The following is a 57,671-nucleotide window of genomic DNA, read 5'->3' on the forward strand; positions in this document are numbered from 1 at the left end:
TACACTGATATATATGGCTTTGGGTTTTACTCTCTCTGCATGGAAGCTAGAAAGGAGAAAAATGCAATGACACTTTTGCAAGTTAAAGAGGTTTCAAAAGAATATAAGACAAAACAAGCACTTTCTCACTTTTCGCTTCAAGTAGACGAGGGAATGTGCATCGTACTATGCGGGGGAAACGGTGCAGGAAAAAGTACACTTCTTCATATATTGGCAGGTATTTCAAAACCGACAGAAGGCACGATTGTATTGAATGGGATTGCTCTCCATGAAAACAGGAATGCATACGTGTCACAAATTGGATATATGCCAGATGACTTCCATGCGCAGGAGATGATGACTGTGCATGAATTTCTTTCTTTTTATGGTGTGTTACGAAAGGCTAGTCAGCGACAAGTACAAGAGATTTTAGAAAAGATAGGTCTGATTGAAAAGAGGAATGAACTTGTAAAACATTTATCGAAGGGAATGCGTCAACGCTTAGTATTTGGACAAGCGTTGTTAGGGAAACCGAAACTATTATTATTAGATGAACCGACGAATGGTTTGGATCCATTTTGGGTCGATGCATTTGTCGAGGTTTTACAGGACATTAAGAAGAATGGGACAATTGTTATTTTTTCCACACACATGATGGACGTGGCGGCGGAGATAGGGGATTGTATTTTGTTTATGAAAGATGGGATTGTGACAAAGCGTATTGAACATAAAGGAAGTAAAGAGGAGAAAACACTGCACTTGTTACAATTGCACCGGCAGGGATGAAATCGAAAAAATAAAAGTTTAATAGTGATAATGAACAATAGGACTAGTATGGTAGCTAGTCCTATTTGTTGTATTTTCGTATGCATATGTAAGCAAAATTTGTAGGTGCTTCTTCAGTTACTGAGGGGAGTAAGACCACATTGATAGAAATGTTGTTTTATTGAAAGGCATAAAACTTCCTTTTAATATCCATAAAACATAAACGTTATTTAATTTTGTTTGAAAATAGGCAAACAATATATTGGAATGTTTGTTTTTATTATGGTATTATAAATAAAAATAAACTAAATCATAATTCGTTTGTTTTTAAAATAAACTTTTTAGGGGATTGTTTAGCATGAATGATATTTCAGAATGGTTTTGGAATGCCACGGTTGAGGAATTGAAAAAAGGATATGTATTTGAGAAGGACACTGAAGAATACGTTTGTTTAGCTTGTGGAGAAAAATTTGTGAAAGGTATTATTTATCAAGAAGAAAACGTTTTTTATGAAGCAGAGAAATTTACACAACTTCATATCGCAAATGAACATATTTCTATGTTCGACTATTTATTAGGGTTAGATAAGAAGTTAACAGGTTTAACAGATTTGCAGAAGAAGATGGTGCAGTTCTTTCAGATGGGTTTAAATGATAAAGAAATTGTAAAGGAAATGGACGGTGGAAGCACTTCAACAATTCGAAATCATCGTTTTACATTAAGGGAGAAGATGAAACAAGCCAAAGTGTTTCTTGCGCTTATGGAGCTCTCAGAAGAAAAAGCGACGAATCAACCTAAATTTCTTCCAATTCATCGTACAGCTACGATGGTTGATCAGCGGTACAACATTACCGAAGAGGAGAATGAAGAAGTATTAAAATTACATTTTACAGAAGGATTAGAAGGACCACTCTCTAAATTTCCAAAGAAACAAAAGCGAAAGCTCATTATTTTGAAACATTTAGTGACAAAGTTTGATAGTAATCAAAAATATACAGAAAAGGAAGTTAATGAGATTTTAGAAAATGTATACCCTGATTATGTCACGTTAAGAAGGTATTTAATTGAATACGGTTTTCTTGATAGAACATCAGATGGAAGTCAGTACTGGGTGAAATTATAAATAAAATGTAGAGAAAGTGAAAGGAGAAAGGAAATTGAATAGAAGAGAAGAATTAAAACAAATGTATAAAGAAATAGAAATAGAAGGAGGGATTTATTGTATTAGAAATACAAAGAACGGAAAAGTGTATGTAGAGAGTACGAGAAACTTAAAAACGATAAGTGGAAGACGACTTTTACTTAATATGGGTTCTCATACGAATAAGGCATTGCAAGATGATTGGAAGGAATACGGGGCAGATGCTTTTGAGTTTGAAATATTAGAAGTGTTGAAAAAGAAAGATACTGGATATTTTAACGCAAAAGAAGAATTGAAAAAATTAGAAGAGAAGTGGTTAGAGAAATTGCAACCATACGGAGAGCGAGGATATAACCGTAAAATCTCTCAATAAAAGGGGTTATGAAATTTGAAAATAACTGAAGAAGGAACAGAAAATAAACCAATATGGCGTTCTATGTCTATGTTTCTCATTCCTTTACTGTTAAGTAATGTATTGCAGTCACTTGGACAGTTGTTTGGTATGGTAGTGGTAGGGCGTTGGCTTGGTATTAATGAATTAGCTGCTATCTCGGCTTTCTTTCCGTTGTTTTTTCTACTCATTTCATTTGTCATTGGGATTGGTTCTGGTAGCTCGATTTTAATTGGTCAGGCTTTTGGGGCTCGTAATGAAGACCGCTTAAAGGCCATTGTCGGTACAACATTGACATTTACGTTCGTACTTGGAGCTGTTTTAGCAGTAGTGGGTAGTATGTTCGCACTGGATATTATGCGACTTGTTGGTACACCGGAAAATATCATTGATATAAGTGTTCATTATGCACGAATTTTATTTATTTCCATGCCAGTGCTATTTTTGTATTTTGCATATACAACATTTATGCGCGGGGCAGGGGACTCTAAAACACCATTTTATTTTTTAATTGTTAGCACAGGACTAAATACGGCATTATTACCTATTCTTATTTTTGGTTGGTTTGGACTGCCGAAGCTTGGTGTGTACGGGGCAGCATATGCTTCTGTTATATCAACAATTGTTACATTTATTATTCTGTTAGTTTATTTAAGAAAAACGAAACATCCATTGCAATTTGATGCAGCAGTTCGAAAGTATCTTCGCATGGATTGGGACTTGTTAAAATTATTATTACGTCTTGGTATTCCAGCAAGTATTAATATGATACTTGTTTCATTATCAGAGATTGCCGTTATTTCTTTTGTAAACCGTTTCGGATCAGATGCAACTGCAGCATACGGAGTAGTGAACCAAGTGGCAAGTTATGTGCAGATGCCGGCAGTGAGCCTTGGGATTACCGTTTCCATATTTGCAGCGCAGTCCATTGGAGCAAATCAATTTGATCGCCTACAAAAAGTAATCCAAGCGGGACTTGTTATGAACTATGTAATTGGTGGAATATTAATCTCTTTTATTTATTTGTTCTCAAAAGAAATTTTAGCGCTCTTTTTAACGAGTCAGAGTACGATTGATATTGCACATAGTCTCGTTATGATTACGTTATGGAGTTACTTAATTTTTGGTCATGCGCAAATTATTGGTGCAACAATGCGAGCGAGCGGAACTGTATTGTGGCCGACTATTTTTGCGGTTATATCAATTTGGCTTGTGGAAGTTCCAGTGGCTTATTTCCTATCGTATCATACGAGCCTTGGGATAAAAGGAATATGGATTGGATATCCAGCTGCGTTTGTTGTGAGTTTGCTCCTGCAATATGGATATTACAGGTTGTCGTGGAAGAAGAAGCGAATTACGCGTCTTATAAGCTAGAATTAATTATGTAGATAAGGAATCCCCTCCAGATAATCGATCTAAAGGGGATTTTTATCGTTCTATATAAATAAAAATTAAAAAATCGACATAAAAACCCTCTTTCTTTTTAGGCGGGCGAGAGCATCTGACCATGCATAGAAACGGTCAGGGCCTTTTCCTACCACATGCAAGGTTTAAAACAAAAGGAGAAAGTAAGTAGCGGTCATGTTGAATTCTGCACAGTAGCGACTTGTATATTAAAAAATAAAAATGAATAAATATAAGCTAAAGAATATATGCCATTAATTCATATATAAAACGATTACATGTTATTATAAAAAGACAGAATATTCTTTAGGAAGGTGGGGATTACTTTGCTAGGTGAATTAGAATTAGTCATTGATGCGAAGGCTACTCTTGGAGAAGGGCCTTGCTGGGATAGTAAAAAGCAGTTATTGTATTGGGTCGACATTTTGGAGAAGAAGGTTCATATGTATAATCCAGTTACAAATGAAGATAAGGAAATTTTTCTTGGACAAATGGTAGGATCAGTGGCTCCGAGTGAATGTGGTGAAATGATTCTTGCTCTAGAGAATGGCTTTTATTTCTTAAATCCGGATACGGAAGAACTACGGGCTATTTGTGACCCTGAAAGTCATTTGCAAGAAAATCGTTTTAATGATGGGAAATGTGATCCGGCAGGTCGTTTTTGGGCAGGCACCACAGAAGGTGTTGGTATTGATGGAAAGGGAGCTCTTTACTGTTTAGATACCGATTTGACTGTAAAAAAGAAAGTAGAACATGTAAGTACTTCTAATGGCATAGCGTGGTCACCAGACCATATGTATATGTATTTCATAGATACGCCTACAAGAAAAGTAGTTCGTTTTGATTATGATATTTGCACAGGTCATATTGAAAATCCACAAGATGTTGTTGTTGTGCACAAAGAAGAAGGATTTCCTGATGGAATGACAATTGATGAAGAAGGAATGTTGTGGATTGCCCATTGGGGTGGTTCTAAAGTATCGAGGTGGAATCCTATGAACGGAGAACAGCTACTAAGTATTTCTATCCCAGTCTTAAATGTAACTTCTTGCACATTTGGTGGAAGTGACTTAAACGAGTTATACATTACAACAGCCAAAATGCATACTACTGATGCAAGCGCTGGTGGAGTATTTCGAATAAAAGCGAATGTAAGAGGGTGCCCTACATATCGATTTAATAGACGTTACTAAATATATTGTTTTTTAATGTAAGAAACATAAAAAGAAGAAAAAACGTAGTTTGATCAAACTATGTTTTTTCTTCTTTAGATCAGGTTTTATAAATTTTTATTTACTTTGCAATAGATGAATTGGTTTAGCTGATAAGGATTGTTTTGCTGCAATCCAAACAACAATCGCTGTTGTGATAACAGATAACAAGATGCCCAGAATAGACCAAGTTATATCAATTTTCATTGGCATTTGGAATAAGAATCGTAAAACAACTCCTGAAAAAGCTAAAGCAATTCCAGCCCCAACGAATCCGGCTGATAAGGAAATGACCGTGTTTTCTAATAAAATGGATTTCATTAAATTGCCCGAAGACATACCAACTGTCTTTATAATGGCAACATCTCGTGTTTGTTGAAGTAAGCGAATAACCACTTGATTTCCAATCGTCAGAACCGCAGTTAAGAATGCAAATAAGGCTACGATAGAAAAGAAAGCACTTTGCATACGAATAATATATTGTAGACTATCGATAGCTGTAGCGGAAATTGAGTAAGCCATTGCTGAATTTGGAAGTTTGTTGTTTAGATCTGTTAGAATGACATTCGTTTGCTTCGGATCGCTATCTATTGAATAGGTAATGCGGTTCGGCTTTCCGTATGTAGCTAATGTTTTTGTTGGAATACGAATACCTACCGTTTTTACAATACCTGATTTAAAAAACCCTACAATTTCACAATTCACCAATTCATTTCCTATTTGAATATCAACTGTATCACCTGTTTTGAGTCCTATCTTCTTATAACTATCCAACAGGATTGCTTTTTTTTCATCTGCATCTGCTGAAGTTAAATCGCGTCCTTCAGATATGGTATATGCTTTGGAAGTAAGAGAAGTATCTATACCTTCTACTGAAATTTTAGTTGAACTAAAAAATTTGTCCTCTTTTATTTTTTGGGCGAATTTAGATGCGGCTTCTTCACCATTAATATTTTGGAGTCTTCCATCTAATTGATAGCCTTTTTTCCATGCTTTTATTTCCTTCATTGATTTAAGTTGTTTTTCAACTTTTTCTTCATCGTTCACTGAACTTGTAATTAGAAGATTTCCCATTGCTTCTTTTTCTAATTGTCCTTGAACAGATTCAATTAAATTATCAGCAAATACGTGGCTAGAAACTACAGAAACGACACCTATCGTTAAGGTAACTGCTAATAATCCATTTCGCTTATTCGTAGCTGCTATATTGTGTAAGGCAAGAAAAAGACCTTGTGGCATCCTATTTTTCATAGCCCCAATAGTTCGGAATAATAAAGCGTATATAAATCCAATCGAACGAATGAAAGCAAAGATGAGTAACATGACTCCTGTTGTAAGTAGGAAAGCAAGAATCCATTTAAATATAAAACTACCATTTGCGCTGGTTGTAAATGCTACTTTGTAAACATAAATAGAAAGAATACTACAAACTAAAATAAAAAGTTGAAGTTTTTTTCTAAAAGGTAATGAATAATTTACATTTGTATTCTCTGTATCCCGTAACATTTGAAGAGGTGACACACGCATTCCACTTTTTACTGGTATCCATGATGCTAAAAAGGTTACGACGAATCCAACAACGATTGTAGTACCAACAACAGACCATGACATCCCCCACGTAAGGGGTAATGAAAGTACATTTGATAAATATGAGGTGAGCCAAACACTAACTAATAATCCAATTCCAATACCACCAGTTGTTCCGAGGATTGCTAACCAGAATGCTTCTAGCAAAAAATATCGAACGATAGATCGCGTTTTCATTCCTACTGATTTCATGACAGCGATATCATGTGTGCGCGTGGCAATGATTACTTTCATTGTATTTGAAGTTGTGATTGCCGCGATTCCAAGAGCTAATATGCTAAATAGTTGAAGAAATGGCAGTAACATATGCAAATCTTTTTGTTTTTCTAATTCTTTATCACGAATGTCGATTACACTGCTTTGTGGGAATTGTTCTTGCACTTTACTTTTAAAAGTAGAAACGTTAACTTTATTATGCAATACAATTAAAGCTTCATTAATTGTATTTGCTGGTACATTTAAAAGTTGTTGTGCTTGATTTAAATGTAGATAAGCTGTTCCAAAGATAGAAGCATCACCATAAGATTCTTGAACGCCTTCGACAAGCCCACGAATTTTATAAGAAGACATCGCTCCGGTAGAACGATTCGGAATCTCCACATTATCTCCGACTTTCACTTGTAAACGATCCGCAGTACTTTTTGATAAAAGCACTTCATTCTCTTGTAAATTACGAACATTCGGAAACTGATTATCTCCATACAGCGGATATTGCTTTGGTTCTATACCCTTTATTATTAAGCTTGTTGTTTTTTTATCAGACTTTACCATACTCTGACCTAATAAAGAAGTTGTAAGTGCTTTTTGTTCTTCTTTAGGAACAGAAGAGATCAATGTATCACGGTTAACAGGGTTTAAGTAGGATTGAATAGCTACGTCTCCTCCTAAAAGAATTTTAGAGGATTCGTGAATAGAACGAGGAACTAATTCGACTAACAGTGACATTGAGAAAAAGCTAGCTACCCCAATTACAATACTGAACATAGTAAAGAGGGTTCTCAAACGATTTCGTACTAAACTACGTAATGCTGATTTTAGTAACATGACGTTGTTTCACCTTCTTTGGGAGTTGTATGATTATTCACGTTTTCTTGAATTAACAATCCATCTTCTATTTGTAAAATACGATCTGAAAGCTTTGCTACATAAGAATCATGTGTAGCGATAATAAAAGTCATGTTAAGTTGATCACGTAGTTGAAAGATTAAATCCAAAATAGTTTGTCCCGTTTTCGTATCTAAATTACCAGTAGGTTCATCTGCAATAACAATAGCGGGGTTGTTTACTAATGCACGGGCAATTGCAACGCGTTGTTGCTGACCTCCTGATAGCTGGCTTGGTAAATGATGATAACGTTCTTTCATCCCAACAAGATCGAGCATCTCTCTTGCCTTATGTATCATTTCTTTTCGACTCTTCATCCCGGCGCACATAAGTGCCATCATTACATTTTCCTCGGCTGTCATCGTTGTTACTAAATTATAGGATTGAAAAACAAAACCAATTTTTTTCGCACGAAAATCTGCTAAATTTTCTTCAGATAGGGATGTAATATCCTGTTGATCAATCATAATGCGTCCTTCGCTTGGGGTGTCTAATGATCCTAATATCCCGAGTAATGTAGATTTTCCACTCCCACTAGGACCTATAATACTAACCACTTCTCCTCGATAAAATTGTGTATCAATTCCTTTTAAAATATGGATGATTCCTGCTTCCGTTTCATAATTTTTCTTTATTCCCTGTACTTGAAGAATAGGGTGTTTTGTTGTCATCCTTTGTTCCTCCAGACTTTTTGAATTTTAGTGCGAAGACAATTATGGTTCTAATTAAAACTATAATGATTACAATGAACAAACCTTTTGCATTTCCCCAAGTAAAAGATTCTATAGATGTTAATAAATAAAAGATGTATCGAATAATGAACCATATGGCAGTAATGACTGAACAAAAATATATACTGGCATATGTGAGAAATGCTATTTTGTAGTGTTTATTCATATTCCGAATGGTATCATTGAATTGCTCTTTATAATCAGGTTTGAAAAACAAGTATCCTAGTAAACCGCTTTTTACCAATTTGAAAGTTCGAGTATGCAAGTTTGCGATTCCTAGAATGTCGGTTAGAGCCCAAAAGCCATCATATTGTAAAAATGGATATAAGTTATATAAAACTGTAATGAGAATAAATTGATTTGCTACAAAAAGTTCTTGATACCCTGAAATCCAATAGCATAATTCTAAAAATATAAATATCCATAATTCAAAATAAATTCCCCCGAGATCAATAACTACTCTATACTTCCTAGGTAATCGCCAAGCATCACTTAAATCAACAAATAAAACAGGTCTCATCATATAAAGACCAGCTCCAACATCCTTTGGTTTTATCCCATAACGATAAGCGGCAACTATATGACCAAATTCGTGGATAATTATAGAAAATAAAAGTAGAAAAATTGCAATGAAAAATTTAGATACTGATCCAAATGTGTTAGCTATATTTTCAGTATTAATTTGAAAAAAATAATGTATTAGACTTATACTGAAACAGATGCAGAATAAAAATAATGCTCCCCATGAAAAAAAGAATTTGAAATATTGAGACGCTTTTTGTAAGCGTGATGCATGGAATATTGCTATTCTAAATGTAATTGCAGAGTGATGAGATGCTCTTTTTTCTGAACCAACTAAAATTCCCTTTGGCAATAAATGCACATTTATAAGCTCTTCTAATTCGCTTATAGTTATATGTCCACCATAATCATTCTGTACAATTGTACAAATATCCTCTATTGAACTTGTTCCATCCATATAATTAAATAGGTTTTTTAATGATTCTGTAACTTTTATCTGTAACCCGTTATCAAATTTAATTAAATAACGGGGCCCGTCCTCCCAAACATCCATATTGTAAACTTTATAAGGGATTAGTTTTGGGAAAAAGATTTGTGAGGTTGTCAAATTTGTCACATCCTTTGAGAAGAAGTAACCCCACAATGATAAAGATGTTTGTGGAGTTAGATATTTTTATTTGATTAGTTCTAAAAAAGCTGTTTCGTTTTGTTTTATATAAGTTGAAATTGTTTGATGTGAGTCATTACAATAAGGTTTATTAATGGCACCATTACGCATTAGATTGGCATAAGCGCAGCCCCCGCCACAAAATAATGAAATGCTACAGTTAATACATTGCTTTGAATCAGTGATATCTTGATCCCAAATGGCATGTTTGCTAGGATCTAGATTATATTCAGGGAAAAAAGAACCTACTGCTGTTTGGGGTTTACCCACTGCTTCTGGACAAGCATATATTAGACCTTCTGCACCAAACGCATAAAAACGATGTTCTCGTGCGCTGCATTCTTTAAAATAAGGTAAGCTATGCATAACAGGAGAACATGAATCGAGTTCGCTTACCTTTTCCCAATCAAAAGTACGTATAGCTTGACGGATCCTAGAAGTACGAATATTAAGGTCTGTACCGAGTTTGGCATTAAATTTATCCATAAAGTCCTCTAAATCTCCAAAAATATTATAGATTTCGGCCAATAGTTCATGCTCTGGAAGATGGTTCGGTAGATTGTCTCCATAATGGTCTGTAACAGGGGACACCTGCCAACCAAAGTTAGGATAATTATGCCAATTTTTGTTTTCGATAAAAGTAGCTAATTCTTCTAAATGCTCGAGGTTATCTTTATTTACATTGGTACGCAAACCCACTGCGAAGCCGCGTTCTAATGCCATTGAGATATTAGCGGTAATTCGATCGAATGTTCCGGTACCACCCGCTGTAATACGCCGTTGATCATGTATATGTTTTGGACCATCAATAGAAATTTGAAAATAATCCCAGTTATCTTTGTAGGGTTCTAAAAAATCTAAAAATTCGTGTAAAAACGTACCATTTGTAATTGCATACATGCGAAATCCATATTCTTTGGTTGCACGTTGAACAACTCTTTCGACAGTTTTTCGAGTTGTTGGTAATAATGGTTCACCACCATACAGCATCATACGATGGGTTGCATCTTTAAAGCGTCCACGCTCATTCTCCATAGATAAAATGTTGTCCACTGCTTGAAACATTTTATCTACTTCTGTAGATGTTAAAGCATGTGAGATTTTATGTATGTCATGACCTTGGTAACAATAAGGACATCGAAGATTACACATATATGTTGTACATACGTTGAATGTAACACCGGAATTGCTGCTTGCTAAAGATTGGGTCATCCGATCACGAATAATAGTAAGTGTGTTTAATTCTTCATCACGATCCTTAAAAAGGTAACCGCGTTTTGTTAAAAAAGAGAGGAGTTCCTCTAATTCAGGATAAGGAGTTAAATTTTTATTACGCCTAATATCATCTAAAACTTTTTTTATGTCCGCATTAATTACATCAAGGGCACCGCTTAGTGAGTTTATTAAAACAAAATTTCCATCAGATAATTTATATGTTGAATTATAAGTGCTTGCAATCATAGCTTAGTCTCTCTCCCTATACTAAAATTTCTTCTTTAATGCTATCTAAATATTCGAAAACTTGTTTATTTGTTTGTGGACAGTTTGGCTGATTTAAATTCCCGTGAACAATAAGAGCCTCAGCAGCACAACCACCTCCGCATATAGGAGATGAAGCACAGGACTTACATTGTGGAATGGTAAGTGAATTGAATTCTTTCCACTTGTCCCATTTCCAATCTTGACGAGCGAATTTAGGGAAATAATCTCCAATTTTGAATTCTGGTCGTCCAACTAAATCGGGACATGCGTAAATGTGGTTATCTGGTCCAAAGACCACTCGTTTTCCTTCGGCTGATTCACAATAGACTATATTTGGGACGATCATTTCAATTTTATTTTTTAATGCAGGGTCTAACTGCATAATTGGTTTGAAGAAACGATACATATCAGCCGCAACGTTAAGCGATTTTTGAGCTTCTAATTTTTCAAAATCAGGAATGTTTTTCTGGAGTTTCTTTACAATTTCGTACCCTTTCATTAAATCTTCTCCCAAGCCTTTGCATGTATGATCTGTAACAGGTGAAAAAGAAATTGAGAAATTTTCATTATTAAACAAGTTATTTTTTTGATAGTAGTCTATGAGAAGTGGGATGTAGTCAACGTTAGTTTGATCGATATTGACCCTTACAATGGTTCGGATACCATGATTAAGTGAATCGCAAATACCTTTTTGAATCTGATCAAATGTACCTTGTCCTCCAGTCATAATCCGTCGTTGATCGTGTATAGATTTAGGACCATCGACTGTAACCATAATATTCATTCGATCACGATAGTTTTTTAAAATTTGTACGAAAGAAGAAAGGTGATAGCCATTTGTATTGCAGCCAATTTTGAAGTTGCGTTTAACAGCTTCTTCGCAAATTTGTTTGACTATATTTTTGGTGAATGGAAGAAGTGGTTCACCTCCGAAAAGATTGATCATTCCAATTGTATAACCACTTTCTTGATGAAATATATCTATAGCGGCCATGATTGCTTGTAGCTGTTCGACGGTTAAAGCTGTTATTTTTTCATGAAGACTATGACTTTCAAAACAGTAAGGGCACCGAAAATTACATGTATATGTAGGACAAATTACATATTGCATTTCATTTCCAGCATCTACAATATTTTTGGCTTGCCATAATCTGTGTTCCCTGTCTTCATTGTTTCTAAATATATACCCTCTATCTAGTAACACTTTAGTGGCATCTTTCTCTTCGTTAGATAAATTTATTGGATCTATATGTGGTAATTTATCCATCAAGTCAATTAAATCTTGTGAAAAAAAATCAACAGCACCTGTTAAGGTGTTAATCATTAAAACCTCTCCATTTAAAGGATAGCGTAAGTGATATTTATTAATAATCATCGAATCACCCTTGTATGATAATATTTATACTTGTTGAAGTTATTAGTTAATTAGGATAAATATTTTCTGTTCTTGCACAGCAAGAACAGAAAATATTAGATTTAATACTTCAAAGTATTAAAGAATACAATTACTTACCTTGTTTTTAACCATGAGTATAAACTAGATTTGGAAACAACAATTAAAGCAACAATTATCGCAACAAATTGAGCAGTTGAAGCATCTCATTTCATCTCGGTTTTCAAGTGTTTCCATTTGATCAGCTAGTTTTGTCCAAAGTTGATCGTTTTCATTAACAGAACGAATCTTAAAAGATTTATTTTCCATTCTTAAATCCTCCTCTTGAGTTATTTTAATACGGTTACATACAATGAAACAAAAAGCGAATTATAATATAAAAATAATTCTTGTGAAAATAGGTTTAGCATCTATTGAAAAAAATGTATGGTATACCATATTATTACTGTATTTTTCCATTATTTGGAGTCGACTCAACTATTATAATAAACGAATCTATATTTAGTTAACAAGAGTTAATATCTGAACATTCTGTGACAGACTTTTCAGACTAACAAGTCTATTAAATGCATTGAGTTCCACATTCTTGAATAATGATAACCAAAATTTTATGTGTGATTTTTTTGATAAAGAATAGCATTGTTTTTCTTTTCAAGATAAAAGTTAAAAAAGATATAGAAGGAGCTTTTAGTGGATGATAAAAAGGAGTTGACCTTTATTGGTCAACTCCTTTTTATATTTTAAAGAACTATGATGTGATATAGTCAATATAAGGTAAAACGTTATTTGTTGCTAACACCTTTATTTTCAGAAAGTAGTATTTTTTTCTCTTTAGAAGATAAGTAGACGCCTATTCCAATTAAACAGGCTCCTAAAAGGAAAGTGATGCCTAAACTTTCATCAAGTAATAAAAAGCCTAACAAGCTACCAACTACAGGTTGAAGGAAAAAGAAGAGAGAACCAGTACTAGCATTTAAATATTCAAAGCCCTTGTTCCAAAAATAAAATGCTACTGCAGTTGATATAATTCCTAAGTACAATACTCCTAACCAAATCCATACATCTTCTGGTAAATCAGTAGGCGTAACTTCTTGTTCCCAAATTACAATGGGAATAGTAAAAATTACACCAAACAAATTAGACCAAGTAGTAACTGTAAGAGAAGAATATTTTTGTGTTTGGACTTTACTTAGTACTGTATAAATGGCCCAAGTAATAGCAGCACCGAATAGTATAATATTTCCAAGATACATACTTTCAGTTTGATTATTGGTTGATGGAAAACCGATAACACAAAGTACCCCAATTGTTGCTAGAATCAGTGCTGTTATTTTATTTATATGTAATCTTTCTTTTAAAATATAGAAAGCAAAGATAGAGATAAGTGCTGGAGAAGCAGCTGTAATTAAAGATCCCATAGCAGCACTAGATAGATCTGTCCCAACAAACTGCATTCCAATAGAACCAGTATATCCAACTAGACCAATCATAGCCATTTTAAAAACATCTTGTCGCTGGATTTTCCATAATCCTTTCCACCAAGTTATAAATCCTAAAACAAATAAACTAATAATAAAACGCATCTCTAATAATAACCAAGGTTGAATATATCCTAAAATAATTTTACTTACTACATACATACCACCCCAAATAGCAGCGGCTAATGATAAAGCTAACGATCCTTTTAAAAAGTTCTTATTCATATGCATACCATCTTTTCATTTATTTATATCCAATAGCAAGATACATTTGCCCCATTTTATTGGTAATTCTACTATAAATATACTCTTGAATCCCTAAAAATGCCTCAAATTCATTATCTGGCTGAAAAGAAGCCATTTGTTCGTCTGAAAAGGGAATGATATTTTGAATTTTAGCATACGGGAATATTGAATCCATTAATTTTTTAAACTCGATAGCAGACATACTATTATTCTTTAATTTAACTTTTTCTTGTTCGTTATAAAAAGATAAAAATTCAGTGAAAGAACAATCCGGATCCCAAGAAGAAATAATCACAAAACCTCTTGGTTTTAAAATATATTTAACTTTTTTTAGAAAATGTTCATATTGCTCTTGGTTCATATGACAAATAGTACCCATCATACATGTGATTAAGTCGAATGAATTTTCAGGGAAATCAAGTTCTGTTGCATCCATTTTAAATAAATTGACTTTATCAGAAACTCTTTCTTTCATAACATTGTTAGACGCAATTGTTAGAGCGTCATCGGAAATATCTATTCCAGTAACCTCATATTTCTTTTTTGCAAATAAAATCGGATATCTTCCGGTAGCTGTACCAATATCTAGAATTTGTGAAATGTTTGGATTTTCACTTACAATTTTTAATACACTTTGTAGTTCTAAATATTTTTTTACTTCATCAGCATGAGGTAACTGCATATAGGTTTCATATCTTTTTTCATCATATTTAATCATGTCTATCCCCTCTTTTTCAGTTGATAAAATCCATTTATAGAATTATATTACAATTAAAGCTCCTTATTTTTAAAGAAATAAAAATTTTCTCAAGTGAATTACCTTGGGGAATTTCCAATTTGAAAGTTTCATTCACTTTGTAAGCGGCTAGATCAAGAGACTGAATTTATGATGTTAGAGCCAAATGAACGAAATATCACCATAGATGAACAAGAAAAACAAATACAAGACATTTTAGATAACAAAATTTCAACAAATAGTAATTTTATATTCCAAAATGCCTTTGCCACATACCGTTCGGTTACTCTCTTTATACGTTTGAGGTGAGGGGCTTCATTCAGAAATATTTTGTGGACATTGTTCAAATAATGATATTTAAAACATTTATTTACTGAAAGGAGGGTCTAGAATTGTCCTTGAAAAAGGAGACAAAGTTCAACTTAACGATGACTCCGAATGAAACTAGTAAAAAAGAGTTGAATACAACTACATATTTACCTAGTTCCTATATGGTTTTTGTTTCTAGTTTACTAATTTCCAGACTCGGTGACTCTCTTTATACTTTTGCTCTTCCTTGGATTGCTTATGAGTTGACTGGTTCTGTCGTAGTTATGAGTTCACTTTTTGCTACCAGTGTATTACCTATTGTTTTATTTGGTCCTATCGTTGGAGTAATGGTAGACCGCTGGAATCGACGGAAATTGATGTGGATAGCTGATTTAGGATGTATGGCCTTGGTAGGACTAGTACCTGTTCTCCATTTTCTAGATGCACTCCAGATCTGGCATTTATACGTTATTTCTTTTATGTTAGCTATATTATCCATGTTATTTGATGTAGCTACTGTTACAGTAATTCCGTATATTGCGGGTCAAAAGTTAACAAAAGCAAATTCGGCATACCAAATGGTTAATCAGATTGCTAATTTAGCAGGTCCAACATTGGCAGGTATTACAATCGCTATGATAGGAGGATTTAACGTGCTCTGGTTAAATGTCCTCTCCTTTGCCGCTACTTCACTTACAGTATTACTCTTACCTGAATTAGGGGGAAATAAGGTCATCGTTAGGGAAGGGAATTTATTAAAAGGTATAGTGAGAGATATGAAAGAGGGACTAAAATGGCTGATGAGTAATCGGCTTAACCTTGCTTTATCTCTTCAAGCTATGGTTGGTAACTTTGGCGCTAGTAGCGTACTAGGAGTATTCATGTATTACTTGCTTTCAACATTACATCTATCCGCTGAACAAAGCGGTTTCAATTACACTTTAATTGGAGTGGGAGGACTTTTAGGAAGCATTATTGTAGTCCCGCTCGAAAGGTACTTTCGACGCGGAGTGCTTATTCCTGTTCTTTTAGGTATAGGCGCTATTGGCTTAACTTATGCAATCTGGAGTAAATATTGGCTGGCACCCGGTATTGCCCTTGGGATTGCCATGATCTGTAACATCGCTTGGAACACTATCGTAGCATCAGTCCGGCAAGAAACAGTACCCACCGATATGCAAGGAAGGGTTCTCGGCTTTTCACGAGTACTTACTCGTCTAGCTATGCCATTAGGAGCTTTAGTAGGTGGGATCATTTCTGGCTATAATCCAGTTGCAGTATTTGCATTGGCGTCAGTTGCAAAGATAATTGAAGTTATTATTGCGCTTATTAGTCCTATTCGTAAGCTATGAGGAAAAGTTTTTTATTATATAAAAGTTAAAAAACGACATAAAAGCCCCTTTTTTTAGAATGACGAGAGCATATGGCCGTGCATAGAAACGGTCAGGGCCTTTTTCTACCACATGCGAGATTTAAAACAAAATGAGAATGTATATATAGATGGTTTCCTTATATAGGTTATATATGAAAGGAAGTTACTAAAAGTAAGCGAAACTATGAAGGAGAAAATTTGATTTTTCATATATGCAAGTAGGAGGAAGATACAATGGCAGCATTTTTCATTATTTTAGGTGCAAGCATACTTGTGTTCATCGGCCTCATTCATATGTACTGGGGATGTGGTGGATCTTGGGGGAGCAAGGTTGTTCTTCCGGTGAAAAAAGATAGTGGCGAATATGCTTTTGTTCCGCGGAAAATAGGGACTTTTGCAGTGGCACTTGCCATTCTATGTTTTGCTATGATTCTTTTAGCACAAAGTGTATATTTGTCTTTCTGGAATCCGAGTCGTTATACAAAATGGGGATGTATCGCTTTAGCTGGAATTTTCTTTTTACGTGCAGTTGGTGATATGAAATATGTTGGTTTTTTTAAGAAAGTAAAGGGGACAAAATTTTCGATGTATGATTCGTGGTTATACAGTCCGCTTTGTTTGTATATCGCACTAATTTTTGTAGTGGTAGTTTATCGTTATTAATATAAGGAAACCTTTTATTAAGGGAGGTTTTCTTTTTTTATTTTCTCTCTTTACAATAAGAGTTTAGAAGAGTATATTAACAAACAAATGGAAAATTTTACAGCCGAATATCGCTTAATCCATATAGGAGCGGGGGAACCAATTTTGTGCTTTGTCACTCGGGGTGAATCCTTTTTAGGTAGGGCTACTCTCAAGGTCCGAATCCGACAGCTAACCTCGTCAGCGTTTTGAGAGGGGGGACTTGTGTGTAAAAAACACTAGGTGCAGCCTAGTGTTTTCTTTTATTCTTCTTGTGGTAAAAAATTACATTATAGCTTGTTTCTATATTTAATGGAGAAAAATATAGAGATAACAGAGGAGAGGAAAAGAGTGAGCTGGCTTACAAGTCTAATTACAATTTGTTTATTTGTAGTTGTCGCAAAACCAATGGGAGATTACATATACAATGTTTTTCAACAAAATGGACCATTTCAAAAGGTATTTGGTCCGATAGAAAAAATTTTGTTTAAAATCGCGGGCATTAAGGGCTATAGTCAAAGCTGGAAGCGCTATTTGTTTTGTTTAATCATAACGAATCTATTTTTTATACTTGTTGTGTATTCTATATTTCGATTACAGGGGATGTTACCGTTAAATCCAAATCATTTTCCAGGAATGGAGCCGACGTTAGCGTTTCATACAGCCATCACGTTTATGACAAATGCGAATCTACAACATTATGGGGGCGAAAGTAATTTATCTTATTTCTCTCAAATGGCTGGGGTAACGTTTATGATGTTTGCAGCACCTGCAACTTCAATGGCGATTGGGATTACGTTTATTCGTGTGCTAGCAGGTAAAAAAGTAAGGAATTTCTTTGTTGATTTTGTTCAATCTATTATAAGGGTATTGTTACCAATTTCATTTGTAACTTCGTTAATTTTTCTAGAACTAGGAACACCGCAGACGTTAGATTCTACAATTATCGCAAAAACGTTAGAAGGAACGGAGCAGGTAATTCCTCGTGGACCAGTAGCGTCTTTGCTAGCTATTAAAGAACTTGGAGATAATGGCGGCGGTTTTTTTGGAACAGTTTCAGCACATCCTTTTGAAAACCCAAATATGATTAGTAATGTGCTTCAAATGATGCTGCAAATGTTAATTCCAATGGCATTTCCGTTTGTATACGGAAGAATGGTTGGAAATCGTAAACAAGGAAGAATGTTTTTTGTATCGATGCTTATTTTGTTTATTGTTGGATTTTCGGCACTTGCCATATCTGAATTGAAAGGAAATCCGCTGTTAAATCAAATTGGTGTAGATCGTTCGCAAGGAAATATGGAAGGGAAAGAAATGCGTCTTGGCGTTATATCTTCCGCTTTATATGCAACTGTTACAAGTGCTTCGGGGACAGGGGGCGTGAATACAACACATGATACGTTAACACCAATTGGAGGAATGGTCCCGCTCGTAAATATGCTTCTAGGAACTGTATATGGCGGGATTGGAGTCGGATTCATGAACGTAATCATGTATGCAATGATTGCAGTATTTTTGGCAGGATTAATGGTAGGACGTACGCCGGAGTTTCTTAACAAAAAATTAGAAGGGAAAGAAATGAAATTAATCGCCATTACGATTGTGTCTCAGCCATTACTTATTCTTGGTGCTGCAGCAATTGCCTTTTCAACACATTTTGGAACAGCTGCAATTTCGAATCCTGGCTTTCACGGTTTAACACAAGTTATATACGAATATACATCGTCTGCTGTAAATAATGGCTCTGGATTTGAAGGATTAAATGATAATACACCATTTTGGAATATTTCAACAGGTCTTGTTATGTATATTGGTCGTTATTTTAGTATCATTACGATGCTTGCTGTTGCAGTTGGACTCAAAAAGAAAAAAATTGTACCTGAAATGATTGGCACGTTCCAAACCGACAGTCGTTTGTTTGGAGGAATCTTACTTGGTACGATATTTATAATAGGTACTTTAACATTTTTACCAGTACTTGTACTGGGGCCAATTGCTGAATTTTTAACAATATTATAAAATTGTAAAATGAGAGAGGCATATAGGCCTCTCGTTTTTGTTCTGAATTTCTTTGTTATTTTTAACGAGGTTTATTATAGTATATATATGCTTTTATTGAAGGAAATTGAGATTCTATACATAAAGGTCTAAATCATTCAATGAATTTATAAATTGAAAGGTTTACTTATACATAATAAGAGGATGTGGAAATACAATGTCACTACAGTCAAAATATTTAGCTGGAATTTCACTTGGAATAATGGGAGTTGGGTTTGCCGCAACAATTCCGTTTCAAGGAACGATAGCAGGTGGGATTATACAAGGCGGCTTTGAAGCTGGTTTAGTAGGCGGACTTGCCGATTGGTTTGCAGTTACGGCGCTGTTTCGTCATCCGATGGGAATCCCAATTCCGCATACAGCACTACTACCAAAAAACCGGAAACGAATTACGAAAGGACTTGTTTCCACATTGGAAAATGATTGGCTGACGAAGGAAAGTATAACAAATAAAGTAAAAGAGATGGAGTTAGCACAAATCGTATTGCAGATTGCAGAAAGAGAGTTGCAATCGGATAGCGTGAGAAAAGGTATTGTTACAATTGCTGAAAAAGCGATTCTTCAAATTAATATTGAAAAATTAGCTACTATAATTGAAAAAGAATTAAAAACGTATTTGCACACGATTCATACAGGAAATATACTGCAAGTCCTTATTGATCAATTGGTTGCAGAAGAGTACGATGAAAAAACATTTGATTATATGTTAGTTAAAGCAAAAGAGTGGACACTTCAAGATGAAGCGCGTTATCAGCTCGGAAGTTTAGGCATGAAAGCGATGGAAAATATAAAAGTAGAGGGATTTTTACAGTTTACGCTTAAATCTTTTATGAATATGGTAGATGAAGAAAAAATCGGAAATATTTTGCAGAAGTTTGTGATTAGTAATATTAGTAGTTTACAAAATCCTGATAATAGCACAAGACAACTTATATTAATGAAGATTCGCCAAGAACTTATTCAAGTTAAGGAAAATGAAGTGGTACTACAGGAATTGGAGAATTGGAAAGAAAGTTTGATTACCAATTGGAAAGCGAATGAAAAAATAGCAGAAATATTGGGTCAAGCACAAGAAAGAGTAGTTGCTTTTGTGAAAAAAGAAGAGTTTACAAATAAATATCTTCTTTCATTTTTAAGGGCGCAAATAAATAAAGTAAAAGAAGATCCAGCAACGATTCAAAGACTGGAAGAATGGTTGCAAAAGCAAATTGTAACCTTTGTCGAAAACAATCATTCTAAAATTGGAAAGCTTGTACAAGAAAATTTGGATAAGCTAGATGATCAAACACTAATTGAAATGATTGAAAATAATGTAGGAAAAGATTTGCAGTGGATTCGTGTAAATGGTGCTGTTTGTGGCTTTATGATTGGGTTAGTTTTGGAAGGAATTAAAGCCATTATATAGAAAAACCCTTCCACATGATGAATGTGGAAGGGTTTTTTAGCTTCTTATTTTTCAAGAACACTTATGTCTATATTATAAGTTTTTTGAATGTTTAGCTGGTGTGTACCATTTCCCGTTTTTATGGTGTTTTTATACCATTGTTCTTTCTGATTTGAATCGGGATTCCCCTCTGAAGTATTATTTTCTGTTTTCGTTAGTTCTTCTACATGTTCCCAAGGTGTACTACCATGAGAATCCTTTTGAGTGGTTACAGCTGATAGTGTCATATCACTATCTTTTACAAGATGAACAGATACACTTGAACTTTCTTGTACAGACCAATTATTTTGTAATTGACCTGGGTAAAGAGAGAGTTCTCTTTCAGAACCACGGATTTCCACGTTTTTATTTTGCGGGAGGACAAGTGTTGCTGTCATTCGTGATTGTGAAGCGAAGAATTTATGGTGAACGGGTAATGGTTTTAATGTCACATACATCGTTTCGCCGACTGTTTGAATCGCAATGAAGTCGTCCTGCTTTAGTTTGTCTTTTTCATTTTCTTTCATAGTCATTTCATATGTTCCTAATAAATGTACTTTATTGCTGTTGCTTCCTTCTATTGTAAGAGGAGCATTACTTGTATTAACTACAATTTTTTTAATAGAGTCAGGTATGTCATACTGCACTTCTGGGATGTTCTTTGTTTGTTCAGTTGTGTTAATAGAATAACGAATCTCTTCTAGTAATCCAGTGGATAATAAGAAATAGAAGGCAATGCCAATTGTCCCTAAGACACCGATAAAGAAAATACTAAAAATATCATATTTAATGATAGGTTGCTCTTTTTTAGAGAATATAACATATAGTAAAATTTCGATGCCGAGTACAATGAAAAGAATAGGCCACCATGCTGTAATGTTATCGAATACTTGTATACCTTTTATAGTTGAAAATAATAAGAAACAACCTAATGTAATAGTTGAAATCCCCATAGATATCGTTCCTACACGCCATGTTCTCATTCTTTCGCACCACCTTTTTCTTCTTTATTTCCTAGTAATAATTTAAAGCCACCACCAATTAAAAGGAGGGCAACGATAGATGTTTGGAAATAGCGATAATACAATTCGCTAATATGAATGTTAAATATAGTAGCGAAATAATCGTTTAAAATAGGAAGGAGTGTTTGATCTAATAAATAGTAGCCTCCTAACCCGATAAGTCCGATGCCGAGCCATTTTTGATGATTAATAAAATAATCAATAATGGGTGTGTCTTCTAAGTCTTCTTTTCCGTATTTTGCAGTTTGCTGTAATGTATCAAAAAAGCTATAAAACCAAATAATAGGTACTAAAAATAAGAAGGCTGATAATCTTAATAAGTCGAGCAAATAAATAGCAAGTAAAAAAGCTGCCATTAGCTGAAGACCGCGGCGCTGTAAGCCTAAGTACATATGGCCTGCTCCAGGGAACATAGCTAAAATAGAAGCAAATGTTTTGCTTTTCTTTCCTTGTTCTCGGTGCTCTTCAAATTCTTCGAAAATAGTACGATCGACTATTATATCACCGCGTTCTTTTTTCTGTAGTTGTTGGACGACATCGAAGAAATTATAAATCCAAAGAACAGGTAAAGTAGCAAGAAAGATAAGAAAGCTTTCTTGATTTGTTAATAGTGTAACGAATATAATCATGCTACCTAGTCCTGTGCAAGCAACTAAAAATGTAAGCCCGCGCTGCATAAGTCCTAATTGAAAATGCCCAAGTCCAGGTATGATGGATAAGAGAATGATATAAAATCGTTCACTTTCACGTGCTGATTCTTGCGTTTGGTCTTTCTCTTTTTTCCATGATTGATTCACTATAGAAATAAGTAAGTCTAGCAGATTTATTCCCCATACAAGTGCTAATAAAAATACGATAAGGAAAATTATATCGCCATACCCAAAGTTAATAATAAACCCTACCGCAGCAGTGAATAGTAATAATGAACAACCACTATATATAATAAAACGCCCAATCCGCTGTAAATATAAATGTCCGAGCCCAGGAATTAGCCCTAAAACAAGCGCTAAAAAGGGATTTTTATTCATGTTTTGAACCTCCGTTCGTTTTTGATGTGTGTATAGTTTTGTTTAAGATTTGTTTTGAAATCGAAACCCCACTTTGTTTAGAAGATTGTTCAAAACTAGAGGTTACTGTGAAAATATAATGGAATAGACCGCTTGCCATAAAAATTAACGTAGCTGCAGTTGCAATTATGTAGTGAATGAGCGTACTTTTTATTTGTCTTGGTTGCTTCTTACTCATTTTTTCTTCAGCCTCTAAGGCTTCAAAGTTAATTTGCTCCATAACTTCATTTGTAAATGAAGAATCATTTATCATTGGAAGGTTTTCATTTTGTTCATCAATAATTTCCATATAAAGTGCTAAACAATGATCACATTCATAAAGATGTTGTTCCATAGATTCGCGTTCACTGTTTGATAGAAGGTCTAAAATATAATTGCACCAAACTTCTTTTGAAAAATGCATCATAAAAAATCTTCCTCCTTCCAATGTTTTTTAATCCATTTTCTTGCTCTGTAAAGTTTCATTTCCACCGTTTTGACTTCAGCATTTTGTTGAGCAGCAATTTCTTGATAACTTTTTTCTTCTAAGTAATGTGCGAGAACAACATCACGATAATTCTTTGGAAGTTCTCTTAGTTTTTGAGCAATCAACAATTTTTGCTCTTTCGTCAATAACAATGCCTCAATATTATGGGAGGATTTTATATCTTCCTGAGTTTTTTTGGATAAGGAGAGTTCTTCATTTTCCCTTGCTTTCTTTCTCTTATAATCAATGGCATGATTTGTAGCAATCCGCGTAATCCACGTTTTGAATCCGCGGAATTGATAATTAGGTAGAAAAGCGTGAATCTTTACGAACACTTCTTGTGTGACATCTTGGGCATCTTCTTGATGCCTTAAAATAGCAAAAATAACTTGAAAAATATAATGGCGATATGTTTCTATAAGGATGCGAAAAGCATGTTCACTTCCTTGTTGTGCTTTTTCAATTAATTGTTTTTCCTCAATGGTTCTCTCCCTCCTTTTTGACACATTCTATTATATAGACGTAAGAAATGAGAAGTCCCCCTACACATGATGTAAAAAAAGAATAATATATTTTCAGAGAAGGGGCTATATCAAAAAAAGTGTGAAAAAATGGTATAGAGAAGTATATAATGAGCAATAGGGAAATGTTACATAGAGAAAGGATGTGAATGTTAGTAGGAGAATTTCCATACTAGCAAACATGAAAATAAAAATATTAATAGCTGATGATAACTCTTTTATTAGAGAAGGCATGAAGATTATTTTAAGTACATATGAAGAATTTGAAGTGTTAGAAACGGTAAATGATGGACAAGAAGCTTTAGCATATTGTAAAAAACATGAAGTGGATATTGCGCTTTTAGATGTTCGGATGCCAAATATGAACGGTGTGGAAGCAACGAAATTAATTTGTGAACAAACAAAAACAAAGCCGCTTATTTTAACGACATTTGATGATGACGAATACATTTTAGATGCAGTGAAAAATGGAGCGAAAGGTTATTTACTGAAAAATAATGACCCAGAGCGTATTCGTGATGCGATAAAAGGAGTATATAACGGGCAAACTGTTATGCAAGACGTAGTGCTTGATAAAATTAAGTCTAACTTGCTGGAAAACAAAGAAGAGGAGTCAAAAATAGATAAGACTCTTTTCACAGAGAGGGAACTTAGTATTATTGCATTAATTGCAAAGGGTTTCTCTAATAAAGAAATTTCAAAGCAGCTCTTCATATCAGAAGGAACAATTGCAAATTATATTACGTCTATTCTAGGGAAAACGGGCCTTGAGCATCGTACGCAAATCGCGATTTACTATTTAACAGGGAAAGTAGACTAATTATATGGAATTTTGGTTAATCATGAGTAAATTAATTGTCTTCCTATATATTGTGTTCAGTTATATTTACTCAAGTGCTACAAACTTACCGTGGGTTATATTTGCTTTGCTTTCATATCTTTGTGTGAACGTGACAATTTCTATTTTAAAACAAGATGCTTATAAAAAAATATTAATCGGAATTTCAACTGGCATTACAATTTTGTTTACAGGACAGATTCATCCGTTATTCATTTTGTTTTTACCACTGAACTTATATGAACTAGTATCTTATTACGTGAAAGAGAAATGGCAGCCTTTTTTAATTATGATTCTTCCTATTGTTTTTGCTGATGAAAGTGTCCGAATGACATATGGATTAATTGCTACATTTTGTTTTCTTATTTTCACAATGGCGTCTCTTTATACAGCGCGTTTATTAAAGTTTGAAATGCAAAATGATAGGATGCGAAAGGATATGCAACGACTCACAAAGAGCTTAAACGAAAATAAAGAATACATAAGACAATCTGAATACACATTTAAATTAGAAGAGAGAAATCGATTATCACAAGAAATTCATGATAAAATTGGCCATTCCATGACAGGTGCGCTTATTCAAATGGAAGCAGCAAAGAGGTTAATGGAAATAGATAGGGACAAAGCTGCGGAGTTATTACAAAATGCGATTCATATTTCTAAAGATGGTATTGAAAGTATTAGGATTACCCTTAAAAATATGAAACCACCAACTGAGCAAATGGGGATTCATCGTATGAAATTATTCATAGATGAATTTGCGAGCAAGCATAATATAAAAATTCCATTTGTATATAAAGGAAATTTGGATACAATTTCTCCTATCCAGTGGAAAATTATCGGTGAAAATGTTACAGAGGCATTAACGAATGCGATGAAATATGCGGATGCGACGGTTATTTCAATCGATATTCATGTGCTTAACAAGATGGTTAAGGTGCAGGTGAAGGATAATGGGAAGGGTGGAGTTCTTGTTAAAAAAGGCCTTGGTATTATTGGGATGGAGGAGAGAACCGCGTCCGTTAATGGCAAGATTATTGTAGATGGAACCGATGGTTTTTCTGTAACAATGCTACTGCCGATACAATAAAGTGAAACTTCCATCAGTGGGGAGTTTTTTCATCTCCCACTGATGGAAAGCCCGCCCAATCGGGCTTTTACGGGTAGTTATCCCCCACCAATATTGAGGGGAGCCTACTGCCCGTTAATGCGGGATAAAGAATAAGTGAGATGAATGATCTCATATGAAAAAAGTGAATATTCTCATGTGAAAAGAATGAACTTCTGCACTGAGCAGGTTCATTTTTTTTGCTTATAATAACAACATAGAAACGAAAACAGGGGTGAAATGATGAACGCATTAGAAATAAAAAACTTAACGAAAAAATTTGGGGATTTCATCGCAGTAGATAATATGTCTTTAGCTATTAAACAAGGAGAAATATTTGGTTTTTTAGGTTCAAATGGTGCTGGTAAAAGTACAACAATTAATATGATTGCTGGATTGTTACGAAGTAACGAAGGTGAGATTTGTATACTAGGAAAAAATATAAAGAAGCATAACCGTTTTACAAAAATGAACATCGGTATTGTCCCGCAAGATTTAGCAATTTACGAGGAATTAACAGCCTATGAAAATGTAAAGTTTTTTGCAGGATTATATGGCTTACGAGGAGCGGAATTAAAAGCGAGAGTAGAAGAAGCCCTTCAATTTGTAGGGCTTAGTGATAAACATAAAAGCTATCCAAAGAACTTTTCCGGTGGAATGAAACGAAGACTTAACATTGCTTGCGCTATTGCGCATCGTCCGAAGTTAATTATTATGGATGAACCGACAGTAGGGATTGATCCGCAGTCAAGGAACTACATTCTCCAGTCTGTTCGAAAGTTAAATGAAATGGGGAGCACAATCATTTATACAAGTCACTATATGGAAGAAGTGGAGGAAATCTGTACAAAAATTGCGATTGTTGATCACGGAAAGATTATTGCAGAAGGAACGAAAGAACAGTTAAAGGCGATCATTACTGATACGAAAGATATTTGGATTGAAGTAAAATCGCTTGAAAATATGAATGTGAACCAACTTAAAGAAATTAGCGGGGTTAAGGCTGTTCAAATAGAAGAGAACGTAATTAAAGTGAATTCCGATACAGGAGTGAACAATTTAAATAAAATCATTCAATATTTTATTAGTCATGATATAGAAATACGATCATTAGAAGAACAGGCACCAAACTTAGAAACAGTGTTTCTGACGTTGACGGGAAGAAAATTACGAGACTAACAAGATTAATAGTAAATAGAAAAAGGAGGTTCATCGTTTGAATATCTTCAATATTGCTATCACACAAATTAAAAGGGATTTTCGAGATATAAGAACATTAGTTTTTATGTTAGCATTCCCAGTTGTGCTTATGCTAATCTTGGGAACAGCTTTAACAAATGCATTTAATAGTGACAGTCTTTCTATTAAAAATATACAGGTATTATATAAAGATGAAGCGGATAGTAAGTTTTCACAATCATTTGAAGCATTTATAAAAGAAACAAGTAAATCGGGAATTCACTTTAAAAAAGTTTCAACCGATGTAGATGGAAAGGAAGAAGTGAAACAAAATAAATATGCTGGCTATGTAGAAATGAATCAAGATGGTGTGAAGTTATATGAGAGTGATCGAAATAGTATTGAAGGAAGTATTGTTGAGGGGATGCTTACTACATTTGTCGATAAGTACAACGTAGTAGTAGAAGTTGCGAAAGTAGATCCTGAGAAAGTTAGTACAGTTATTTCAAGTGGAAATCATGATGATTATATAAAAGAGACATCTTTACAAGCTGCTAAAAAACCAAGTTCTATGGATTATTATGCGGTTGTGATGACGACAATGATTGCCTTGTACGGAGCGATGGGAGCAAGTCATCTCATTCGCGGAGAGCGATTACGAAGAACGGGAGATCGTTTAATTGCTGCGCCGGTTAGCAAAGCGGAGATTTTCTTAGGAAAAATATTTGGTAGTCTTGTAACAAACGGACTTTGTTTACTTCTTGTTATTTTCTTTAGTAAGTTTGTCTATAAGGCAAATTGGGGCGATCATCTTGGGGTAGTTTTTCTGATTTTACTGACAGAAGTATTGCTTGCGATTAGCTTTGGATTAGGGATAGGCTATATTACGAAAACAGGTGAGACAGCTAAAGCAATGATTATGGTCGTTGTACAATTAGCTTCTATTTTTGGAGGGGCATATTTTGTAGTCGAAGAAAATGTGCTGACAAATATGTCGCCATTAACATGGGCAAATACAGCGATTATGAAAATTATTTATGCGAATAATTTAGGAGCAGCATTTCCGGTAATTTCTTTAAACCTTGGAATTTCAGCATTGTTTTTATTGCTTGCGATTATCGCATTACGTAGACGGGAGGGGCTATAATATGAAAGATATTTTATGGCTCATACAAAAAACATTATCTGTACTTTTGAAAAATAAAAAAGGGTTACTTTTTATTATTGGATTGCCAATAGCAGGAGCATTAATTTCATTTCTGATGTATGGAAATACAGGGCAGGGGACATTACGCATTGGAGTTGTAAATAATGAGAATCATTATTTAGCAAGTGATACTGTGAAATTTATAGAAGGATTAGACCATGTAAAAGTAAGCAAAATTAAATCATCAGAAATAGAAGAGAACCTTGCCTCGAAAAAACTTGATGCAGTCATTACGTTAGATTCAGGTTTTTCGCAAAGTACTCGAGATGGCAAGCCGAGTCACATTGAAATCTCCTCCATTAAAGGTGTACAAATCACAGGTTTTATAAAATCTTATTTGTATAATTATATTGATAATATAACGGCAATAAGTAAAGTAGCTCAAGATGATCAAAGCAAGTTTGACAAGATGTATGCAAGCTATCAAAAAAATTCGTTCAAGTTAACAGCTCATACACTTAAGGATACTTCGAAAAATAAAGATATGACGAATCAAACAGTTGGTTATCTCATAATGTTTATGCTATTTTCAGCGGTGAACTTTTCAGAAGTAATTTTGAAAGAAAAAGAGAATAGAACGTATTTCAGATTATTATCAACACCGATAGATGGAAGGAAATATATATTATCTAATGTTGCTGTTAATATGCTTATTTTAATCGTACAAATTGTTGTAACAGTATTATGTATGACGAATGTATTTCATATTGATACCAATATGCCTTTGCTTGTTATGATTGGAGTATTGATGATATTTGGCTTAATCGCAATAGGTTTATCGTTAGCAATTGTATCTTTTGCGAAAAATTCACCTTCTGCAAACGCAATGCAAAACATCATTATTACACCTACATGTTTGCTTGCGGGATGCTTCTTTCCATTTGAAATTATGCCAACATCGGTCCAAAAAATAGCTGAATTTCTTCCGCAGCGTTGGTTATTAGATACAATCACGAAATTACAGCAAGGAACGCAGTTCGCAGATTTATATTTAAACATTTTAATCTTATTCGCCTTTGCAATTTCCTTCTTCTTAATTGCTATTTATAAATTTGGCCGTAATAACGATGCTAGGAATTTTATTTAATAAAGATGCAAAAAGGGTACAGCTGAATGCTGTATCCTTTTTGTGCATGGGCGAATTAAAGTATCTTTTGTAATATTGATATGCTTTTATATAAAACCTCATTATGAGTTCCTTGTACAATATATTTGTCTCCGTCTAAAAGAAAAACAATATTTGAAGCATTTAACGAGCATTAAAAGCAACTTCTGTTGAAATACTATGTAGAGACAATTATTTTGTACGGAAGGAAAACGAAACGGTGAAAAAAATACTTCGGATTATTTCTATTATCATTGCTATATTAGTTCTTCTGCTTGTTTGGATGCATGTTGATGTTACACTGGGCAGAAAAATAGAAGCGAACAAAAATCAAACGAAAGAATATGGACCTCACTATAGTGATTTTCAATTATATGCTGATGGGCAACCTTTGTATCAGCAGCTATTTTCTGATATAAAAGAGGCGAAACATTCAATTTTCACCTATTTCTTTATCATTTCAGATGATAAAAGCGGCCATACTTTTTTGAAGTTGTTGCAAGAAAAGGCAAAAGAAGGAGTACAAGTATACTTGTCAATCGATTTGATTAATGATTTGTCTTTCGAAAGAAAATTTAAAAATGAATTACAAGCAAGCGGTGTTCATTTTACATATAGTAGAAAACCTGAATTTCCATTCTTTTTTTATTCGCTACATCATCGGAATCACCGCCGAATCACGACAATTGATGGGAAAATAGGGTACAGTGGTGGTTTTAACATAGGAGATGAGTATTTAGGAAAAGAAAAGAAATTTGGATACTGGCGAGATTATCATATACGAATAACGGGAGAAGGGGTGAGAGATTTAGAAGAACAGTTTGCAATAGACTGGAAACGAGATGCTTCTGAAGTAATAACAAGTACTTCTAAACAGAGTGTCCCAGGGAAAACGTTACATACAATGTCTAGTTATAATGGTCATGATGTAATCCAAAAGTATATTGAATTAATAAAGCAGGCAAAACAATCTATTGTTATTGCCACCCCGTATTTTATACCAAAAGATGAAAAACTTATGAATGCTTTAATTCAAGCAAGGCAGCGTGGTGTTTCCATTAAAATACTATGGTCTTTCAAGCCGGATGTTCCTTTTATAAAAGAGGCTGCATATCCTTATATTCGGCAAGCTATCGAGAATGGTATTTCTGTATATGGATATAAAAAGGGGATGTTTCATGGAAAAGCTATGGTATTTGATAATGAAACAATCGTTATAGGGACAACAAATTTTACTTCACGTAGCTTTCATATCAATGATGAGATGGATTTCTATATAAAGGATGGTCCGATTCTGCAACAAATCAATCAGGCATTAGCGCAAGATATTCAAGATTCAAAAGAAATGACGATATCATTTTTAAACAATTTATCCTTTTTAGATAAGTGTAAAGAAAAGATAGTAGGGATATTTAATTATTATTTATAGGCGCAAAAATATGAATGAGGGAAAATGCGGCGTGATGATGCATTTTTTCTTATTTATCCCGCTACTTTAGGGCAGTAAGACTCCCACCTCAAGATTCTGAGAAAACAAAGAAGATAGGTGGGAGATAACTGTCCATAAGAGCCCGATTGGGTGGGCTAACCATCAGTGGGGGATGAAGAAAAACCCCCACTGATGGAAGTTTCACTTTATAATGATTCCTCGAGAAACGAAAACATATTTTTACAACGATATCATGCGGCTTGTCATATGTACATAGAAGAGCATGCACCAAAGGATTGTGCGGATGTAGTTGTAAACAATAATCATATAGAAGAACCAGTAGTTGTATTCACCAATTTGTGATTGTATATATAAGTTTAAAAACGACATAAAAACCCCCTTTTTTAGGGGGACGAGAGCATTTGGTCATGCATGGAAGCGGTTAGGGATTTTTTCTGCTACATGCAAGGGTTTAAAACAAAAGGAGAAAGCAAGTAGCGGTCATGTTGTATTCTGCAAAGCAGCGATTTATTATAGAAAGTATAAGGTGCGGTGTATCACTGCACCTTATTGTATGTTCATAATTGCAGTTGGATTTTGTTTTGAAAAATGCTAGTTTTCATCCTCAAGCTTTGTTAACTGATGGCTGATTAAAGTGCCGATATGTTCTCCTAAGCATATTTTTTTCATAACTCCTTGTTCATCAAAGTTAAAGATATGGACGGGTAAATGATAGTCACGAGCAAGTAGTAAAGCTGATTGGTCCATCACTTTTATATTGTTTTTGACGACGTCGTTATAGTTTAAATGGTGATACATTTTTGCTGATTTATTTCGCTTGGGGTCACTTGTGAAGACACCATCTACACCTTGTTTTGCAACTAAAATTGCGTCGCTATTCATTTCGATTGCCCGTTGTACACTTGGATAATCTGTTGTAACAAAAGGCTGGCCATTGCCGCCTCCAAAAATAACAATGTATCCTTTATCTAAATGATGCATAGCTCGTAAATGAATGTAGGGTTCGGCAACAGTAGTAATAGGAATAGATGTCATGACGCGAACTTCTTTATCTGTTTTACTTTTTAGTACACCGCGTAACATTAAGCTATTAATAATTGTGCCTAATGTACCTATATTGTCTGCCTCTACCCGGTCAATTCCCCAGTCCTCAGCTAAATTCCCTTTAAAAATGTTACCTCCACCCACGACAATAGAAACTTCAATTCCCAAATCGATAATAGATAAAATTTCAGTTGCGATGTGCTCTAAATGATTGGAACTAAAACTGTTTCCATCATGATCGGCTAGAGCGCCGCCGCTTAGTTTGATTAAGACCCGCTGATACAATTTCATCATTACTCCTCCTTTTAAAAATGACAATAAAAAAAGAGCGAAGGCGAATGCCTTTGCTCCTTTACGAGAAAATGAAACGGAAAAGAAAGGTTTATAATGAAAGTTATTGTATATCTTTTCATAATATCTCCTCCTTTTCGTTTCATTGTTTAATAGGTGTGCTTTTTAGATTATACAAAATAATCTGATGTTTTAACAATTCTATGTTTCAATTGTATACTAAAGAAGAACAACAATGAACATTTTAAGGGGGAAATTCGAAAGTTTTGTGACAAACTTGTAGTTTTTTGTCTGATTCTGTAGGTTCACCTATATCATGTGGGTAAGCTTTTATACATACAAATTGAAAGCGTTCGCATGGAGGGGATGAAAATACATGAAAAAATTCGGATTAGCTACACAAATTTTTGTAGCGCTCATTTTAGGGATTGTAGTAGGGGCAATCTTTTATGGGAATAAAACAGCTATTTCCTATATTACACCGCTTGGAGATATTTTTATTCATTTAATTAAAATGATTGTTGTTCCAATTGTTATTTCTGCACTTATTGTAGCGGTAGCTGGTGTGGGCGATATGAAGAAGCTCGGTAAATTAGGCGGAAAGACAATCCTTTATTTTGAAATTATTACGACGATTGCTATTTTAATGGGATTAATAGCAGCAAACGTGTTCCACCCAGGAACGGGCGTTGATATGAGCCATTTACAGCAAGGTGATATTTCAGCATACAAAGCAACAGCTGATGCAACGCAGAAAAAAGGTTTTGCAGAAACAATTGTTCATATTGTACCAAAAAACGTATTTGAATCAATTGCACAAGGAGACTTATTACCAATTATTTTCTTCTCAGTGTTATTTGGTTTAGGGGTTGCTGCAATCGGAGAAAAAGGAAAGCCAGTCTTTCATTTCTTTGAAGGTGTCTTAGAAGCAATGTTTTGGGTGACAAATCAAGTCATGAAATTTGCTCCGGTTGGTGTATTTGCACTAATTGCTGTTACGGTTGCAAAATTTGGAGTGGCTACACTGCTTCCGTTAGGGAAATTAGTGGTCGCAGTTTATGTAACAGTTGTGTTATTTGTTATTGTTGTACTAGGTATAAATGCAAAAATGGTGGGAGTAAACATTTTCACCTTAATGAAAGTTTTAAAAGAAGAATTGATTTTGTCTTTTACAACAGCAAGTTCAGAAGCCGTTTTACCAAATATTATGAGAAAAATGGAAGAGTTCGGTTGTCCGAAGGCCGTAGCTTCTTTCGTAATACCTACTGGTTACACATTTAACTTAACTGGATCAGCTATTTATCAAGCGTTAGCATCGCTATTTGTGGCGCAAATGTACGGTATACACATGTCACTAACAGAACAAGTTACATTGTTATTTGTTTTAATGTTAACGTCTAAAGGAATGGCTGGTGTTCCTGGTGCTTCCTTTGTTGTCGTATTGGCAACATTAGGTTCGATGGGACTTCCATTAGAAGGAATTGCTTTAATTGCTGGTATTGACCGCATTTTAGATATGATTCGCTCGTCTGTCAATGTATTAGGGAACGCATTAGCAGCGATTGTCATGTCAAAATGGGAAGGCGAATTTGATCAAGCGAAAGCAAAACAGTATGTAGAAACTGTAAATCAAACAAAAGCAGCATAAATTAAAAGCTTAATCAGTGAGAGGTTTTTTATCTCTCGCTGATTATTCGTGAAACGAATTGATTTATCACAAATAGTATATCTCTCGCTTCATTTTTTATTTCTTATAAAATTTGAGGTAGGAGAATGGTTACATATGAATGTGGAGAAAAATAAGTTGAGGAGTGAACATATATGGCAGCAATAACTGAAGCTACAAAAGATGTGCGAATTGAAAAAGATTTTTTAGGTGAGAAAGAAGTACCAATGCATGCATATTATGGTGTTCAAACAATGCGTGCGGTCGAAAACTTTCCGATTACAGGTTATAAAATTCATGAAGGATTAATTAAAGCATTTGCGATTGTAAAAAAAGCGGCGGCGCTTGCAAATACAGATGTTGGGCGATTAGAACTAAAAAAAGGTACAGCAATTGCGGAAGCAGCACAAGAGATTCTTGAAGGGAAATGGCACGAGCATTTTATCGTTGATCCGATTCAAGGCGGAGCTGGAACTTCTATGAATATGAATGCAAATGAAGTTATTGCCAATCGTGCTCTTGAATTATTAGAAATGGAAAAAGGGGACTATCATTACATTAGTCCAAATAGCCATGTGAATATGGCACAATCAACAAATGATGCATTCCCGACTGCAATTCATATTGCGACGTTAAACTTGTTAGAAGAATTATTACAAACGATGGGATATATGCGTGATATCTTTGAATTAAAAGCAGAACAATTCGATCATATTATTAAAATGGGACGTACGCATTTACAAGATGCTGTACCAATTCGTCTTGGACAAGAGTTTAAAGCATACGCTCGCGTGCTTGGACGCGATATAAAACGCATCGAGAAATCTCGTCAACACTTATATGAAGTGAATATGGGAGCAACAGCTGTTGGTACAGGATTAAATGCAGATCCGCAGTACATTGAGGCTGTAGTAAAACATTTGGCGGCTATTAGTAAGTTGCCTCTTGTTGGAGCAGAGGATTTAGTAGATGCAACGCAAAATACAGATGCATATACAGAAGTATCAGCTGCACTGAAAGTGTGTATGATGAATATGTCAAAAATTGCAAATGACTTACGCTTAATGGCATCTGGTCCACGTGTTGGGTTAGGTGAAATTATGCTTCCAGCTCGTCAACCTGGTTCTTCTATTATGCCAGGGAAAGTAAATCCTGTAATGCCAGAAGTGATTAACCAAATTGCGTTCCAAGTAATTGGGAACGACCATACAATTTGTCTTGCTTCAGAAGCAGGCCAATTAGAGCTAAATGTAATGGAACCGGTGCTTGTATTTAACTTACTTCAATCCATCAGTATTATGAATAACGGCTTCCGTGCTTTTACAGATAATTGCTTAAAAGGGATTGAAGCAAATGAAGAGCACTTAAAAGAGTATGTTGAGCAAAGCGTTGGTATTATTACAGCTGTGAATCCACATATCGGATACGAAGCAGCAGCTCGCGTTGCAAAAGAAGCAATTGCAACTGGCCAATCTGTCAGAGAGCTGTGCCTGAAAACCGGTGTATTATCAGAAGAAGAATTAGATTTGATTTTAGATCCGTATGAAATGACGCACCCTGGAATTGCGGGAGCATCTCTTTTAAAGAAAAATTAAAAAAAGGGGGGGACTTTCCCCCTTTTTTTGTTTACAATATAGAAATGTTATATATATAAATAAGGGTAGGGATTTTATGAGTAAATTTACAGTTTCCTCGGATGGAACTTTAGAAACGACATTACGAGGAAGGGAAGTATTAGCAACACCACTTTTAAATAAAGGCGTTGCTTTCACAACAGAAGAAAGGGAAGAACTAGGGCTGAAAGGATTATTACCACCAGCTGTATTAACATTGGACGAACAAGCACGCCGTGCATATGAACAGTTTTGTTCACAGCCGGATGACTTATTAAAAAACGTATACTTAACAGCACTGCATGATCGTAATGAAGTGTTATTTTATCGTTTGCTTACAAATCATTTACGAGAAATGCTTCCGATTGTATATACGCCAACTGTTGGTGTGGCGATTCAAAGATATAGTCATGAGTATCGTAAACCACGTGGGGTGTATTTATCAGTTAATGATCCAAATGGTATTGAGGAAGCATTTTCTAACATTGGTGCAACTGCAGAAAATATTGATTTAGTCGTTGTAACAGACGGTGAAGGTATTTTAGGAATTGGAGACTGGGGTGTAGGTGGTATTAATATTGCCATTGGAAAACTAGCTGTTTATACAGCAGCAGTTGGTATTGATCCAAGTCGTGTATTACCGGTTATTTTAGATGTTGGTACAAACAATGAAGATTTATTAAATAATCCGTTTTATATCGGAAATCGCCATCCACGTGTAACGGGAGAAGCGTATGATACATTTATTGATTTGTTTGTAAAAGCTGTATGTAATAAGTTTCCGAATGCATTGCTGCACTGGGAAGATTTTAGTACACGTAATGCACGTAAAATTTTAGACAAATATCGCGATAGCGTATGTACATTTAACGATGATATACAAGGAACTGGGGCTGTTTCACTGGCAGCTGTGTTATCAGCTGTGAAGGCTTCAGGTATTCCACTTTGTGAACATCGCGTTGTAGTCTTTGGTGCGGGTACTGCTGGAGTTGGAATTGCAGATCAAGTACGTGATGCAATGGTGCGCTTAGGTTTATCAAAGGATGAAGCAAACCGCCGTTTTTGGTGTATTGACCGTAATGGTTTACTTACTGATAATATGGATGATCTTCTTGATTTCCAACGTCCTTATGCACGTGAAAAGTCTGAAGTCCAACAATGGCAGCAATCAGAAATGATTGGTCTTGCTGAAGTTGTAAAACATGTACAACCAACTATTTTAATCGGGACGTCAACAGTTGCTGGTGCATTTACAGAAGCAATAGTAAAAGAAATGGCAGCACATGTGGAACGACCAATTATTTTACCAATGTCTAATCCAACGCCTCTTGCGGAAGCGAAACCAGCCGATTTAATTTCTTGGACAGAAGGGCGAGCGCTTGTTGCAACTGGTAGTCCGTTCGATCCAGTTACATATAATGGAGTTACTTATATAATTGGGCAATCTAACAATGCACTTATCTTCCCAGGTCTTGGTCTTGGTACAAATGTTGTTCGTGCTCGTGTAATGACAGATGGCATGTTTGCAGCGGCAGCAGAAGCGGTAGCGAGTATGGTAGATACAAGTCAACCTGGTGCACCAATTCTTCCAGAAGTAGAAGAGCTGCGTAATATTTCAGAGATTGTTGCTCTTGAAGTAGCAAAAGCGGCAGTTGCTGAAGGTGTTGCTCGTGAGGTATTAAGTGATAACGATATCAGGAAGGCTGTAAAAGATGCAATGTGGCAACCTGTTTATCGTCAAATAAAAGCAGTTGAAAAGGTAACAGTATAGGAATAAAGCCCGTTTATATAATAAGCGGGCTTTCCTTATTATGTTTCAATACTAGATAATGGGAAGTGACGTGTTTGAACTGGCATCAATTGTGGAAAAAAGATATTTCACTTTTAATTATTTTAATTTTGATTGTTCCAGTAGCTGGAGAATTGAACTTTCATCCATTTAATGATACGTTTCGTGTTAGCTTTGGAACACCGATTTTCTTCTTTTTACTATTATTTTTAAGAAAAATTCCAGCTGCTATAGCAGGAATTCTTGTTGGGGCATCTGTAGTAATATTTCGAATTGGCCTTGACTGGATGCTGCAAGGTTCTTTTCATTTTTCAGACTCCTTTTGTATGCGTTATCCAGTCTTCTTTTATTATTTCGTATATGGAAGTCTTTTTTCAATATGCAAAGTAAATCAATTTCATCAAAAACCATTTTTAATCGGATGTTTTGGCATTACGATTGAAATTATTTCAAGTATGGCCGAACTTGCTTTTTATCATATTTTTGTGTTGAGCACGATGATTACAGTTTCAGAAGTCAATAAAATTATTATTATTGCTACTTTCCGTAGTTTTTTTGCGCTCGGTTTTTTAAATATGATGAGTTTATATGAGACAAAATTAAAAGAAGCGCAGGTTCGGAAAGAAAATGAAAAGATGTTTATGCATCTTTCTAACTTGTATGTAGAATCTGTTCATTTGAAGAAAACGCTGCAAGATGCTGAAAGGATCACACAAGAAGCATACCAATTATATCGGAATTTACAGCAGCAAGAAAGTGCTGGAAGTGATATAGAGCTGTATAGTAAGAACGCGCTGAAAATTGCAGGAGAGGTACACGAAATAAAAAAAGATAACCAAAGAATTTTTGCAGGGTTATCTAAACTTCTTTTAGATAAAAATCTTTCGGAATATATAAATGGAAATGAACTGGCGGAAATGATTATAAGAATTAACGAGAAATACGCACAGTTATTACAAAAGGAAATCGTATTTTCTAAACAGATAGAAGGGGAACATACGCAATATCATGTATATACCGTTTTGTCGATTTTAAATAATTTAGTTGCAAATGCTGTAGAAGCGATTGATCGCGTTGGTACAATTACAATTCATGTTAAGAAGCAAGGAGCGGTTGTCACGTTTGAAGTAATAGATGATGGTCCGGGTATTTCGGGGAAATATAAGGAGCTAGTATTTAAGCCTGGTTTTACTTCAAAATATGACCAAACTGGAACACCGTCAACAGGAATTGGCTTATCTTATATAAAAGAGATGGTGACGGAACTTGGGGGAGAGGTTATACTACAAGACAGAGACGCTGAAAGAGGCTGCAAATTTATTGTACGGTTGCCGGAATCTAGCCTGACTAAGGAAGGATGAGTCTATGTTTTATTACATCGTAGATGATGACGAAGTATTTCGTTCTATGTTAGCGCAAATTATTGAAGATGAAGACCTTGGAGAAGTAGTTGGAGAAGAAGAAGATGGGGCTTTTGTAGAAGGGGAAAAATTAAATTTTAAAAAAGTAGATATATTATTTATTGACTTATTAATGCCAATTCGCGACGGAATTGAAACGGTTCGGCACATCGTCCCGTCGTTTGCGGGGAAAGTGGTTATGATTTCTCAAGTAGAATCAAAACAATTAATTGGTGAAGCTTATTCCCTTGGTGTTGAATATTATATTACAAAACCTCTCAATAAAATTGAAGTTGTATCTGTTGTGCGAAAAGTGATAGAGCGTATTCGTCTGGAACGGTCTATTCAAGATATTCAAAAATCACTAAACAATGTATTTCAATGGGAACAACCAAAAGGGCGTATTGAATCAGGGCTAGAAGAGAAAAAAATTGCTGATTCTGGCCATTTTTTATTAGCGGAACTAGGGATTGCTGGGGAGAACGGAAGTAAAGATTTACTAAGTATGCTGGAATACTTATATCAATATGAAAAGAAGGAAACCTTTGAACACGGTTTTCCAGTATTAAAAGATATTTTTCAACATATTACGGTCAAAAAGTTAGGTGAAATGGCTTCGGAAGGTGAGATTGATAAAGAGAGAAAAGCTTCAGAACAAAGGGTGCGCCGAGCAATTTATCAATCGCTTAATCACTTAGCTTCTCTTGGCTTAACAGATTTTTCGAATCCCAAATTTGAAAGCTATGCTCCAAAATTTTTTGATTTTACAATTGTGCGTAAACGAATGACAGAGTTAACAAACGAATCATTATCATCGACTGGTCATACACGAATTAATACGAAGAAATTTATTCAAGTGTTGTATTTTGAAGTGAAGCGATTGACTGAAGACGATTAAGTGGATAAAGTACGGTAAAAGAAAAAGATGTTTGCTTATTTGTGGCAAACATCTTTTTGTATATCACTTTTACTGTTTCATATACGCCCATTTATAACTATAGAATCCAGCAAAATGTCTAATGCAAACATCTTTCACATACGGTCGTTCCAGATACACAAGTCCGGCTTGGAAAATAGGAGCGATGGCAGTGTATCACTTGTTTTGTTGTTTTAAATCTTTGCTTTTCTTCGCAAAATAAACCCACACAACATCTATCTTACACTTACACGAAAGATACCAAGCGGAAATAGCAGTCCTCCCTATCTTTCGGATTTGTCACCTGTATTACTATTTGTCTTTGCGCCACCTGCTTTTTTAACACCTTTGCTTGTATAAGGTTTGGCACTCTTCTTTTTGTTGGCACTGGCTTTCCATCGGTTCCAGCCCTTACTGCCTGTTCCTCTACCTGTTCCACCTTTACCTTTACCTTTACTCATATAATCACTCCGTTATTATTGTATAGCAAATCTGTTTCCACAGTAGTCAATAAATCTCTGAAATAAAATTCTAATTTATGACTTTTTCCTTTCCGACAGTTGCTCATCAAAATGAACAGCAGGATATAATAGTATATCATAATACGGACAGTAATGCGCAAAATCCTCAGGTTCATCCCGCTAATAGAAATCTTTTAAATTAGAAAAAAGAGTCCTTCACAGTTAGGACTCTTTTAATTTTTGCTGATATTTTAAAAAACTACTTCTACAAGAATAAAAGAATAGTTATAAATTTAACTATATAAGGATTAATATATGTATTTGGGTGTGACAAACATTTAAGTATTGTTTTTTAAAAAAAATATATGAATTGTTATATTTTAGTTTCGCGTTGCATAAAAAGAAAAAAGTTCGAGATATGAAAAATTTTGTGATTATATTTATCCCGCATTAACGGGCAGTAAGACCCCCACCTCAAGATTCAGAGAGAAACGAGGAAGATAGGTGGGGGATAACTGCCCGTAAAAGCCCGATTGGTTCAACTAACCGTCAGTGGGGGATGAAGAAAACTCCCACTGACGGAAGTTTCACTTTATAGTTATGTCACACATTACATGATCAATTTGTCTTAAATATGGACGTGAAAAAAAGAGTACATTTTATAGTCGTTTTTTCATTCTAAAGGTGCCGAATTATTAAATTTTAAAAAACGTATTAGGGAGGAATAGAAATGAAAATTTTTCTTGCCGGAGCAACTGGTGTAATCGGACGCTCTTTAATTCCTTTGTTAGTACAGGAGGGCCACGATGTGTTCGGAATGATTCGTGATGAATCAAAGGCAAGCACAATTACAAAATTGGGTGCAAAGCCCGTGGTGGCCGATGCATTTGATCGAGATGCTGTATTCACTGCATTGCAAAATAGTCAGCCAGATGTAGTGATTCATCAACTTACATCGTTAAGTGGAGGGAGTTCGGTAGATAATGCAAAGATGCGAATGGAGGGGACAGAAAATCTTGTAGATGCTGCAAAATCAGCAGGAGTTCGTCGAATGATTGCACAAAGCATTTCATGGGCATATGATCCGGGAGAGGGACCTGCTACAGAAGAAGACATGTTAGACATTACAGCACCGTTTCCGCGAAAAACGACGATAGAAGGTATTATGACGTTAGAAGAAAAGGTGTCTCAAATGCCGGAATTTGTGATTCTTCGTTACGGAACGCTCTATGGTCCGGGAACTTGGTATGCAATAGATGGAATGATTGCGAATCAAGTACGACGACAAGAAATGGCAGCAACTGATGGTGTAGCTTCTTTTCTACATGTAGACGATGCAGCAAGAGCAGCACTACTGGCACTAGATTGGCCATCTGGTCCGGTCAATATTGTCGATGACCATCCTGCACCAGGACATGTTTGGTTGCCTGTTTATGCTTCTGCCATCGGTGCACCTGAGCCTTCTTTTCAAGTTAGTAGTAATCGTGGTGAGCGCGGCGCTTCTAATACTAAAGCTCGAAAAGAATATGGGTGGGAGCCCATTCATCCTTTTTGGTTTAAAGGGTTTCAATATCATTTGTAGAATCTATTATTATATACAAATTGTTAGGTAAGCGAGAGCGTCTGGTCATGCACCAAGGCGGTCAGCCCCCTTGTCTGCCACGTGTAATAAAAAAATCAAAACAGATTCATCCAGTTAGTAATTTTGTTATAAATATTATTTTTTTAAAATATCTTTTGAGAAATTTGCATAGGTAGGCCCTAGGAAATTTTTTCTAGGGTATTTGTGGTTGTATATAATGCTAAAATTTGGGTGAGTTAGCTTCGAGGAGGGGTAAGGTGGAAGAACATCATTTAGACATAAATAAATTGTATATAGCATACAAATCTTATTTTATTGCTATTGCATATAAAATGCTTGGATCGATAAGTGATGCTGAAGATATTGTTCAAGATACATTTCTAAAGCTACAGATGAATGAGATTCACTTAACCGATATTAACAATATAAAGTCGTATATAAGTAGAATGGTTGTAAATCGTTGTATTAATGAATTGTAATCAAGCCGAAAAAAAAGAGAAACTTATGTTGGTACGTGGCTGCCAGAGCCGATTGTACAGGACATGAAATGGGATCCTTCAGAGGAAATCATGCAAGATGACCAACTACATTATACATTTGTTGTTCTTATGGAAAAACTCTCGGCCACAGAGCGAGCGGTTTATGTTCTAAAAGAAGCGTTAGATTTAAAACATAGTGAAATCGCAGACTTACTCCATATAACGGAGATGAATTGCCGTAAAGTGTTTAGCCGTGCGAAGAAGAAAATGAATGTATCTTTTGATGAAAATTCTACATCATACGAAATTCAACAAGAGCAAATTCATAAGTTTATTTTTGCCTTATCGAGAGGCAACGTTCAAGAAATTTCAGCGATTCTTACTAGCGATGTAACCCTTATTGCAGATGGAGGAGGGAATGTTGTTACAGCTATTAATCAAATTATTAGTAAAGAGCGCGTGCTGAGTTTGTTATCTGCAATTGCTACAAAATTTTTCATAGGAAAAAAAGCACAAGCAGTCATAGTAAACAATGAGCCAGGCGTTCTCATATTAAAAGATGAAGAGGTCGTCGGTGTCTTCAGTTTTGCTTGGAAGCAAAATACGAATCAGATTGAACAAATTTTTTATGTTGTAAATCCTGATAAGCTGGGGCGCGTTATTATACAACGTTAAGGGCGTAGAGTTGTTCTAAAAGTTGTGAGAGAACTGTTAGAGCAACTCTTATTTATATTGTTTGCAAACTAATCATTTTGATTAACTGGTATCTTTTCGCAGAAATGGTGTTGCTTTTTTCGTAAAAAAAGTGATGTTAGGATAGACAAAAATAAGATAGAGAAAATAGTAAGTACAACATATTTAAACATCATTTTTGTCCCGATATACGGGCCTATACTAGATCCTAAAAATAAAGTAAATGTATAAAGTGCCATTGCAACTCCTTTTTCCTTCCCGCTTATTTGTCCAATATGAAAAATGATAGAAGGTAGTACGATTGAAATTCCTGCCCCAAATAGGATTGTAGTGATAGAGAGAAAATAAATATGATCCCATTTCAAGAACAAAAGTACTCCTGTGCACGTGATTATAAGTCCTAATGTCATCATTCTTGGGGCTTTCGTACGTGTAATAAAGTTATTCATAAAAGGAGAAATAGACATTCCGATTATGCCAAGGCATTGAAAGAGCAAAATTTCATGACTTGTAAGGTGATACATTTGGATTAATAAGTGATGTAAAGAACTATAAATGGCAACGAATGAAAGAAACTGCGTAAAGGTAATCGCAAGACAAATTGCCATGTAACGATTTCGAAATAATGTAAACATATCAAACCAGTATGCCATAGATAATGGACGATTACTTTTGATAGATGCAGGCAGAATGAAATATAAAATTGCCCCACATAAAAGATGAATGAAAGCGAAAAAATAAAAAAGACTAGGAAAAGCGTATTGAGATATAAACCAATTACTGAGTATTTGTCCTAATAGGCTAGACATGGTAAATACTGTGCTTAAAATCCCAATAACATAGCCTTGACGCTCTGGAATAAACAATTCGAATGCATATGCAAGCGCTAAAGGCGTAAACGTAGCTGCTACTAGTCCTTGCAAAGCTCTAAGAAACAAAAATAAGTTGTATACTTTGCAAAAGCTAATCGTCAGCGTACAAAAGGACAAAGCGAATAGACCGAGAACTAATATATTTTTCTTCCCAAATCGATTGGATAGAGGAGCGAAAATTAAGAATCCAATGGCGTAGAAAATGGAAAATATGCTGCTTGAGAGATAGGCAACATTTTTAGGAATTTGAAAATAGAATATAAGTTGACTTTCGATTGGAATCATGATGAATCCTTGAGAAACGACACTGATCCCAGCAGTGCAAAATACAAATATGTATAACCATTCAGGAACTTTATTTGTTAAATTACTCATGGAGATCCTCCTTTATATTTAGTCTTTATTAATAAGACACGATAATTTGTTGAAGTGTGACACATGTTATTTTGTGAATACACAAAATAAAGAATTGAAAAATATTTTAAAAATTTTTGTTGACTTTCTTATTTTTTTGTATAGAATAAACTTTAATAAAATGTTTCAGAGATGTGACAGTAAAATGACTGTGAAAGGAAGAGTAGTAATAGGACGTAGTCCAAGCGAGTCAGGGATGGTGTGAGCCTGATACGAAGCCTGTTATGAAGAACCTCCTGGAGTCGCTAACCGAAATCCTTTTTAGGAAAGTAGACTTAGCCGGGAACTTCGCCGTTACAAGAAGAACAGTATCGAGTTATCTCTAATCTCCGTACTGATAAGTGAGCAACCTCTGTTGCTAATTTGGGTGGTACCGCGGAACCAAAGTCTTTCGTCCCAGTTTTTTGGGAAAGAAGGGCTTTTTTTATTGGTTTCTTTCCTCATTACATCAAAACATTTTAGGAGGAAAACATCATGTATCAAACATTAATGACAGTAAGAGAAACACAAATCGCAATTAAGGAAGTTAAAACATTTTTTGAAGAGCAATTATCAAAACGTCTTGGGTTATTCCGTGTATCTGCACCATTATTTGTAACGAAAAAATCAGGATTAAACGATCATTTAAACGGTGTGGAGCGCCCAATTGAATTTGATATGCTGCATTCAGGAGAAGAGTTAGAAATTGTACATTCACTAGCAAAATGGAAACGATTCGCTTTGCATGAATATGGATATGAAGCTGGTGAAGGGTTATATACAAACATGAACGCAATTCGCCGCGATGAAGAATTGGATGCAACGCATTCTATTTACGTGGATCAATGGGATTGGGAAAAAATTATTCAAAAAGAATGGCGTACAGTAGATTATTTACAAGAAACAGTACGGATAATTTACGGAATATTCAAAGATTTAGAGAGCTATTTGTTTGAAAAATATCCGTTCCTTGGTAAGTATTTACCAGAAGATATCGTATTTATCACATCACAAGAGCTTGAGGATAAATACCCAGAATTAACACCGAAGGATCGTGAGCATGCGATTGCGAAAGAACACGGTGCCGTCTTTATTAGCGGGATTGGCGGGGCGCTTTGCTCTGGGGAAAAACATGATGGACGCGCATCGGACTATGATGATTGGAAATTGAACGGAGATATTTTATTCTGGCATCCAGTATTGCAGTCTTCATTTGAGTTATCATCGATGGGCATTCGCGTTGACAGCAAATCTCTTGATGAACAATTAACAATAACAGGGGAAGACTTCAAACGTGAATACGATTTCCATAAAGGAATTTTAGAAGATGTACTGCCGTTAACACTTGGTGGTGGCATTGGACAATCAAGAATGTGCATGTACTTTTTACGTAAAGCACATATTGGTGAAGTGCAGTCTTCAGTGTGGCCAGATGAAATGCGCGAAGAGTGCAAAAAGCAAAACATTCACTTGTTCTAAAAGACCGAGCTTTAGAGACTAGACTATTTTTCATGTCGAATATTGCTGGAAAATCTTTATATTGTGTCGAATCGCCGATATATTTTAAGAAACGGTCGATATATTGTAAAAAGCGCCGATAAAAGTACCATTTCCGCCGATATATCGGCGGATAAGTAAGAAGGAACCGATCTCCGAAAAGCACCTACGTACTTTTGGAGTCGGTCCTTGTTTTTTTCAATTTACTGATGCAAAACGCTTAATTTTTGCCATAAACGATTCATGAAGTGCTTCGACACCTTTTACTAAATGATGGCGGTCGATTACGACAGATACTTTAATTTCTGATGTACTTACCATTTTAATGGGAATATCTTCTTCTTGTAATGTTGAGAACATTTTCGCAGCGACACCTGGATTAGATACCATACCTGATCCAACGATCGATACTTTTGCTAAATGGTTTTCATACTCTACAGATTCATATTGCATAGATTCACGATTTTCTTCTAAAACCGCTAGTGTTTCTTTTAAATCATTTGAATGAATAGAGAAGGATAAATGTACAGTTCCTTCATTTGTAATACTTTGAATGATAATGTCTACATTAATATGAGCACTTGCTAATGTAGAGAAGACTGCGGAAAGTTTTCCTGCTTGTAGGCCTTTCATTGTTACACGTGTAATATTATCTTCAAATGCAATGCCTTTTACGATTGATTGTTGTTCCATGTTACATTCTCCCCTTACGATTGTTCCGTTTTCTTGTTCCATGCTTGAGCGAACTTCTAACATAACGTTATGATTTTTTGCAAATTCGACTGCTCTTGGGTGAAGTACACCAGCGCCTAAATTTGCAAGTTCTAACATTTCATCATAGGAAATTTCATCTAATTTGTAAGCGTCTTTTACAACGCGAGGATCAGTTGTATAAACACCTGTTACATCAGTATAAATATCACATTTTGTTGCTTGTAATGCTGCAGCTAACGCAACTGCAGTTGTATCAGAACCGCCGCGGCCAAGCGTTGTAATTTCCTGATCTCTGCTTAATCCTTGGAAACCAGCTACAACAACAATCGTTCCTTTTTGTACATAAGATTGAATGCGCTCTATATTTATGTCGATAATTCTTGCGCTGCCGTGTACGGGCTCTGTTGTAATACCAGCTTGCCAGCCAGTGAATGAAATTGCCTCATACCCTTTTGTTTGCAAGGCCATTGTTAATAAAGAAATTGAAATTTGCTCACCTGTTGTAAGTAACATGTCCATTTCTCGTTTACTAGGTTGATCTGTAATACTAGCAGCTAAAGATACTAATTCATCTGTACTATGTCCCATTGCAGAAACGACCGCTATAATTCCGTGTCCTCTTTCATATTCCTCAATGATCAAATCGGCAACATGTTGAATCCGTTCGATATTTCCGACAGATGTACCACCAAATTTTTGAACAATAATCTCCATGATAAGAGCCCTCTTTCAAGTTAATATAGATAAATAAATTAGGAAAAATGTTGTTAAACATAAGATGGGAAATATAGATCTTCCTGTAAGTTATCGAAAGCAAATAAAAAACACCATCTCAAATAGGTGAGGATGGTGCTATTACAGGAAAAAGGAAACAGAAAACGGAGCTAATAAAAAAACCGCCAAAAAAGAAGATGATCATAAAAAAACATGATCTCTCTTTTTTGTAGATAGCTCTTCATATATACACCGCTGTATATATGACAGTTCTGTTTCTATTCGAAAACAGCCCCAATGTATATGCTCAGAGGCACATATACATTTCGGCAACTTTTCCTTTCATCTACATTCACTGACAATCTCTGTGTCTCCTATAGAATACTCATAAAAGTTGCGACCTCTATCTCACGTCATTAGGCGAGAGTAATTGGTTGTATGAAGTTGTTTGTAACATTTGTTCTATAGTAATCAAAATGTTGAGAGAAATCAAGTGGGTTATAAAAATTTTGAAAATTAAAATGGTTTATTGGTAAAATGAAAATGATATGAAATGTGGTTGAAAGGGGTAAATATTACAAATTTCACATATGGACGGGGGAGTGGGAATGAAAAAACAAAACCCCATTTATGTAAAAACCGAAATAGAAACTACAATGGATGAACTTTGGAAGTATACACAAGATCCAAAGATACATACGGAATGGGATGCACGGTTTACAGAAATATCGTATTTAGAGAAGAATCAAGACGAACCACAGCGTTTTTTATATAAAACAAAAATTGGTTTCGGACTTGAAATTGCTGGAGAAGGAGAATCAATAGGAGAATTACAAAAAGAAGGCGGGGAACGCATTTCGTCACTGAAATTTTGGACAGATAGTAAGCTTTCGTTAATTTCGGTAGGGAGAGGCTATTGGAAGTATACACCGAATGAGAATAAGGTTCGCTTTGAAACGCAGTATGATTATGAAACGAGGTTTGGAGGTATAGGAAGATTTATAGATTCATATATATTTCGTCCGTTATTAGGGTGGGCAACAGCTTGGAGTTTTGATGCCTTGAAATTGTGGTTAGAAAAAGGATTTCATCCGCGTTTATTATTAAAAAGAGCTATTACATATTATCTCATTTGCTTTTTGTTGTCTTTTGTGTGGATCTATCAAGGTCTTATTCCGAAAATTTTATATACTCATCCAGAAGAGGTACAGATGCTTTCCAAGCTTATTGTTTCAGAAAATTATGCTGCCGTAATAATTAAAATGGTTGGATTTTTGGAAATTGTGTTTGGGGTGATCTGGTTGTTACCTTTCCGAAAACAGAAATTATTTTTTCTTCACACTTTTATAATATTAATATTGACAGCTGCGGCGGGATTTACAAATATCGCTAGCTTTATGCAACCTTTTAATCCGATTACGTTAAACATCATATTAATTGGACTCTCAATAATCGGTTATCTGAATAGCAATAACTTACCGCAAGCGAAGAATTGTAAGAGAAGTAGAAAGGAGTAGAAAATTGACTTCCATTTACGAAACATTATTAGAAGAATCCTATCATCAGTTACACCCAAAGTTACAAAAACGGTATGCAATTACAGAAGAATATAGTTTTACAGGTGAAGGGAGGATGGACGAAATTACAGAAGGTTCTGCTGCTGTAAGAATGTTTTTAAAAGTAGCAGCAAAATTCCGGATGTTCTTTTCAGAAAGAGGGACAGAAGTACCATTTATTATCCAAAATAAAGCAGAGAAAGACAGTAAAGGAGAGATATTTGTAAGATGGAATCGAATGTTTTTGTTCGGTGAAAAAAAGCGTTATTTTCATGCTGTTATGTATTTGAATGGTAAACAAAATGAAATTGTCGATTATTTTGGTGAACCGCATTTGCTCGTATCGACGCTAGCGTTTCACGTTGATGCAAAAGGAGCGATGCATATTTCATCTAAAAAACAATGGTTCTACTTATGCGGAATGAAGATTCCGTTGCCAAAGTTTTTATATGGACAGGCAAAGATTATAGAAAGTTATGATGATGAATTAGATTGTTATCGGATACATGTACAAGTACAAAATCCATTATTAGGACCGCTTTTCTCCTATAAGGGAACGTTTAGAGAAAGGGATATAAATTTATGCGAAATATAATAATTGGTTGCATCTATTATGTTATTTTTCTCATATTAGAATGGCCAAATATGCACCCTGTTGAATTAATTATATTATTGTCTATTCTTGTATTTATCCCGATGGTGTTTTCTATTGTAGATAAGAAAAAAAGAGACGGAGACGAACTATTTTGTTATAAGCTCGCAGCATTTTTTTATCCGATTGCAGCAATAAGTGCAATGCTTGCTTTTGTAACAAACTATTTTCTATTTGCGATAATTTGGTTTATATACACGGGTATTATTGCGCTGTTTGGAGTATGCCGGTTATTAGAAAGAGGATGGAAATCGTTAGAAGAAACTGCAATTGATAGTGGATTTATATATTTATTTTTAGGTGGCTTTTGGTTCTTTGCCTCTGTAGTAAATATACCAATTATGCAGTTTAGCTCAGATATCGTCTTACTCACAGCAGCCCATTTTCATTATTCTGCTTTTTTACTTCCCTTGTTTGCCGGTTTGTTAGGGAGGAAACAACAAGAGAAAAGTAAGTTGTATACAACCGCTATGTTCATTATGATTATTTCACCAATGACAGTTGCAATTGGGATTACATATTCAAGAACATTTGAATTTTTTGCAGTGTTACTCTATCTTATTTCCCTTTATATTTACGGGATTTTTGTATGGAAAACAAAGTTTACTTCAAAGAGTGCAAAAATTCTTCTTATCATCTCGTCTAGTACACTTATGGTAACTATTCTTTTCTCGCTTTTCTATTCATATGGCAACTTTAAGCATGTCATGACGATTACGATTGCGCAAATGGTTTGGATTCATGGAGTTGTAAACGGAGTGGGCGTAGCATTACCTGGTTGTATTGGCTGGATGATTGAAAAGGCTGCACCGACATATATTCATTATGGAAAACCGATGAGTCGTATAAAAGGAAAGATGAAAATTGGAGAAAATGTTTTATTAGAAAATAGCTTAATAGAGAAGAACGAATATACAGGTCTTATAAATAACATGATAGATTTTGATAGTAAACAGTTTAATACAAAGAATGTATCACCACTTATTATTGATTTTTATGAGAACACGAAAGAATATGAGTTAAAAGCAACTATTCACTGGTCACGCTGGTTTTGGCCATTTGCTTTTTTGTATGAAAAAATAAGCCGACGTGTACAACAAATTCATTTAGGGATGGGAAATCGCTTAGGGAGGATGTATGGGGAAATTGTTGCTATAAAAGATGAAAAAGACGGTAGAAATGACGTTAGAGCGTGGGTTCGAAAAAACGAACTGAATGAAACAATCTTTGTCGCACTCTACTCTCAGCATGAATATAACGAGGAAACATACATGAATATTGCATTGCCATTACCGTATGCAAATATGACGGGCATTTTAAAACTGCGTAATGATAAGAAACATCTTATTATTACGAGTCGATTAAGGAATAGTGCAAGAGGGGATGAGGGGATTTATTTACATAGCCGCTTCTTTACGATTCGCTTACCACTCACAGAAACGTTTACGATAAAAGAGAAGGATGCAACAATGTTAACAGCACATCATCAAATGTGGCTGTTTGGCGCAAAGTTTCTAGAGATTGATTATGAAATAGAACAAAAAGAGAATATTGCATAATAAAAAATGAGTTTGGTATGATGCCAAGCTCATTTTTTGTTAGGTGTTCTATATAAATCCATTTTAAATTTTGATATATAAGTCTCCGCTATGCAAAACAAAACATGACCTGCACACGCTTTCTCTCTTTGTTTTAACCCTTGCACGTGGCAGGAAAAGGCACTGACCGCTTCTATGCATGGCCAGATGCTCTCGTCTCCCCAAAAAAGAAAGAGGTTTTTAATTTGTATATAGTAAATCTTAAGAATTCTTAAGAATTTACCTACAAGAAACTTAAAAAATTTTTGAGAAGATACGAATAGATACTAAGAGATAGGGGATGAAGTTATGAAAAGTGCTGTAGTAGAGGTAAATCAAGTAGAAAAAGTATATGGGAAGAGAAATGAAAACCACTCAAGGGTATTAAAAGGAATAACGTTATCGGTAAAAGAAGGTGAGTTTGTTGGGATCATGGGTCCATCGGGATCAGGGAAAACGACGTTGTTGAATGTGATTTCGACACTTGATCAAGCGACTAGTGGTACGGTGGAAATTGCTGGAACAGACATTGTGAATATGAAAGGAAATGCATTATCTGATTTTAGAGCGCAAAAGCTAGGATTTATTTTTCAAGATTTTAATCTTCTTGAAAACCTTTCAATTTATGAAAATATTGCATTGCCGTTGTCACTGCAAGGAGTGTCTTCAAAAGAAATTGCAGGAAAAGTACAAGAGGTAGCGATAAAACTTGGGATAGAAGCAATTTTAGAGAAATACCCAACTGCAGTTTCTGGTGGTCAAAAGCAGCGTACAGCAGCAGCTCGTGCACTCGTACATAATCCAGCAATTATTCTTGCAGATGAACCAACAGGAGCACTTGATAGTAAAAATGCGAAAAGTTTATTAGAAGCGATGCATGATTTACATGAAAATCATCACGTTAGCATTATGATGGTAACGCATGATGTGTTTAGTGCAAGTTATTGTGAACGTATTTTATTTATCCAAGATGGATTGCTTTATAAGGAAATTCACCGCAATGGAAGTAGAGAAGCATTTTATCAAGATATTTTAAATGTGCTTGGAAAAATGAGTTCTTCCAAGGAAGCGATATAAGGAGATGAGGACATGTTACTGAAATTATCGATACATAGTATACGAAAGATGATGAAAGATTATCTTGTTTTGTTAATTGGTCTTATCGTTAGTATAAGTATTTTTTATATGTTTCAAACGATGGCTTTAAATACTGAATTTACGAAAGAAAATAGTATTATTAGCAGCATTCGTATTGTCTTTGGGGTTGGTTCTGTGTTACTTTCGTTTATTACTTTATTTTACATTCTTTATGCAAATTCATTTTTGCTTACACTGCGCCGAAAAGAATTAGGAATGTATATGATGCTTGGTGCAAAAAAGAAAAAGGTTGCACAGCTGCTTTTTATCGAAACATTGGGGCTTGGAATGGTTGCTTTAATGATTGGAAATGTAGTGGGGATTGGATTAGCAAGTGCGGTAGGGAAGGTTCTTATAAAAGGTATGGATGTATCAGCGAAGGGATACGAGGCGTTTTATGTTCCTGCTTTAATTGCAACGTTACTTTTCTTCTTTGTTCTTTTTGCAGTGACAGGGATGATTAATAGCATTCGTCTTCTGCGCAAAACAGAATTAGAGCTTATACGAGAAGATGAAACGCAAGATGAGGTAGAAAAAAGTAAACTTCGTATTACGGTTTTTACGGTGCTTGGAATATTGATGCTAGGCATTGGATATTACTCGATTATTCATGTGAATGAATTGCAGGAAATGGGACTTATAGTTGCAACAATTTGTACGACAATGGGAACTTATTTTATATTTGGTTCATTATTGCCTTTACTTGTTACGATGTTAAAAAGAAATAAAAAAAGAAACGAAGCAGGACTTAATAGCTTTACACTTGCACAGCTACGTTTTCGAATTAATAGTTTATCAAGAGTATTAGGGACAGTTTCTATGTTGATTGCACTAGGTGCTGGTGCGATGACAGCTGGGATGGCGTTTCAAAAAAATGTTGGAATGACAACGGAATTTTCGCGAGTGTATGATGCGACGATTCATGATCCAAATGCAGAAGAGATAAAAGAATTAAAGCAAATGAACATTATAGAAGAAAAGAAATATTCTTATAAAGAAAATAACGAAGCGGTTTACTTTTTACGTGACGATTTACTTAATCAGCCACCGCTTATTTCGGATCACAAAAGTGCAAAGAAAAGTAAAGAGCCAATCCGTGTTCGTGTAAGTGAGGGACTTCCTGAACCAATATACACATCGCTTGAGAAGCGGGAAACGCAGCAATATCCAAGTATGCCTGGGCAATGGGAGGATGCACTCGTTCGTGAATTTCAAATTAGTTACAATCAATTTGGCGGAAAGCCGCTTCGCATCGCTAATAAAGAAAATTATGAAAAATTACAAGGAACAGTGCACTCACTCCTTTTAATTCGCGTAGATAATTTGCAAAAATATAAACCGATTCTTACAAAAATAGATCAACGACAAAAAGAAGTTGCACAAAAAAATATCGGGGAAGAAGTACCGATGCAAACGAAAATGACGACGTATCAGTATATGTATACTTTTATGAGCGGTACAATGTTTATGGGGTTTTTCCTAGGCGCTTCTTTTCTTGCGATGATGGCTAGTTCGCTTATGTTTAAAATTTTAACAGGAGCATCTAGAGATAAACGTCGCTATGCCATGCTTCGAAAAATTGGTGTTCGAAAAGGAGTGCTCTCTCGCAGCATCTATAAAGAAGTATTCTTCATCTTCTTATTTCCTGGGATTGTTGGAATTGCTCATGTGTTAGTTGGCATGAATCTATTTTCATTCATTTTACTTGATCCGTATGTGGAAATTTGGATGCCAATTAGTTTATTTGTCTTCATTTATCTTGCATATTACTGGATAACAGTACAATTGTATAAAGGTATGGTATTGCCGAAAATATAATGCTGAGAGAAAGACCTTATGTACGATCGTGTATGTAAGGTCTTTCGTGCTTATTGAAAGTGAACGTATATAAATCTACTTTAATTTTTCGGCATCTTTGTTTAGCTCTGCCTCCTAGGCTCTCATGTCTAAGAACCTTCCGCACAAGAAGGTAAAAAACACCTTCTGTGTGAAAGAACCTTAGCCAACGGGCCTAAACAGTCGGCTCCGCTTTTCTTTGTAAGTCACTACTATGCAGAATACAGCATGACCGCTACTTGCTTTCTCCTTTTGTCTGAAACCTTGCATGTGGTAGGAAAAAGCCCTGACCGCTTCTATGCATGGCTAGATACTCCCTCACGCCTAAAAAGAAAGAGGTTTTTTATGTCGATTTTTTAATTTGTATTTATATAGAAATCTTGCAAATAAGTTTGAAGAATCCTCACAAAATGTTCACATATATTCGATATATTAAAAATCGAAATTATAGTCTTATAAGTTTTTATAAAGTGAAACTTCCGTCAGTGGGGGTCTTACTGCCCACAAATAGCGGGATAAATAAGGAAGAACGAGTATCATTTAGGGGGAAAACGAAATATGTTTGCAAAACAACAAACAGTAAATCATTCTACTGAAGATCATGAAGCTCAGGTAGACAGTTCAAAAGCACAATTTTTATATCGAGCTGTGTGGCGCTGGCATTTTTATGCTGGTATTATTTTTGCACCTTTTGTAATCTTATTAGCAATTACAGGTATTATCTATTTATTTAAACCACAAATTGAAAATATTATATACAAAGATTATTACTATGTACAAGCTACAAAAGAAAAGTTGACTGCTGAAGAACAAATAGAAGCAGTCAAAAAAGCGTATCCTGGTGCTTCTGTTACAAAGTACAAGCCATCTTTTGCGTCAGATCGTTCAGCAGAAGTAGGAATCGTAGATAAGAAAGTTCCAATGACGGTATTCATAAACCCACATAATGGAAAGGTTTTAGGCGATTTAAAGAAAGAAGAGAAATTTATGAGCCAAGTGGAGCGGATGCATGGCGAGCTGATGATTGGTAAGGCAGGAGATCGGATTGTAGAAATGGCTGCTTGCTGGGCCATGATTTTGTTAATTACCGGCCTATATTTATGGTGGCCGCGCAATAAAAAATCAATTTTTGGTACATTGATTCCAAGGTTTTCTAAAGGAAAGAGGATCATGCTAAGGGATTTACATTCTGTTCCGGCGTTTTGGTTTTCACTGTTCATTTCTCTATTTATACTGACAGGACTTCCTTGGTCTGGATTATGGGGAGATTATATTAATAAAATCGCAACGGCTACAAAAACAGGATACCCGACAGGACTATGGGATGGTAATTTGCCACAGTCTACTGTTCCATCTAAAGCGGTAGCGGATGTTCCTTGGGCAGCAGAAAAGTTACCAGTTCCAGAATCTAAGGAAAATAAAACAGCCCCTCTTGTGGTGGCAGACATTATGAAAATAGCAGAAAAAAATCATTTAGAAGATGGATACACAATTACATTCCCTAAAGGAGAAAAAGGTGTGTACACATTATCCGTTAAACCTGACAATCCAAAAGGGGAAGCAACGCTGCATATTGATCAGTACAGCGGAAAGGTATTAGCAAATTTGCGATTTGCAGATTATGGAATATTAGCTAAAGCGATTTCTATTGGGATTGCGCTGCATGAAGGGCGTTATTTCGGATTAGTTAATCAATTATTGGATCTTGTAATTTGTCTTGTATTAATCGGAATTGCTGTAACAGGCTGCATGATGTGGTGGAAACGTAAGCCATCTGGTACGTTAGGTGCACCTTCTTTACCGAAGAACTTTAAATTAATGAAAGGAGCAGTAATACTTATTATCATGCTGGGGATCTTGTTCCCGCTAGTAGGTATTTCGTTGCTTGTGGCTTTGATGCTTGACTGGCTGGTAATAAAGAGAGTGCCAACTTTGAAAAAATGGTTTGGTTAATGTAGGTTACATAATTGATAAAATAAGGAGAATGAAATGAAAAAGAAAATCTTTTCATATATAGTAGTGAGTGTTTTATTAATAATAGGTATATATTTATATATAGGCCATCATAAAACGTATGAAACAAAAGTTACAGATACACCGCCTTGCCATACCAACAAGTAGAGTACTGAAAATAGTAGATTATTTTAAGGGAAATAAGAAAGCGCACTTGTATTTGCGAAAGTTTTTTTATCATATCTGGCGAGAAGACCCCCACCTCAAGCGTGCACTTCTGCAACGGTAGGTGGGGGTAGTTCAATATTCATTATTTAAATAGATGAAAGTAGGTGTATACGGCTATAATAGAGGCGGCAATTGGAGCGATAACAGGTACCCATGCATAGTGCCAGTGTGAGCTTCCTTTTCCCTTAATTGGCAAAATTGTGTGAGCCAGACGAGGCATAATGTCACGGGCGGGATTTAGAGCAGGGCCAGTTGGACCTCCTACTGAAAGAACGAGTCCCCATACTAAAAAGCCAATAACTACATGAGCTGTTAGATGTTCCTTTCCCATAAGCGGAGAATGTACGATCCCTAATGCACTAAAAATTAAGATGAACGTACCAATGAATTCCGTTATGAATGCGTTAAAATATGTTTTTTTGTAAGAAGGGACAGAGCCGAAACAGCCTAGCACTTCTATAGTGTCTTCTGTATCATCCATAAAAGGTTTATACATCAACCAAACAATAACAGCGCCAATAAACGCACCAATGAGCTGTGCAATGATGTAAGGAACCACTTTCTCCCATGGGAATTTTCCATTAAGTGCTAAACCAATGGTAAAAGCAGGATTAATATGATTTCCGCTAATACCTCCGAATATAACAGCAGGAATTCCGACTGCGAACCCCCAACCGGTAGCGATCACCATCCAGCCTGTTTTATGCCCTTTTGCTCCTTTTAAATGAACATTTGCGACAACGCCGTTTCCTAATATAATAAGTAAAGCGGTCGCAAATATTTCTGCGATGTATGCTGTCATAGTAGCTCCTTTCTAGATACGTAAATGAAATGCTAAATATAGTTTGTTTAAAAGTGGCGGGAATTATTGTAAAAAATAAATGTTTTCTAAACACATTTACGAAAGAGAAGTAACTTTTGACAATCGTAGTAAGAAAAATGTAGGAATATGCTAGGGTCAACATTTTTTTCTTACTACAAATGAAGAGGCATAAAAGGGACTTGGAAAAGAGGTACTGGTCAAATGGTACCTCTTTTCCGATACACTTTTGTTGAAATAGTTATAATTAGGGAAATGGCAATAAGAATATAGGCGATACCTCCAATCAAACCTAAGGCACGTGGCGTAAGGTATTGCAATGCCAATCCAGAAATAAACATAGATATTCCCAATACGGTATTTATGATTGTTGCTAATAATCCAAACATGGTTCCTTGATGTTGTTCAGGAACTTCTTTCATAAGAATGGTATCAAAGCATGCATTGCCAATCCCAGACATAAAGGCAATCCCGCAAAACATAAGAAATGCAAAAATTACTAAATGTGTTTGACTTAATAACAGCTGAAGTATCCCCTCAAGCAATAGACATACTAAGCCTGCAACAAGGAAATTTTTTCGTAGTTGATTTGCAACAGAAAAGCTTAAGATTAAGCCAATACCTAATGCACCATAAAAAAAACCTACACCTACATCACCAAGATGGAACTCGTTAATCGCATAAACGCTAATTAAAACATTATCAATTCCATTTATTGAAGCAATTAATATCTCACAGAAAAAAAGAATTTGTACCGTAATCGACATCAAGACTACCTTTTTGAAGGTGAAGGTTAGATTTTCTGACTTCTCTCCTTTTTTTCCATTTTCACTCTCTGGAAACTTAATCGTATAGTTGATGGCGGCAGCCCCTAAAAATGATCCTGCATTTAACCAATAAGTCACATTAGGTCCGAAAATAGACGAAACTACTCCGCCTGAAAGTGCTCCAATGATTAAAACAATCCCTATCATTACTTGTTCTAAACTATTTACTTTTACAAGATGTTTTTTATGAACAAGCCTAGGTATTGCTGATTTTCTTGCTGGTCCATATATAGCCTCTCCTGCCGCCAAAATAAATGAACTAAAATAAACGATCCAAATATCTTCTTTACTTTGAACAAATAGAAAGGACAAGGCAAA

50 protein-coding genes, 2 riboswitches and 1 other annotated feature (2 of these 53 running past the window's edge) are annotated in these 57,671 nt (G+C 35.2%); of the genes, 32 read left to right on the forward strand and 18 right to left on the reverse strand.

The window, feature by feature from the left end; genetic code table 11:
* The 6 genes from BM350_RS10480 to BM350_RS10505 form a co-directional block, all read left to right on the forward strand.
* Nucleotides 1–70, forward strand: the final stretch of a protein-coding gene (locus tag BM350_RS10480; RefSeq protein WP_090912636.1) for an ABC transporter permease. 743 nt of this gene lie to the left of the window's left edge; only the last 70 of its 813 coding nucleotides appear in the window; its start codon lies off the left edge, out of view; it ends in the stop codon at nucleotides 68–70.
* Complete coding sequence (locus BM350_RS10485; protein ID WP_090912248.1) at nucleotides 67–765, forward strand: ABC transporter ATP-binding protein; 699 nt, start codon at nucleotides 67–69, stop codon at nucleotides 763–765. Before BM350_RS10480 ends, BM350_RS10485 begins: the two co-directional genes overlap by 4 nt.
* A 337-nt stretch (nucleotides 766–1,102) precedes the next feature.
* Nucleotides 1,103–1,867 (forward strand): DUF2087 domain-containing protein, encoded by a 765-nt coding sequence (locus tag BM350_RS10490; RefSeq protein ID WP_090912246.1) that lies wholly within the window; start codon nucleotides 1,103–1,105, stop codon nucleotides 1,865–1,867.
* 34 nt (nucleotides 1,868–1,901) lie between these two features.
* The gene (locus BM350_RS10495; RefSeq protein WP_170857677.1) at nucleotides 1,902–2,258 is read left to right on the forward strand and encodes a GIY-YIG nuclease family protein; all 357 of its coding nucleotides are present in this window, start codon (nucleotides 1,902–1,904) and stop codon (nucleotides 2,256–2,258) included.
* A gap of 63 nt (nucleotides 2,259–2,321) precedes the next feature.
* Complete coding sequence (locus tag BM350_RS10500; protein WP_244547984.1) at nucleotides 2,322–3,650, forward strand: MATE family efflux transporter; 1,329 nt, start codon at nucleotides 2,322–2,324, stop codon at nucleotides 3,648–3,650.
* Between the two features lie 356 nt (nucleotides 3,651–4,006).
* Entirely contained in the window at nucleotides 4,007–4,873 is an 867-nt protein-coding gene (locus tag BM350_RS10505) for an SMP-30/gluconolactonase/LRE family protein (RefSeq protein ID WP_090912242.1), read from the forward strand.
* 96 nt (nucleotides 4,874–4,969) lie between these two features.
* Here the strand turns inward: BM350_RS10505 and BM350_RS10510 are convergent, their stop codons facing one another.
* The 7 genes from BM350_RS10510 to BM350_RS10540 all read right to left on the reverse strand — a co-directional run bounded on the left by BM350_RS10510 (nucleotide 4,970) and on the right by BM350_RS10540 (nucleotide 14,819).
* Entirely contained in the window at nucleotides 4,970–7,522 is a 2,553-nt protein-coding gene (locus BM350_RS10510; RefSeq protein WP_090912240.1) for an ABC transporter permease, read from the reverse strand.
* Nucleotides 7,513–8,253 (reverse strand): ABC transporter ATP-binding protein, encoded by a 741-nt coding sequence (locus BM350_RS10515; RefSeq protein ID WP_090912238.1) that lies wholly within the window; start codon nucleotides 8,251–8,253, stop codon nucleotides 7,513–7,515. The genes BM350_RS10510 and BM350_RS10515 overlap by 10 nt, the downstream gene beginning before the upstream one ends.
* Nucleotides 8,201–9,442, reverse strand: a complete 1,242-nt coding sequence (locus BM350_RS10520; protein ID WP_090912236.1) for a zinc metalloprotease — start codon at nucleotides 9,440–9,442, stop codon at nucleotides 8,201–8,203. The genes BM350_RS10515 and BM350_RS10520 overlap by 53 nt, the downstream gene beginning before the upstream one ends.
* Before the next feature lie 66 nt (nucleotides 9,443–9,508).
* Nucleotides 9,509–10,963, reverse strand: coding sequence for a radical SAM/SPASM domain-containing protein (locus BM350_RS10525; protein ID WP_090912234.1), 1,455 nt, complete (start codon nucleotides 10,961–10,963; stop codon nucleotides 9,509–9,511).
* Nucleotides 10,964–10,979: 16 nt separating this feature from the next.
* Nucleotides 10,980–12,359 (reverse strand): radical SAM/SPASM domain-containing protein, encoded by a 1,380-nt coding sequence (locus tag BM350_RS10530; RefSeq protein WP_090912232.1) that lies wholly within the window; start codon nucleotides 12,357–12,359, stop codon nucleotides 10,980–10,982.
* Nucleotides 12,360–13,159: 800 nt separating this feature from the next.
* On the reverse strand, nucleotides 13,160–14,080 hold the full coding sequence (locus BM350_RS10535; protein ID WP_090912230.1) for a DMT family transporter: 921 nt from the start codon (nucleotides 14,078–14,080) through the stop codon (nucleotides 13,160–13,162).
* Between the two features lie 19 nt (nucleotides 14,081–14,099).
* Nucleotides 14,100–14,819, reverse strand: coding sequence for a class I SAM-dependent methyltransferase (locus tag BM350_RS10540; protein WP_090912228.1), 720 nt, complete (start codon nucleotides 14,817–14,819; stop codon nucleotides 14,100–14,102).
* Between the two features lie 168 nt (nucleotides 14,820–14,987).
* Between BM350_RS10540 and BM350_RS26870 the strand changes: the two genes are divergently transcribed.
* From BM350_RS26870 to BM350_RS10560, 5 genes are all read left to right on the forward strand, one after another.
* A complete protein-coding gene (locus BM350_RS26870) occupies nucleotides 14,988–15,146 on the forward strand; it encodes a hypothetical protein (RefSeq protein ID WP_170857678.1) in 159 nt (52 codons plus the stop codon).
* Nucleotides 15,147–15,328: 182 nt separating this feature from the next.
* Nucleotides 15,329–16,498: an MFS transporter gene (locus tag BM350_RS10545; RefSeq protein WP_244547985.1), complete on the forward strand. Its 1,170-nt coding sequence runs from the start codon at nucleotides 15,329–15,331 to the stop codon at nucleotides 16,496–16,498.
* A 254-nt stretch (nucleotides 16,499–16,752) separates the two neighbouring features.
* On the forward strand, nucleotides 16,753–17,181 hold the full coding sequence (locus BM350_RS10550; RefSeq protein WP_090912224.1) for a DUF3995 domain-containing protein: 429 nt from the start codon (nucleotides 16,753–16,755) through the stop codon (nucleotides 17,179–17,181).
* A gap of 101 nt (nucleotides 17,182–17,282) precedes the next feature.
* Nucleotides 17,283–17,422, forward strand: a riboswitch (cyclic di-AMP (ydaO/yuaA leader).
* Nucleotides 17,423–17,550: 128 nt separating this feature from the next.
* Entirely contained in the window at nucleotides 17,551–19,218 is a 1,668-nt protein-coding gene (kdpA, locus tag BM350_RS10555) for a potassium-transporting ATPase subunit KdpA (RefSeq protein WP_090912222.1), read from the forward strand.
* A gap of 196 nt (nucleotides 19,219–19,414) precedes the next feature.
* A complete protein-coding gene (locus tag BM350_RS10560) occupies nucleotides 19,415–20,662 on the forward strand; it encodes a DUF445 domain-containing protein (RefSeq protein ID WP_090912220.1) in 1,248 nt (415 codons plus the stop codon).
* A gap of 44 nt (nucleotides 20,663–20,706) precedes the next feature.
* Here the strand turns inward: BM350_RS10560 and BM350_RS10565 are convergent, their stop codons facing one another.
* Genes BM350_RS10565 through BM350_RS10580 form a run of 4 tightly spaced genes read right to left on the reverse strand, consistent with a single transcriptional unit; the run spans nucleotide 20,707 to nucleotide 23,741 of the window.
* The gene (locus BM350_RS10565) at nucleotides 20,707–21,663 is read right to left on the reverse strand and encodes a LiaF transmembrane domain-containing protein (RefSeq protein WP_090912218.1); all 957 of its coding nucleotides are present in this window, start codon (nucleotides 21,661–21,663) and stop codon (nucleotides 20,707–20,709) included.
* Nucleotides 21,660–22,730: a hypothetical protein gene (locus BM350_RS10570; protein ID WP_090912216.1), complete on the reverse strand. Its 1,071-nt coding sequence runs from the start codon at nucleotides 22,728–22,730 to the stop codon at nucleotides 21,660–21,662. Before BM350_RS10570 ends, BM350_RS10565 begins: the two co-directional genes overlap by 4 nt.
* Nucleotides 22,723–23,175, reverse strand: coding sequence for a hypothetical protein (locus BM350_RS10575; RefSeq protein WP_090912214.1), 453 nt, complete (start codon nucleotides 23,173–23,175; stop codon nucleotides 22,723–22,725). Before BM350_RS10575 ends, BM350_RS10570 begins: the two co-directional genes overlap by 8 nt.
* Nucleotides 23,172–23,741 (reverse strand): RNA polymerase sigma factor, encoded by a 570-nt coding sequence (locus BM350_RS10580; protein WP_244547972.1) that lies wholly within the window; start codon nucleotides 23,739–23,741, stop codon nucleotides 23,172–23,174. The genes BM350_RS10575 and BM350_RS10580 overlap by 4 nt, the downstream gene beginning before the upstream one ends.
* Before the next feature lie 196 nt (nucleotides 23,742–23,937).
* On the opposite strand from BM350_RS10580, the gene BM350_RS10590 reads away from it, so the two are divergent.
* From BM350_RS10590 to BM350_RS10615, 6 genes are all read left to right on the forward strand, one after another.
* Entirely contained in the window at nucleotides 23,938–24,576 is a 639-nt protein-coding gene (locus BM350_RS10590) for a response regulator transcription factor (RefSeq protein ID WP_090912212.1), read from the forward strand.
* A gap of 4 nt (nucleotides 24,577–24,580) precedes the next feature.
* Complete coding sequence (locus tag BM350_RS10595) at nucleotides 24,581–25,684, forward strand: sensor histidine kinase (protein ID WP_090912210.1); 1,104 nt, start codon at nucleotides 24,581–24,583, stop codon at nucleotides 25,682–25,684.
* A 261-nt stretch (nucleotides 25,685–25,945) separates the two neighbouring features.
* Nucleotides 25,946–26,881 (forward strand): ABC transporter ATP-binding protein, encoded by a 936-nt coding sequence (locus BM350_RS10600; RefSeq protein ID WP_090912208.1) that lies wholly within the window; start codon nucleotides 25,946–25,948, stop codon nucleotides 26,879–26,881.
* A gap of 37 nt (nucleotides 26,882–26,918) precedes the next feature.
* On the forward strand, nucleotides 26,919–28,028 hold the full coding sequence (locus tag BM350_RS10605) for an ABC transporter permease (RefSeq protein WP_090912206.1): 1,110 nt from the start codon (nucleotides 26,919–26,921) through the stop codon (nucleotides 28,026–28,028).
* A 1-nt stretch (nucleotide 28,029) separates the two neighbouring features.
* Nucleotides 28,030–29,175 (forward strand): ABC transporter permease, encoded by a 1,146-nt coding sequence (locus BM350_RS10610; RefSeq protein ID WP_090912204.1) that lies wholly within the window; start codon nucleotides 28,030–28,032, stop codon nucleotides 29,173–29,175.
* Between the two features lie 301 nt (nucleotides 29,176–29,476).
* The gene (locus BM350_RS10615) at nucleotides 29,477–30,622 is read left to right on the forward strand and encodes a phospholipase D-like domain-containing protein (RefSeq protein ID WP_244547986.1); all 1,146 of its coding nucleotides are present in this window, start codon (nucleotides 29,477–29,479) and stop codon (nucleotides 30,620–30,622) included.
* Nucleotides 30,623–30,862: 240 nt separating this feature from the next.
* Here BM350_RS10615 and BM350_RS26875 read toward each other — a convergent pair whose 3' ends face one another.
* A complete protein-coding gene (locus BM350_RS26875; RefSeq protein WP_170857679.1) occupies nucleotides 30,863–31,012 on the reverse strand; it encodes a hypothetical protein in 150 nt (49 codons plus the stop codon).
* Nucleotides 31,013–31,234: 222 nt separating this feature from the next.
* Nucleotides 31,235–31,978, reverse strand: coding sequence for a UMP kinase (pyrH, locus tag BM350_RS10630; RefSeq protein WP_090912197.1), 744 nt, complete (start codon nucleotides 31,976–31,978; stop codon nucleotides 31,235–31,237).
* 376 nt (nucleotides 31,979–32,354) lie between these two features.
* On the opposite strand from pyrH, the gene BM350_RS10635 reads away from it, so the two are divergent.
* The 5 genes from BM350_RS10635 to BM350_RS10655 all read left to right on the forward strand — a co-directional run bounded on the left by BM350_RS10635 (nucleotide 32,355) and on the right by BM350_RS10655 (nucleotide 39,344).
* Nucleotides 32,355–33,626: a cation:dicarboxylate symporter family transporter gene (locus BM350_RS10635; protein ID WP_090912195.1), complete on the forward strand. Its 1,272-nt coding sequence runs from the start codon at nucleotides 32,355–32,357 to the stop codon at nucleotides 33,624–33,626.
* A gap of 173 nt (nucleotides 33,627–33,799) precedes the next feature.
* On the forward strand, nucleotides 33,800–35,239 hold the full coding sequence (gene aspA / locus BM350_RS10640) for an aspartate ammonia-lyase (RefSeq protein WP_090912193.1): 1,440 nt from the start codon (nucleotides 33,800–33,802) through the stop codon (nucleotides 35,237–35,239).
* A gap of 55 nt (nucleotides 35,240–35,294) precedes the next feature.
* A complete protein-coding gene (gene malS / locus BM350_RS10645) occupies nucleotides 35,295–37,028 on the forward strand; it encodes an oxaloacetate-decarboxylating malate dehydrogenase (RefSeq protein WP_090912191.1) in 1,734 nt (577 codons plus the stop codon).
* 74 nt (nucleotides 37,029–37,102) lie between these two features.
* Nucleotides 37,103–38,407: an ATP-binding protein gene (locus tag BM350_RS10650; RefSeq protein ID WP_280141374.1), complete on the forward strand. Its 1,305-nt coding sequence runs from the start codon at nucleotides 37,103–37,105 to the stop codon at nucleotides 38,405–38,407.
* A 4-nt stretch (nucleotides 38,408–38,411) separates the two neighbouring features.
* Nucleotides 38,412–39,344, forward strand: coding sequence for a response regulator (locus tag BM350_RS10655; protein ID WP_090912186.1), 933 nt, complete (start codon nucleotides 38,412–38,414; stop codon nucleotides 39,342–39,344).
* A 302-nt stretch (nucleotides 39,345–39,646) separates the two neighbouring features.
* On the opposite strand, the gene BM350_RS10660 is transcribed toward BM350_RS10655, so the two are convergent.
* On the reverse strand, nucleotides 39,647–39,823 hold the full coding sequence (locus tag BM350_RS10660; protein ID WP_090912184.1) for a DUF3934 family protein: 177 nt from the start codon (nucleotides 39,821–39,823) through the stop codon (nucleotides 39,647–39,649).
* Nucleotides 39,824–40,553: 730 nt separating this feature from the next.
* On the opposite strand from BM350_RS10660, the gene BM350_RS10670 reads away from it, so the two are divergent.
* The 3 genes from BM350_RS10670 (at nucleotide 40,554) to BM350_RS10680 (ending at nucleotide 42,559) form a co-directional block, all read left to right on the forward strand.
* On the forward strand, nucleotides 40,554–41,405 hold the full coding sequence (locus tag BM350_RS10670; RefSeq protein WP_090912182.1) for an NAD-dependent epimerase/dehydratase family protein: 852 nt from the start codon (nucleotides 40,554–40,556) through the stop codon (nucleotides 41,403–41,405).
* Nucleotides 41,406–41,662: 257 nt separating this feature from the next.
* Nucleotides 41,663–41,884, forward strand: a complete 222-nt coding sequence (locus BM350_RS10675) for a sigma factor (RefSeq protein ID WP_090912180.1) — start codon at nucleotides 41,663–41,665, stop codon at nucleotides 41,882–41,884.
* Nucleotides 41,885–41,974: 90 nt separating this feature from the next.
* Nucleotides 41,975–42,559, forward strand: coding sequence for a sigma factor-like helix-turn-helix DNA-binding protein (locus BM350_RS10680; protein ID WP_170857680.1), 585 nt, complete (start codon nucleotides 41,975–41,977; stop codon nucleotides 42,557–42,559).
* Nucleotides 42,560–42,627: 68 nt separating this feature from the next.
* On the opposite strand, the gene BM350_RS10685 is transcribed toward BM350_RS10680, so the two are convergent.
* On the reverse strand, nucleotides 42,628–43,824 hold the full coding sequence (locus BM350_RS10685) for an MFS transporter (RefSeq protein WP_090912176.1): 1,197 nt from the start codon (nucleotides 43,822–43,824) through the stop codon (nucleotides 42,628–42,630).
* Between the two features lie 181 nt (nucleotides 43,825–44,005).
* Nucleotides 44,006–44,265: a binding site (T-box leader), on the forward strand.
* A gap of 72 nt (nucleotides 44,266–44,337) precedes the next feature.
* Between BM350_RS10685 and asnA the strand changes: the two genes are divergently transcribed.
* Nucleotides 44,338–45,321: an aspartate--ammonia ligase gene (gene asnA / locus BM350_RS10695; RefSeq protein WP_090912174.1), complete on the forward strand. Its 984-nt coding sequence runs from the start codon at nucleotides 44,338–44,340 to the stop codon at nucleotides 45,319–45,321.
* A 216-nt stretch (nucleotides 45,322–45,537) separates the two neighbouring features.
* On the opposite strand, the gene BM350_RS10700 is transcribed toward asnA, so the two are convergent.
* Nucleotides 45,538–46,767 (reverse strand): aspartate kinase, encoded by a 1,230-nt coding sequence (locus tag BM350_RS10700; protein WP_090912172.1) that lies wholly within the window; start codon nucleotides 46,765–46,767, stop codon nucleotides 45,538–45,540.
* A 226-nt stretch (nucleotides 46,768–46,993) separates the two neighbouring features.
* Nucleotides 46,994–47,181: riboswitch (Lysine riboswitch) on the reverse strand.
* Nucleotides 47,182–47,375: 194 nt separating this feature from the next.
* Here BM350_RS10700 and BM350_RS10705 point away from each other — a divergent pair.
* From BM350_RS10705 to BM350_RS10730, 6 genes are all read left to right on the forward strand, one after another.
* Nucleotides 47,376–48,284: a DoxX-like family protein gene (locus tag BM350_RS10705; RefSeq protein WP_090912170.1), complete on the forward strand. Its 909-nt coding sequence runs from the start codon at nucleotides 47,376–47,378 to the stop codon at nucleotides 48,282–48,284.
* A 4-nt stretch (nucleotides 48,285–48,288) separates the two neighbouring features.
* Complete coding sequence (locus tag BM350_RS10710) at nucleotides 48,289–48,918, forward strand: DUF4166 domain-containing protein (protein ID WP_090912168.1); 630 nt, start codon at nucleotides 48,289–48,291, stop codon at nucleotides 48,916–48,918.
* Nucleotides 48,906–50,534 carry a YndJ family protein gene (locus tag BM350_RS10715; protein ID WP_090912167.1) on the forward strand — a complete coding sequence of 543 codons (1,629 nt, stop codon included), beginning with the start codon at nucleotides 48,906–48,908 and terminating at the stop codon, nucleotides 50,532–50,534. The genes BM350_RS10710 and BM350_RS10715 overlap by 13 nt, the downstream gene beginning before the upstream one ends.
* Nucleotides 50,535–50,861: 327 nt before the next feature.
* A complete protein-coding gene (locus BM350_RS10720) occupies nucleotides 50,862–51,629 on the forward strand; it encodes an ABC transporter ATP-binding protein (RefSeq protein WP_090912165.1) in 768 nt (255 codons plus the stop codon).
* 12 nt (nucleotides 51,630–51,641) lie between these two features.
* Nucleotides 51,642–53,507: an FtsX-like permease family protein gene (locus BM350_RS10725; RefSeq protein ID WP_090912163.1), complete on the forward strand. Its 1,866-nt coding sequence runs from the start codon at nucleotides 51,642–51,644 to the stop codon at nucleotides 53,505–53,507.
* A gap of 576 nt (nucleotides 53,508–54,083) precedes the next feature.
* Complete coding sequence (locus tag BM350_RS10730; RefSeq protein WP_090912162.1) at nucleotides 54,084–55,478, forward strand: PepSY-associated TM helix domain-containing protein; 1,395 nt, start codon at nucleotides 54,084–54,086, stop codon at nucleotides 55,476–55,478.
* A gap of 310 nt (nucleotides 55,479–55,788) precedes the next feature.
* Here BM350_RS10730 and BM350_RS10735 read toward each other — a convergent pair whose 3' ends face one another.
* Complete coding sequence (locus tag BM350_RS10735) at nucleotides 55,789–56,508, reverse strand: MIP/aquaporin family protein (protein WP_090912159.1); 720 nt, start codon at nucleotides 56,506–56,508, stop codon at nucleotides 55,789–55,791.
* 218 nt (nucleotides 56,509–56,726) lie between these two features.
* Nucleotides 56,727–57,671: the 3' portion of an MFS transporter gene (locus BM350_RS10740; RefSeq protein WP_090912157.1), read on the reverse strand. It continues 261 nt past the right edge of the window; only the last 945 of its 1,206 coding nucleotides appear in the window; its start codon lies beyond the right edge, outside the window — the gene reads right to left on this strand; its stop codon occupies nucleotides 56,727–56,729.

The organism is Bacillus sp. 103mf (genome assembly GCF_900116295.1).
Lineage (GTDB): Bacteria > Bacillota > Bacilli > Bacillales > Bacillaceae_G > Bacillus_A > Bacillus_A bruguierae.

What these genes read in the sequence shown, in the direction of transcription:
- BM350_RS10485 (WP_090912248.1), top strand. Translation starts at nt 67, where the DNA reads ATGACACTTTTGCAAGTTAAAGAGGTTTCAAAAGAATATAAGACAAAA.
- BM350_RS10490 (WP_090912246.1), top strand. Translation starts at nt 1,103, where the DNA reads ATGAATGATATTTCAGAATGGTTTTGGAATGCCACGGTTGAGGAATTG.
- BM350_RS10500 (WP_244547984.1), top strand. Translation starts at nt 2,322, where the DNA reads ATGTCTATGTTTCTCATTCCTTTACTGTTAAGTAATGTATTGCAGTCA.
- BM350_RS10510 (WP_090912240.1), bottom strand. Translation starts at nt 7,522, where the DNA reads ATGTTACTAAAATCAGCATTACGTAGTTTAGTACGAAATCGTTTGAGA.
- BM350_RS10515 (WP_090912238.1), bottom strand. Translation starts at nt 8,253, where the DNA reads ATGACAACAAAACACCCTATTCTTCAAGTACAGGGAATAAAGAAAAAT.
- BM350_RS10525 (WP_090912234.1), bottom strand. Translation starts at nt 10,963, where the DNA reads ATGATTGCAAGCACTTATAATTCAACATATAAATTATCTGATGGAAAT.
- BM350_RS10530 (WP_090912232.1), bottom strand. Translation starts at nt 12,359, where the DNA reads ATGATTATTAATAAATATCACTTACGCTATCCTTTAAATGGAGAGGTT.
- BM350_RS10535 (WP_090912230.1), bottom strand. Translation starts at nt 14,080, where the DNA reads ATGAATAAGAACTTTTTAAAAGGATCGTTAGCTTTATCATTAGCCGCT.
- BM350_RS10540 (WP_090912228.1), bottom strand. Translation starts at nt 14,819, where the DNA reads ATGATTAAATATGATGAAAAAAGATATGAAACCTATATGCAGTTACCT.
- BM350_RS26870 (WP_170857678.1), top strand. Translation starts at nt 14,988, where the DNA reads ATGATGTTAGAGCCAAATGAACGAAATATCACCATAGATGAACAAGAA.
- BM350_RS10545 (WP_244547985.1), top strand. Translation starts at nt 15,329, where the DNA reads ATGGTTTTTGTTTCTAGTTTACTAATTTCCAGACTCGGTGACTCTCTT.
- BM350_RS10550 (WP_090912224.1), top strand. Translation starts at nt 16,753, where the DNA reads ATGGCAGCATTTTTCATTATTTTAGGTGCAAGCATACTTGTGTTCATC.
- BM350_RS10560 (WP_090912220.1), top strand. Translation starts at nt 19,415, where the DNA reads ATGTCACTACAGTCAAAATATTTAGCTGGAATTTCACTTGGAATAATG.
- BM350_RS10565 (WP_090912218.1), bottom strand. Translation starts at nt 21,663, where the DNA reads ATGAGAACATGGCGTGTAGGAACGATATCTATGGGGATTTCAACTATT.
- BM350_RS10570 (WP_090912216.1), bottom strand. Translation starts at nt 22,730, where the DNA reads ATGAATAAAAATCCCTTTTTAGCGCTTGTTTTAGGGCTAATTCCTGGG.
- BM350_RS10575 (WP_090912214.1), bottom strand. Translation starts at nt 23,175, where the DNA reads ATGATGCATTTTTCAAAAGAAGTTTGGTGCAATTATATTTTAGACCTT.
- BM350_RS10590 (WP_090912212.1), top strand. Translation starts at nt 23,938, where the DNA reads ATGAAAATAAAAATATTAATAGCTGATGATAACTCTTTTATTAGAGAA.
- BM350_RS10595 (WP_090912210.1), top strand. Translation starts at nt 24,581, where the DNA reads ATGGAATTTTGGTTAATCATGAGTAAATTAATTGTCTTCCTATATATT.
- BM350_RS10600 (WP_090912208.1), top strand. Translation starts at nt 25,946, where the DNA reads ATGAACGCATTAGAAATAAAAAACTTAACGAAAAAATTTGGGGATTTC.
- BM350_RS10610 (WP_090912204.1), top strand. Translation starts at nt 28,030, where the DNA reads ATGAAAGATATTTTATGGCTCATACAAAAAACATTATCTGTACTTTTG.
- BM350_RS10615 (WP_244547986.1), top strand. Translation starts at nt 29,477, where the DNA reads ATGCATGTTGATGTTACACTGGGCAGAAAAATAGAAGCGAACAAAAAT.
- BM350_RS26875 (WP_170857679.1), bottom strand. Translation starts at nt 31,012, where the DNA reads ATGTCGTTTTTAAACTTATATATACAATCACAAATTGGTGAATACAAC.
- pyrH (WP_090912197.1), bottom strand. Translation starts at nt 31,978, where the DNA reads ATGAAATTGTATCAGCGGGTCTTAATCAAACTAAGCGGCGGCGCTCTA.
- BM350_RS10635 (WP_090912195.1), top strand. Translation starts at nt 32,355, where the DNA reads ATGAAAAAATTCGGATTAGCTACACAAATTTTTGTAGCGCTCATTTTA.
- aspA (WP_090912193.1), top strand. Translation starts at nt 33,800, where the DNA reads ATGGCAGCAATAACTGAAGCTACAAAAGATGTGCGAATTGAAAAAGAT.
- BM350_RS10655 (WP_090912186.1), top strand. Translation starts at nt 38,412, where the DNA reads ATGTTTTATTACATCGTAGATGATGACGAAGTATTTCGTTCTATGTTA.
- BM350_RS10660 (WP_090912184.1), bottom strand. Translation starts at nt 39,823, where the DNA reads ATGAGTAAAGGTAAAGGTAAAGGTGGAACAGGTAGAGGAACAGGCAGT.
- BM350_RS10670 (WP_090912182.1), top strand. Translation starts at nt 40,554, where the DNA reads ATGAAAATTTTTCTTGCCGGAGCAACTGGTGTAATCGGACGCTCTTTA.
- BM350_RS10680 (WP_170857680.1), top strand. Translation starts at nt 41,975, where the DNA reads ATGCAAGATGACCAACTACATTATACATTTGTTGTTCTTATGGAAAAA.
- BM350_RS10685 (WP_090912176.1), bottom strand. Translation starts at nt 43,824, where the DNA reads ATGAGTAATTTAACAAATAAAGTTCCTGAATGGTTATACATATTTGTA.
- asnA (WP_090912174.1), top strand. Translation starts at nt 44,338, where the DNA reads ATGTATCAAACATTAATGACAGTAAGAGAAACACAAATCGCAATTAAG.
- BM350_RS10700 (WP_090912172.1), bottom strand. Translation starts at nt 46,767, where the DNA reads ATGGAGATTATTGTTCAAAAATTTGGTGGTACATCTGTCGGAAATATC.
- BM350_RS10705 (WP_090912170.1), top strand. Translation starts at nt 47,376, where the DNA reads ATGAAAAAACAAAACCCCATTTATGTAAAAACCGAAATAGAAACTACA.
- BM350_RS10715 (WP_090912167.1), top strand. Translation starts at nt 48,906, where the DNA reads ATGCGAAATATAATAATTGGTTGCATCTATTATGTTATTTTTCTCATA.
- BM350_RS10720 (WP_090912165.1), top strand. Translation starts at nt 50,862, where the DNA reads ATGAAAAGTGCTGTAGTAGAGGTAAATCAAGTAGAAAAAGTATATGGG.
- BM350_RS10725 (WP_090912163.1), top strand. Translation starts at nt 51,642, where the DNA reads ATGTTACTGAAATTATCGATACATAGTATACGAAAGATGATGAAAGAT.
- BM350_RS10730 (WP_090912162.1), top strand. Translation starts at nt 54,084, where the DNA reads ATGTTTGCAAAACAACAAACAGTAAATCATTCTACTGAAGATCATGAA.
- BM350_RS10735 (WP_090912159.1), bottom strand. Translation starts at nt 56,508, where the DNA reads ATGACAGCATACATCGCAGAAATATTTGCGACCGCTTTACTTATTATA.